Raw genomic sequence first — 56,078 nt, forward strand, 5'->3', positions numbered from 1 at the left:
ATTTTATCACGTTTAGACTAAAAAAAGGCAGGAAAGTAAGTTCCAACCTTCAAAATTTTTTCTAATCTGTCTATCGCTCCAAACACTGTCCCGACTTCATCCAAGCTGGTTTATTTTTTCAAAGCCCGAACAGCCGCTTCATAGGTCTGAGTCATCAGCATAGTAATGGTCATAGGACCCACTCCACCAGGAACAGGCGTAATATGGCTAGCAAGTGGTGCCACGGTATCGTAGTCGACATCTCCGCATAGTTTGCCATTTTCATCGCGGTTCATCCCCACATCAATGACGACTGCTCCCTCTTTGACAAAGTCAGCTGTAACAAATTTGGCACGGCCGATAGCCACCACTAGGATATCCGCTTTTCTTGCAATTTTTGCTAAATGATGGGTCCGTGAATGGGTCAAGGTCACCGTCGCATTCTTAGCTAATAGAAGCTGGGCCATGGGTTTTCCAACGATATTGGAGCGACCAATAACGACTGCACTTTTCCCCTCAACATCGATATCGTATTCCCGGAACATTTCCATGATCCCCGCAGGAGTTGAGGGAACCATGACCGGATTACCCGCCCAAAGATGGCCCATATTAAGGGGGTGGAAGCCGTCGACATCCTTATTGGGATCAATGGCTAGTAAGACAGCCTCATCGTCGATATGTGCTGGTAGAGGCAACTGGACCAAAATTCCATGCCAGAGCGGTTCCTGATTGTAGCGGTCAATAAGTGCCAAGAGTTCCTCTTGTGTAGTAGCCTCTGGTAAGCGGACCACCTCGCTACGAAAACCCGCAGCAAGAGCCGAGCGTTCTTTATTTCGTACGTAGACCTGACTAGCTGGGTTTTCTCCCACTAAAATCACCACTAAACCAGGTACCTCCCCTGTTTCCTCTTTTAAACGTGCTGTATTTTCAGCTAATTCTCCCTGTAATTTTACTGCCAAGGCCTTCCCATCAATCACATGTGTCATCTCAATCTCTTTTCTATTCAATATCTTCTCTATTATATCAGATTTGTGGACCTGCTCCTAACACTTCTTGATTAGATAAGATTATAGGAAGAAACTATAACAGTTTTCTTCCAACAAAAAAGAGACTAGATGCTCTAGACTCTTGATTGATACTTCTTAGTACAACAATTCGTAGATTTCCATTGCAATTAAGTCAATGCTATCGAATGTATAGGTCTCACGCGCTTCTACATCACGAAGAGTAAATACTGATCCATTTTCTTCATCATGGTTGTAGGCTACTTCAGCGACTACAACTCCTTCACGTTCAAAATTACGTTTTAAGTTTCCACCGTCTTTTGTCATTGCTTCCAAACGGCTGATAATTCGTACCAAATGTGATTCCATTTTGATTCTCCTATTTACTTTCTACTCTCCTATTCTATCATAAAAGAAGGAGGAAATTCCAATAAAAATCAACTTTTCCGCTTTTTTCCTCTTTATTCCATGCCTAAAACCGGACTTCATACTAAATTCTTGCAAACTTTTAGAATACTGATATAATGAAACTATAAAAGTTTGACTATTTCTGACCAATAGTTTCTACACTTTTTACCCTAGAGAAAGAGGTAAGAGAATGCTTTGTCAAAACTGTAAAATAAACGATTCAACCATTCATCTTTATACGAATGTGAATGGTCACCAACAACAAGTAGACCTTTGCCAGAACTGCTATCAAATTATGAAAACCGATCCTAACAATAGTCTCCTGGCAGGATTAAACCAACAAAATCGCGGAGGGCGGGATCCTTTTGAAGATTTCTTCAATCAACTGGGCAACTTCCAAGCTCCCCAAGAACCTCAAACGCCACCGACCCAATCAGGAGGAGGATATGGAGGTGGAAATGGCTACGGACAAAATGGGAACGGTCGAGCTACTGGACCAAATAGACCTCAAGCCAAACAACAACCAAAAGGACTCCTAGAAGAGTTTGGAATTAATGTTACTGAAATCGCTCGCCGTGGGGACATTGATCCAGTCATTGGCCGTGACGGCGAAATTCTCCGAGTTATTGAAATTTTAAACCGCCGAACCAAAAACAACCCTGTTCTGATTGGAGAACCTGGTGTCGGAAAAACAGCTGTCGTAGAGGGCCTGGCCCAGAAGATTGTCGATGGCGATGTCCCTTATAAATTACAAGACAAGGAAGTTATTCGGTTAGACGTTGTTAGCCTGGTTCAAGGGACTGGGATTCGTGGACAATTTGAAGAACGGATGCAACAACTAATGGAAGAAATCCGTCGCCGTGAAGATGTCATTTTGTTTATCGATGAAATCCATGAAATTGTAGGAGCAGGATCTGCAGGTGATGGCAACATGGATGCAGGAAATATCCTCAAACCGGCTCTCGCTCGTGGTGAATTGCAATTAGTTGGTGCCACAACACTCAATGAGTATCGTATTATCGAAAAAGATGCTGCTCTTGAACGCCGGATGCAACCAGTCAAGGTGGATGAACCAACGGTTGAAGAAACCATTACCATCCTTAAAGGCATTCAAAAGAAATACGAAGACTACCACCACGTCCACTACACAGATGGTGCTATTGAGGCTGCAGCTCTCCTCTCCAATCGCTATATCCAAGACCGCTTCTTGCCCGACAAAGCCATTGACCTCTTGGACGAAGCAGGCTCTAAGATGAATTTGACCCTCAATTTTGTCGATCCCAAAGTCATTGACCAGCGCTTAATTGAAGCCGAAAATCTCAAGGCCCAAGCGACGCGGGATGAAGATTTTGAAAAAGCAGCCTACTTCCGTGACCAAATCGCTAAGTACAAAGAAATGCAAGGGCAACAGGTCACCGACCAAGATACGCCCGTCATTAGCGAAAAGACTATCGAACACATTGTTGAGCAAAAGACCAATATTCCAGTTGGAGATTTGAAAGAAAAAGAACAGTCTCAATTGATTAATTTGGCTGCTGATTTAAAAGCTCATGTCATCGGCCAAGATGAGGCTGTTGAAAAAATTGCTAAGGCTATCCGTCGTAATCGGGTAGGACTTGGAACGCCAAACCGTCCAATCGGTAGCTTCCTCTTTGTTGGACCAACTGGTGTCGGGAAGACCGAGTTGTCCAAGCAATTGGCCATCGAACTCTTCGGTTCTGCTGACAGTATGATTCGCTTTGACATGAGTGAATACATGGAAAAACATGCCGTCGCCAAACTGGTCGGTGCCCCTCCAGGTTATGTCGGTTATGAAGAAGCTGGTCAGCTGACTGAAAAAGTACGTCGCAACCCTTACTCTCTCATTCTCTTAGATGAGGTAGAAAAGGCCCATCCTGATGTCATGCATATGTTCCTCCAAGTCTTAGATGATGGTCGCTTGACAGATGGACAAGGCAGAACGGTGAGTTTCAAGGATACCATTATCATCATGACTTCCAATGCGGGAACTGGAAAAGCGGAGGCTAACGTCGGTTTTGGGGCAGCTCGTGAAGGTCGTACCAATTCGATCCTAGGTGAACTGGGGAACTTCTTTAGTCCAGAATTCATGAACCGCTTTGACGGCATCATTGAATTCAAAGCCTTGTCTAAGGAAAACCTCCTTCAAATCGTCACTCTCATGCTCGATGATGTCAATCAACGCCTGGCCCACAATGATATCCACCTCGATGTTACCGATAAGGTCAAGGAAAAATTGGTTGATTTGGGCTACGATCCGAAAATGGGAGCTCGTCCTCTTCGACGCACCATTCAAGACTATATCGAAGATGCCATTACAGATTACTACCTAGAAAATCCTAGTGAAAAAGATCTGAAGGCTGTCATGACCAGCAATGGAAAGATTTGCATTAAAGGAAAGAACAAACCAGCTAATGCGACAGAAAAAGTAACTGAATAATTGCATTTAAAAGAGGCTAGGACAGAAGTCCTAGCCTCTCAATTGTCTTTGGATTGTCGAGCAAGACGCAGTGGTTGAGTGGGCTCTACTACGCTGATTTCATCAGCTTTTACAGCCCTACTCAACTGTGCGGAGGTGGGACGACGAAATCGAATTCTAACGAATTACCGATTTCTGTCCCACTCTCTTATTTTTATCTCCTACTGCTTTTTATGTCCAACTATGTTATAATGATAAAAAAATAAGAAGCGAGTTTTAATATGACTGTTGCAACTTTTGGGACAAAAGAAGAAAATGTTGACTATGTCAATCGTTATGGAGTCTATGCGGTGATTCCAAATCCAACCAAGGATAAAATCATCCTAGTCCAAGCACCAAATGGAGCTTGGTTCCTACCAGGTGGTGAAATCGAGGAAGGAGAAGATCATTTCTTGGCACTCGAGCGCGAACTGATCGAAGAATTGGGTTTCACTGCGACCATCGGCGAGTATTATGGCCAAGCAGACGAGTACTTCTATTCTAGTCACCGCGACACCCACTACTATAATCCTGCCTATATCTATGAAGTAACTGACTTTGTAGAAGCTCAAAAACCGCTAGAGGATTTCAATAACATTGCCTGGTTCCACATCGATGAAGCCATTGACAGATTAAAAAGAGGAAGTCATAAGTGGGGCATCAAAATGTGGAAATCTGCCCAAAAATTGTAAGCGACTTCTTTCACAAAATAAAAAAAAGTGCTATAATAAATGGAGAAAGAGCTTAGGAGGATCTCACATGAAGCTTATGAATACAACAAATAGTCATGCTACTCTGGTCAAAAGTCAATTAGAAAGTACCGATGCTACCCTTGTTGAGGTCTATTCAGCTGGTAACACCGACGTTATCTTTACCAAAGCTCCTACACATTACGAATTGCTGATTAGTAACAAACACCGTGCCATTCGTGAAACAGAAGTTGAAAAAATTCGTGAGTTCTTTTTAAAACGCAAGATTGATCTTCAAATCATTGACCAATCTGCTATTAAGACCCTCTACTCTGATAAACTAATCGAAATTTCTTTCCCAATTATTTAGTAAGGCTATTCCGCCTTACTTTTTTATTGCCCTGACGATGGACACGATACATCATTCTAGCCACCAAAAAAGAAGTTCCAAATCGGAGCTTCTTTCAGATTGAAGATGAAGTAATTTTAGAAACTTTCCTTAGGTGAGTACGGACGTCAGCGAACTTCTACGAAGTTCCATGACTAATTAAGATACGAAGGGCGTTTGCGGATAAAGTCAAAATAGGAAGTTTGACGCAGAATCTTTAGATTCTAGGAGAACTTATCTTTTTGACACCATCCGCAGCCCGTGCCCGTGTTCAATTAGTTTTGAACCCCCTCGCTCTTTAATTTCCGGGCTCAGGCTAAAACAGTTTCCCAAACTGTTTTACTCTCAAAACTCCCGAATGCCTGAAACACAGTTGTTTCAGGCACTTTTCTCACGGCGGAATGTTTTTCATCTTCTTAAATGACTAAAATATGAAAGTCATTTTTTGAAAATCATCCAGCTGTTTTATAAAAAAATAGTTTGTCTGCATTCAAAAAGAAGTTCCATTATGGAACTTCTTTTGATATCTATTATTTTGCTTCAAAACCTTCTGCAACTGCGTCTGCAAAGTTCTCTTCAACGATGCTTGCACAGTGATCACAGATGACTGCGTGGTAGCTGCGTTCTGCTGTTGTTGGGTCGATACGACGGCAACGGTCACATACTTCACCTGCAGCGCGTTCAACTGTGAACGCTACATCCTCGAAGCTAACGGCAGCTTCTGGAGCTGATCCTTCTGCGATGGTCAAGTCTGACACGATCAAGAGTTGAGCTACATTGCTGTTTACTGCTGCGAGTAGAGTTTTGACCACTTCATTTGGATAAACAGTCAAGTGAGCTTCAAGGGATTTACCGATGACTTTGGCATTACGGGCTTCTTCCAAGGCTTTTTGAGCTTGTCCACGGAAGTCCATGAAGGCTGACCATGTATCCAAGATTTCTTCTTGATTAGCGAATGTTTGAGCTTCTGGTAATTCTGACAATTGAACAAAATCTTCGGCTTCAAACTCAAGATATGACCAGATTTCTTCCGCAGTGTGAGGAAGGATTGGTGTCAAGAGTTTGGTGATTTTCACAAGGATGTCATAGAAGACAGTTTGCATTTGACGGCGTTCGAGTGATTTAGCACCTTCAATGTAAACAACGTCTTTAGCAAAATCAAGGTAGAAGGCAGACAAATCAACATTGATAAAGTTCACCAAGGCCTTGTAAATTGTCAAGAATTCAAAGTCTGCATAAGCATCACGAATGGTCTTGACAAGTTGGTTAAAGCGGATGGTCATGTACTTATCAACTGAACGAAGTTCTTCGTAAGCTACTGCATCCTCAGCTGGGTTAAAGTCAGAAGTGTTAGCAATCAAGAAACGAAGAGTGTTACGGATCTTGCGGTAAGTTTCAGAAACTTGGCTCAAGATATCCATAGAGATACGCACGTCGTTGCTTGAGTCTACACTGGTTACCCAGAGACGCAAGATTTCCGCACCAAATTGTTTTTCAACATCGCTTGGAGCAATGGTGTTGCCAAGAGATTTAGACATCTTCTCACCTTTACCATCCAAAGCAAAACCTTGTGACAAGATTTGTTTGTATGGTGCGACACCATGGTTGGCTACAGATGTGATGAGTGATGAGTTGAACCAACCACGGTATTGGTCTGAACCTTCTAGATAAAGGTCAGCTGGGTATTTGAGTTCTGGACGGTTCACTACGACACCATTCCATGATGAACCTGAGTCGAACCATACATCCATGATGTCTGTTTCTTTCTTGAACTCACCATTTGGTGAACCTGGATGGGTAAATCCTTCTGGCAAGAGGTCCTTGGCATCCCGTTCCCACCAGATGATGGAACCATGTTCTTCAAAGAGTTGAGCCACATGCTCGATGGTTTCAGCTGTCATGATTGGTGTGCCATCTTCAGCGTAGAAGATTGGGAGTGGGACACCCCAAGCACGTTGACGAGAGATAACCCAGTCACCACGGTCACGGATCATGTTGTACAGACGGACTTTACCCCACTCTGAGTGGAACTTGACTTTTTCAATTTCATCCAAGATTTCTTGACGGAATTTAGATACAGAAGCAAACCATTGAGGCACAGCACGCCAGATAATTGGTTTTTTCGTACGCCAGTCAAATGGGTAGGAGTGAGAGATTTCTTCTTGAGCAAGGAGCAGGCTACCTAGTTTTTCAATAACTGTTGGCACAACCTTGTCATAGAATTGACCTTCGAACTCTGCACCAGCATTGGCCATCATGATCCCGCGTTCGTTGACAGTTACAGCAACTTCGAGACCATTGGCAACACCGACATTGTAGTCATCCTCACCAAAACCAGGGGCTGTATGGACGATACCAGTACCGGAGTCTGTTGTAACGTGATCACCAAGGATAACGAGTTCATCTACTGCTGTATCCCATGGGTGCTCTGTCACGATGTGGTTCAATTCTTGACCACGGTAAGTTGCCAACACTTGAACATCCGCCCAACCGAATTTCTCAGACAAGCTGTTCAGCAATTCTGAAGCGACCACAAATTTACGAGATTCGCCAGCTGGTTGCACCAAGACATAATCAATATCTGCACCAACAGTCAACCCGCGAGAAGCCGTGATGGTAAATGGAGTTGTTGTCCAAACAACAATGTAAGTATCTGTGTCTAGGATTCCTTTGCCATCTTTGACCTTGTTAGCATAGTAAAGGGAAGTTGAAACCAAGTCATGGTATTCAATTTCCGCTTCAGCAAGAGCTGACTCTGATGACCAAGACCAGTAAACTGGCTTAGCTCCTCGGTAGATGTAGCCTTTGTTAGCCATCTCACCAAATACACGGATTTGCGCCGCTTCATAGTCAGGCGTCAAGGTCACATAAGGATTTTCCCAGTCACCTGAAACACCCAAACGTTTGAAGTCTTCGCGCTGTTTATCTACTTGAGAAAGGGCGTAGTCGCGGCAAAGTTTCAAGTACTCAACCAAGTCCATTTCTTTGCGTTTGACACCTTGTTTAGCCAAGACTTGCTCGATTGGCAAACCGTGTGTATCCCAACCTGGGATGTACGGTGCATAAAAACCTGACATAGACTTAGAACGAACAATGATATCTTTTGAGATCTTGTTCATGGCATGTCCTACGTGGATATTTCCGTTGGCATAGGGAGGGCCATCATGCAAGGTGAAATGTGGTTTTCCTTGGTTCAATTCTTGACGACGTTGGTAAAGCTTTGCTTCTTCCCATTCTTTTTGCCAAACTGGCTCTTTTGTAGGCAGGCCAGCCCGCATCGGGAACTCTGTCTTCCCTAAATTCAGTGTTTCTTTGAGTTTCATGGTGTCTCCTCTAAAAAATAATCATACAAAATAAAAGACCACGACCTCGCCAAAAAGGACGACAAGTCGTGGTACCACCTTCATTCAAGAAAGAGAATCCTCTCTTTCTCCTCTTTTGTCGCTAACGCTGACCAGCGTTAGTGGTTACTCGTTTCACCACTAAGATTTGTAAAAGGATCAATCCTATCAAAGGAAGTACAGGTCTTCCACCATCACCTGCTCGCTAAAACTATTTGATAAGATCACTGTTTTTACAGATTATAAAATTGAAACAGATTCCCGTTGTTCTTCCACTTCTGGTGCATCAATATCAGCAACTAGAGGAGTTTCTACAACAATTTCATCAATAGAATCTTGATCTACCTGATTTTTTTCTGCTTCTTCCAAAGCTTCTTGAACTTTTTCATTCAATCCTTCAAAAGCTTGAGTCGCAGACAATTCACGGTTTACAGCTTCAATATGTTTTTGCAATTCTTCAATTTCTGCGCGTGAGAATTGACGAGTTAAATCAATTGCTTCATCATCGTAGTTATGATGAACTGTTTCTTCCAAAGCTTTTTCGACTACTTCACGGAAAGCTTCATCACTTGTTTGAATATACATAGCAGTTGGGCGAAGAATTTCATCCCATTCTGGTGTATCAATGATGCTCAATTGGCTTTCGATAGTTGATTTCAAGCGTTGGTGGAAGACACGCGTCTTATTCTTCAATTCTTCCGTTTCTACGGCAACTTTCTTGGCATTGTCTGTAGCATGACGAAGAATTTCATTTGCTTTTGCTTTTGCTTCTTCAACTAAATGGTGAGCATCTTGCTCCGCTTGACGAACGATGGTTTCTGAGCGTTCATTTGCCGCATGTTTCACACGTTCTGCTGTATCTTGAGCGATCAATACTGATTGACTCAAAGAGTCCTTCATTTCGTCAAAGTAGTTCAAGCGCTCTTCCAACGCACTAATTTTTGTTTCCAATTCATGATTTTCACGAACTAATTTTTCATAGTCTCGGTAGACCATGTCTTGAAACTCTTCAACTTCTTTAGCATCGTAGCCTCTAAATTTTACATAAAAGCGTTTATCTTTGATTTCTAAAGCTGTAAGTGCCATAGTTCCTCCTTATTTTCTACTGGAAAATACTTCAACCGTTAATTTGTATTTTCCACTTTTTGATAGGCCATTTTCTGATAGTATTTTAAATCGGCCATACTTTCGAACACTAATTAAATCTGCTACTTGGATCATCCGGCTAGGATTATCAATAGTGGCATAGTTTACCTTCACCTGGCCAGACTGAACTAATTGAACAGCTACAGACCGAGCAAGTTTAAAGGTAGAAGCTACTAGTTTATCAAGTCGAACACTAGTAACCAATAGATCTTTGAGTTTGGATGGTTCATCTACGGTGATCCGTTCTCGACAGTCAATCTCACGAATCTTCACAGATGCCTTTGCGATCTTCTTAAGATTCTCTTTGAAATAGGAGGAGAAACGTTCATCCACATAGATATGAATCTTCCCTTGTCCAACTAAAATATCACCAAAAGACTTTCTTTCTATGCCTAATTGATGGAGAAGCGAACCCAAAACTTGAGAGTGACTTAACCGATAAAACTTATCCGGATAAAGAACTTCTAACAGGCTTATTTCAAAATCAGATGCCTCTAACTGATAGTAGCTAGGAGCCAGAATCACTCGTGCATATTCTGTAGGATAGATTTCTGCACTTGAAAACACCTGCAAACCGTGGTGGGCACCAATTTGTCGTAAAATATTAACCTGATGTGGATTTAAAAAGGAAGTCAGTTCAAAACTATACTGTTGCTCCACTCGAGCTACTAATTCTAGAACTCGATCTATAAAGACGTGGTCTTCTGGACTATAGTGTTGATAAAATCCCTTGGTCATATAAATTGCACCAAAAATTGAAGGACAAACCGTTCCACTACGGATAGAGCAAGTAAGGCAAACATGACTGTAAAGTCTAACCCACCAAATTGCAAAGGAATCTTTCTAAATAGGCTCAAAAATGGTTCGACGATCCGTTGAACCATTTTAGCTAAAGCCGATTCTGATGCATTTGGAAACCAACTAAGCAAAGCATAGATGATTAGTACTAGCTCAAAAACCTGAAAGAAATTTCTAACTAATTGTAGGACAAACATATTAACGATTTCGTTTCATATCAAAGTCGTACTCAGCAACTTCGACATCATTTGGAAGGCGAATATCTTCAATATTCACAACGACATTGATTGGTGTTAATAAGTACATAGTACTTGCAACACGACGTAGATTCCCGGCTAATACATAGCGAGCACCATCCAAATAATCCAAACATCTTCTTGCTTGAACTTCTGTCATGTATTGGAAGTCAATAAGAATACTTTCGTTTGCCAACAACAAGTCGACAATTTCAGTTGCTTCTTCGTATTTACGAGGATAGCGAACATCAATTGTAATCTTTTCATCTGCAGCAGAACGATTTCTTGCCAACTCTTGTTGACGTTGATGAAGTCGAGTAATATTTTCAGAAGATGATTTTTGAGATGAAGCTGATTCAACCACTGCTGTAGAAGCTACTTGTGGACGACTTGCTGCAACAGGAGTAGGTTTCTGCTCCTTGGCAGCTACCACAGCTTTTTGACGTGGTTTTGATGATGGTTGTACTGGTTTAGGGGATGCTACAGGTTGGCTAGCTCCGACTGCTTGAGCAGGCGCTTCTTGCACATCGTACTCATCTCCATCTTCAGTAAAATAATCAATCAATCGATCAAATCTATCTTTAAATGACATAATTCTTTCCTATTTGAAAAATGAGGTCCCAATTCGCACAAAAGTCGCACCGTTAGCAATCGCCACATCATAATCACGACTCATTCCCATGCTTAACTCTGTAAAGGGCATATTTTTCAACTGTTTCTTTTGTAATTCTTTTTGAAGTTGGTGAGTTGCTGCAAATATAGCTTGCAACTCGTCCTGACTTGCCTCAAAAGGAGCCATCGTCATTAAGCCAACAATTTGTAGGTTATCCAAGCCTTCTAGTTCAGGAAGAATCGCATCGAGCTCTTCAGGAGCAAATCCATGCTTGCTTTCCTCTCCAGAAATATTGACTTGTATAAAACATTTAATTGGGTGACTCGCCCTTTTTTGAATTTCTTGGGCAAGCTTCATAGAATCTAAAGCATGGAAGTAATCTACATAATTGATAACTTCTTTTACTTTACGACGTTGGAGACTACCGATCAAATGCCAGGTCAGTCCCTCAACTTTTAGAGCTTGGTATTTTTCTAGAAATTTATCAACACGGTTTTCACCGATATGACAGACTCCTGTATCAACCAAAGCCTTAGCTTGGTCGATACCAACATACTTAGTAACAGCAATCACATTGACCTGATCCGTGCGGTTTGCTGTTTCCATTGCTTGTGCAACCTGCGAGAATATTCGCTCTTTATTTTCAATCAGATTCATTCTTAACGATTACGGAAAAATGGTGGTGTTTCCAACTCATCATCTTCTGAAGAAGAATCCACATAGCGTTCAACTTGACGACCAGCGCTAGTATCAGACTGACGTACAATGTTTTCACGACGAATGTCCCAATCTCCAAACGCAGATCCACGAGGTGTTTCTTGTTTAGCACGTGATTGAGGAGAAGGCATTTCGATTTCTTCCTTCAAATCGAATTCGCGATCGAATTGTGGAGTTTGTGGACGTTGTTCACGTGGTCCAGTTTGGTAATAACGTGCTGAACTTGGTGCATGAGATGCAATTCCACTAACTCTTTCAACTTTGTCCTGACGAACACCAGTTGCGACAACCGTTACGCGGATTTCATCTTTCATTGATTCATCAATAGATGTACCGAGCCAAATGTTTACGCCATGACCAGCTGCTTGGTTAACAATTTCAGAAGCTTCTTCTGCTTCAATCAAGGTCATATCCAAACCACCAGTAACGTTGACGATCACATCTTCAGCACCGTCAATGGTTGTTTCAAGGAGTGGTGAGTAGATAGCTTTACGAGCTGCTTCAATGACACGCTCTTCACCATTACCTACACCAATACCCATCAAGGCATTTCCTTTATTTTCCATAACAGTCTTCACGTCAGCGAAGTCAAGGTTGATCAATCCTGGGCTTGTGATCAAGTCAGTGATACCTTGAACCCCTTGGCGAAGGACATTATCTGCTTCGCTCAATGCTTCAAGAAGTGGTGTTTTCTTATCTACAATTTCTAACAAGTTGTTGTTGGAAATGATCAACAAGGTATCCACATGCTCGCGAAGTTCATTGATCCCTTCGATGGCAAAGTTTCCGCGTTTTGTTCCTTCAAATCCGAAAGGACGAGTTACAACGGCTACTGTCAAAGCACCAACAGCTTTAGCAATACGAGCGATGACTGGTGCAGCACCTGTACCAGATCCTCCACCCATCCCTGCAGTGATGAAGACCATGTCTGCACCTTGCAAAGCTTCTGTCAATACTTCTTCACTTTCTTCTGCGGCTTTACGACCAACCTCAGGTTGACCACCAGCACCCAATCCACGAGTCAACTTAGGACCCAATTGGATAACTGTTTCTGCTTTTGCACTTGAAAGTGCTTGTACGTCTGTGTTTGCTGCGATGAATTCTACACCAGCAACTCCTTCGTCAATCATGCGGTTGATGGCATTACCGCCACCGCCACCGACACCGATTACTTTAATAACTGCACCTTGTGCCGCTGCTGTGTCAAATGAAAATGTCATAAATACTTACACTCCTTAATCAAACATATTACCGATTAAATTCTTCATTCGGTCTGTAAAGGTAGTTTTTTCTTCTTGTTTTTGCTCTTCAACTGGATGTTGTTGCTCGACGTTTACTACAGGCTCAATTTCTTCCGGTACATATGCTGGAACAACTGGTTGCTGTACTGGTCGTTCAAACTGAACTGGTTGCTGACGTAGACGTTGATCTCCATGTACAGCAGCTTGAGCAAGAATATCTACATCTGTGAGATTTCCAGCATATTCAGACAAGCTAATCACGTGGGCAAAAGCTGGATTGCGGATACCAATTTGATTTGGAACATACAATTTCACATTTACACCAAAGACTTCTTGCGCCAATTCTTCAATACCAGGGAGAATAGCGCCACCACCGATGATGACAATTCCTCCAGGCAAATCAAGCAAATGTCTTCTTTCAAGATCTTGTTTGATTTGGTCGAAGATGTGTTTGATTCGAGCTGAAATAATCTCTGCCAAATATTTTTCAGATACTTGAACAGGTTCTACTTCACCAATCACCTCAACGTGGAAGACTTCGTCGCCAACTGATGGAACATAAGCTTCTCCATAGTTGAACTTCAAGCCTTCTGCTAATTTTTGAGAAGTCTTCAATACTTTAGAAATATCTTTAGTAACGTAATCGCCACCTTCTTGATAGATATTTGTAAATTGAAGTTCTTGATTTCGAACAGAAGCTACTGTCGTTTGTCCTCCACCTAAATCAATGACGGTCGCACCAAACTCACGTTCTCCTTCGTTCAATACAGATTTAATCATTGCAAGTGGTGAAATAATGATGTTCTCAACTTGCAAACCAGCACGTTCAACTGTTTTCCGTAAATTATGGAGGACAGTTCTAGGGCCAGTATACAAGAGACCACGCATTTCCAAACGGATTCCCATCATTCCACGTGGATCGCGGATTCCTTGGAAACCGTCAACTGTGAATTCTTCTGGAATAAAGGTAATGACTTCACGGTCTGGAGTCATACTCTTTGTCAAAGCAGATCTGACAACATTTTCTACATCTGCATCCGTAATTTCTTTTGAATCACTGGTTACAGGAATCATTCCTTGAGTTGCTTCAATTTGAAGAAGATTCGCTGGCAACCCAACGTTCACAAGATTGATTGAAATTCCTGCTTTTTCTTCTGCTTGGCTTACTGCACTTTTAATCGCATTAGAAGCAGCCTCGATATCAACAATAATTCCATCTTTGACGCCAGCACTTTTTGCATTGCTGACTCCAATTACATTCATTTCTCCATTGACATGTTCTGCCACCAATACTTTTATTGAACTAGTACCGATATCTAAACCTGTAAAAAAGCCGTTTCTAGCCATTACACCAGTCCTCTCTCTTTTGTTTTCCTATACGTCAATTAATAGCTCCGTTTTAGTTAGAACTATCCAAATTTCATTATAACACAAAAATGCCCATAGTGGGCATATTTTCTTTATTTATTTCAGATAATTTATGAGGGTTTACTCAGCGGGAACTTCTTCGTGTTGCTCGGTTACAACTGCACTCTCATCAGAATCTGTCGAGTTAGCATCAGCTTCTTCTGTTTTGTTCCCTTCCCCTTCTTCTTTTTCTTTCTTTTCCTGAGCTAAAGTGGCCATTGTTTCTGCATTGTAACTATATATCCCTGCTTCCATGTCAATGACACTGTCATCTTCAATCAGCTTGCGAATTTGATTGTAATATGGCAATTTACGCTTGATTTGAGATACCGGTACTAGGACCCTAGTGCCATCCTTCATGGTCAGCGTCACCAAATCCTTAGTCACCTTGCTCGGTGTCAAGTCCACTGACTCAATTTTATCGCGCACAGAAGATGGTATTTTCCCCAATTGTTTGACGAATTGTCGGACCAATTCTCGATCAGAAAAACGAACGGCTAGGTAAGTCTTAGGAAGCTGATCCGCAGCAACTGGTGTCTCTACCACTTCCCCATTCTCTAATATAGGATAGTGATCTTCCTCCGTCACATAGTAACCAAAGACCTGGTATTCCTCAACCTGAACCTTAAACGTCGTAGGGAAGGCATAAGTCATCGAAATATCTTTGACCCATGGACTTGCCGCCTTCATATTGGCAAGATAGCGATCCCGATTTAAAAAGGTTGTCAAGGTATAATCCCGATCTTGGATGCGGCTTTTTTCAAACAACAAGGTCTGATCCGCATTTTTATTCCCTGAGAATTCGATGATTTTTTGCTTAGCTAAGGGTGTTAAAAGGTAGGCAGAAAAGACTGCAATCAAGGTACTGATCACCAAAACAGGAATAGCTCGATAGATGTGACGTCTCGCAATCTGACCTTCCTTTTTGGCCTTCTTCGCTAGTTCCTCTTCTTCGAACATTTCTTCTGAAGGCTCTGTTAGGTAGATGATTTTTTCTTCTTCATCCTCTTCGTCTATTTCGTCAGGAAGAGTTTCTTGCACTTCCTCCTCAGCCAGATTAGCCTCCTTCTCTTTTTCTTCTTCTGCAGTCTCGGTATCTTGCTCTTCTGCATTTAAATCTTCAGAGGGAGTTTTTTGATTCAGAAGTTCCTGTCTTTCCTTCTCTTCTTGTGCCTTCTTTTCTTTTTCTTCTTGCTCTTCTAATTGTTTCTTTTTTTGATACTCCTGGTTTCGTCTCTGCCATTCAGAGAGCTTTGTGACTTCTTTAGGAGTATTTTGGTTCTTCTTATCCGTCATTTTTTCCTTTTATTAATTTCTTGATGAACTAGACTGTAAAATTCATCCAAGGAAAGCAATTCATTCGAAGCCTTCATCGCTTGATGGTAGCTTTCAGCCTCTTGGAACATTTTATCCATCATTTCTTGCAACCGATCCATGCTCAATTCTGGCTCGGCGATGGTTTCTGCATAGCCTTTTTCCACAAAATATTGAGCATTTTCAATCTGATCTCCTCGACTAGCTTCTTTCCCTAGGGGAACGATGATATGGAGCTTATTCATGGCCAAGAGTTCAAAAATCGTATTGGCACCACCACGAGTCACTACTAGGTCTGCCTTTTGGAGCAAAGGAAGATAGTGATCCGTTACGTAATCCACGCGATAAAGATGAGGTGCTTGTTCATTCAAAGAGGAGTCCCCTGTCAAATTAATGACATTGTAGCTTGCCAACAAGGCTTCTCGATTTTTTGTGACAAACTCATTGAACACTCGCGCGCCAGCAGAGCCACCCACAAAGAGGAGGGTTGGCAACTGTGGATCAAATTGAGCAAATACTGCTTCCAATTCTTGTGGGATTGGAAGTTGTTCCTGACGAACCTTGGTCACAGCTCCCACATGTTGGGCTTTCACTAGGCTTTTCGGCTGCTCAAAGGTTGTGAACATTTTTGTCGCAAACTTATAGGCAATTTTATTGGCCAAACCCATGGAACGGTCGGATTCATGGACCAATACAGGAACAAAACAGAGTCGTGCAGCCACTACCGGAGGAACTGAAACGAAGCCTCCTTTAGAAAACAAAACCTGCGGCCGTACACGAAGCATGATCCAAATTGATTGGAGAATTCCCCAGAAGACCTTGAAGATATCCAACATATTTTGCCAAGAGAAATAACGGCGCAACTTGCCCGTCGCAATCGAATGGAAATGGATGTCCAAACCAGACTTCAAAATCTCTTGGTGTTCAATCCCTTTCTTGTCTCCAATATAATGAACTTCCCAACCGTCCTCGATGAAGCGAGGGATGAGGAGAAGGTTCAAGGTCACATGCCCAACTGTACCTCCCCCTGTAAATACTATTTTTTTCATATTAATTTTTCAACTCTTCTACTGTTTTAAGAAGCTCATCGCCCCGCACTTCAAAATTCGCGTACATATCCCAGCTAGCATTGGCTGGACTAAGCAAGACGATATCACCTGGCTCAGCTATTTCAAAGGCTTTGCGCGTTGCATCTGCCACATCCGTCGCATCTAGGTAGGCAACACCCGCTTGATCCGCTGCTCGTTTCACCCGTTCAGCAGACTCTCCAAGGATGAGCATCTTTTTAAGACCAGTAATATCTGGCACCAATTCGTCAAACTCATTGCCTCGGTCCAAGCCACCAGCGATCAAGATGACATGAGCGTTATCAAAGCCAGACAAGGCTTTTTGGGTTGCTAAGATGTTGGTAGACTTGCTATCATTGTAGAATTTCACCCCTTCAATCTCAGCTACATACTGCAAGCGGTGCTTCACCCCGCCAAAGGCTGATAAGGTTTCTTGGATAGTTTGATTGTCAATGCCACGAAGTTTAGCCACTGCAATGGTAGCTAAAGCATTTTCTACATTGTGGCTACCTGGTACTCCAATTTGGTCTGCTCGCATAACAGCTTCACCTCGGAAGTAAAGGACACCATCCTCTAAATATGCTCCGTCCACCTTTTCTTGGGTTGAAAATGGCACCACAGTAGCCTCTGTTTGCTGAGCCAAGTCTTTGGCTAGATCTTGGTTAAAGTTTAGTACCACAAAATCCTTGGAAGTCATATTCTTTTGAATCGCCCATTTTGCAGCTACATAGCCTTCGAAAGATCCATGGTAATCCAAGTGGGTCGGCATCAAATTGGTAATGACTGCGATTTCTGGGTGAAAGGCTTCAATCCCCATCAATTGGAAAGAAGATAATTCCATTACCAATGTGTCTTTCGCTGTCGCTGTTTGAGCGACTTGACTAGCTGGAAAACCAATATTTCCAGACAAGAGACCGTTTTGTCCAGCAGCCGTTAATACTTCTCCAATCATGGTAGTGGTGGTTGTTTTTCCGTTAGAACCAGTGATTCCGATGATGGGTGCTTCTGAAATGAGGTAGGCCAATTCAACTTCGGTCAAAACAGGGATGCCTTTTTCAAGGGCCCGTTCAACCATAGGATTCATGTAAGGAATTCCAGGGTTCTTCACCATCACTGCAAAGTCTTCATCCAAGAGTTCCAAAGGATGTCCTCCTGTTACGACTTTGATTCCTTCTTCCAGCAAGCTTTGGGCTGCAGGATTTTCTTCAAAGGCTTTGCCATCATTCACCGTTACGATAGCTCCTAGGCGATCGAGTAGTCGTGCTGCAGATTCTCCAGACTTAGCCAATCCTAAAACAAGGACTTTTTTATTTTTAAATGTTTCAATGACGTTCATAGCATTTTTCTCTCCAATTTGTTCACCTTCTATTTTACCCTTTTTTAGACAAATTAAAAAGTCTAAAGACAGCAAAAATGACCTCTTCAGCATCTTTCATAAAAAAAGAGTCGCCATGATTTTATATCACAACAACTCTATTTTATGGAGACAAGCTCTCCTGTTTATTCTGATTTATCCAAGCGTTTAGAAGACTTGGTCGGCAATCGCGAAATATCAACGAGGGCCAGGTAGCCTACAAAAGCAAGGAAGGCGCCCACAAAAAATTCTGAAGGCAATTGGAAAATTTGGAAAATCGCTAAGCAAAGGAGGATGACCAAAGAGACCAACAATACGACTAGGGTAACTACATTCAGAGTTCCTCTGATGCTCTTTGGAGCTGCAAAAAGGTAAAAAAGGAGGATCAAAATACCTATAATTAAATAAACCATTTTGTCACTCCTTTCTTATTTCTTATTCAGCTGCAGCTGATTTTTTCTTTTTGTTTGCTTTTTCGCGTTCTGCCTTGTTGAGGATTTGCTTACGCAAACGGATTGATTCAGGTGTTACTTCCATGTACTCATCGTCGTTCAAGAACTCGAGTGATTCTTCAAGCGTCAAGATACGAGGAGTCTTGATAACCGCTGTTTGGTCCTTAGTAGCGGAACGAACGTTAGTCATTTGTTTAGCCTTGGTGATGTTAACAGTCAAGTCGTTCTCACGAGAGTTTTCACCAATGATCATGCCTTCGTAAACCTCAGTACCTGGGTTAACAAAGATAGTTCCACGTTCTTCGATAGACATGATAGAGTAGGTTGTTGCCTTACCAGTATCGATAGAAACAAGGGCACCACGGTGACGACCACCGATTTCCCCTGGAATCAATGGCAAGTATTGGTCAAAGGTATGGTTCATGATCCCGTAACCACGAGTCATTGACAAGAATTCAGTTGAGTATCCAATCAAACCACGCGCAGGAACAAGGAAGACCAAACGAGTTTGACCGTTACCTGTTGCAACCATATCCAACATTTCACCCTTACGTTCAGAAAGGCTTTGGATGACAGACCCTTGGTATTCTTCTGGTGTGTCGATTTGCACACGTTCAAACGGCTCACATTTCACACCATCGATTTCTTTAATGATAACCTCTGGACGAGATACTTGAAGCTCGTATCCTTCACGACGCATGGTTTCGATCAAGATAGACAAGTGCAATTCCCCACGTCCTGAAACGGTCCATTTATCTGGTGAGTCTGTTGGTTCTACACGAAGAGAAACGTCTGTTTGCAATTCTGCTTGAAGGCGCTCTTCAACCTTACGAGATGTCACCCATTTTCCTTCACGACCTGCAAAAGGTGAGTTGTTGACCAAGAAGGTCATTTGAAGGGTTGGCTCATCGATATGAAGAACTGGAAGAGCTTCAACTGCATCTGTTGGAGTAATGGTTTCCCCAACGAAGATATCTTCCATACCTGATACGGCAATCAAGTCACCTGCTTTAGCTTCTTGGATTTCACGACGTTCCAAACCAAAGAAACCAAAGAGTTTCGTAACACGGAAGTTCTTCGTTGTGCCGTCTAGTTTAGAAAGGGTTACTTGGTCCCCAACTTTTACTGTACCACGGAAGATACGTCCGATACCGATACGTCCTACGAAGTCATTGTAGTCAAGAAGAGACACTTGGAATTGAAGGGGCTCATCTGAGTTATCAACTGGAGCTGGAATGTGGTCGATAATAGTGTCAAAGATTGGCGCCATGGTCTTTTCTTGATCTGCTGGATCATCTGACAAGGAAGATGTTCCGTTGATCGCTGACGCATAAACAACTGGGAAGTCAAGTTGGTCATCATCCGCACCAAGCTCGATGAAGAGTTCCAAGACTTCGTCTACTACTTCTGCTGGACGAGCAGATGGCTTATCGATTTTGTTAACTACAACGATCGGCACAAGGTCTTGTTCCAAGGCTTTTTTCAATACGAAACGAGTCTGTGGCATGGTTCCTTCGTAGGCATCTACGACTAAAACAACACCGTCAACCATTTTCATGATCCGCTCAACTTCTCCACCGAAGTCCGCGTGTCCTGGTGTGTCCATGATGTTGATACGAGTTCCGTTGTAGGCAACGGCTGTATTTTTCGCAAGGATGGTGATTCCACGCTCTTTTTCAATATCGTTTGAGTCCATTGCACGCTCTGCCAACTCTGTACGCGCGTCAAGAGTTTCAGATTGTTTCAACAATTCGTCAACGAGGGTTGTTTTACCGTGGTCGACGTGGGCGATAATCGCGATATTACGGATATCTTCTCTTAATTTTGTCATGATTTCCTCTATTGTATTCAAAAATTTATTTTCTAACTGAACGATTATACCACAATTTTAAGCAAATGGCATAACTCAGACAAGTGTAAATGTTTTCATGCTTTCTTTCGAAAACCTTCTTTCTCATTCCCACTCCTAACCACTCTATTCATGAAAATCTTTCACCTCTTTATCCCTTTTCTTCATCCTTTTTCCGAATACTTGTGATTCTCTCCATTTCATGCTATCCTGTCTTTTATGAGATTAGATCAATTACTGGCCCACTACCAAATTCCCCGCAAAGAAATCAAACAGAGCCTAGCCAAAAAGCAGATCCTAGTCGACGGACTTGCTACAACAAAATTATCCCAAAATGTCGATACAGGTCTCCAAGAAGTTCGCTGGAAGGATCAGGTCCTTACCGACTGTTCCCATCACTATTTTCTTCTTCATAAACCTCAAGGGCTAGTGACGGCTACCAAGGATGCCCAACATCCTACAGTGTTGGATTTCCTCCGAGCAGAAGACCGGACCCCCAAGACCTATCCTATCGGTCGACTGGATCGGGATACGACCGGACTCCTCCTACTCACAGACAATGGACCTCTAGGTTTCCAACTACTTCATCCCCAATACCATATCGAAAAAGAATACGAGGTAACAGTCAACGGCCCTCTCGAACCCGCTCATATAGAAGAATTTCAAGAAGGAATCACCTTCTTAGATGGGACAACATGCAAGCCCGCCAAACTAAAAATCCTTAACTCCAGTCCCAAAGAAAGCCAGGCCCTGGTCACCCTGTCTGAAGGGAAATTCCATCAGGTGAAAAAGATGTTTCTCTCTGTCGGTGTCAAGGTAACTAGCCTCAAGCGAATCAAATTTGGAGATTTTTCATTAGACCCTAACCTAGCAGAAGGTCAATACCGCCCCTTGAACCAAGATGAATTACAGATTATTAAAAACTATTTAGAAAACAATTGATAAAACAAAAAAAGCTTTAGTTTGAACTGCACCCCAAAAGTTAGACAGAAAAAATCTAACTTTTGGGGTGTTTTTATTATGAAATTGACTTATAAGGATAAAGTTCAGATCTATGAACTTAGAAAACAAGGATATAGCTTAGAGCAGCTTTCAAATAAATTTGGGATAAACAATTCTAATCTTAGGTACATGATTAAATTGATTGATTGTTACGGAATAGAGTTCGTCAAAAAAGGAAAAAATCGTTACTACTCTCCTGAATTAAAACAAGAAATGATTGATAAAGTTCTACATGAAAACTGGTCTCAAGATAGAATTTCTCTCGAATATGCTCTCCCAAATCGTGGTATGCTTCCAAATTGGATGGCACAATACAAGAAAAACGGGTATACTATTGTTGAAAAAACGAGAGGGAGAGTACCTAAAATGGGACGTAAACGTAAGAAAACTTGGGAAGAAATGACAGAACTAGAGCGACTCCAAGAAGAGAATGAACGCTTACGTACCGAGGTGGCTTACTTAAAAAAGTTAAAAGAGCTAGAAGGCAGGGACGAAGCCTTACAACGAGAAAGGCAGAGACAATTAGAGAAATGGCTTCAGGAGGATTTCGACTAGATTTACTTCTTGAAGTGGCTCGTTTACCTCGCTCAACTTACTACTATCAGTTGAAGCAACTGGATAGGCTTGACAAAGATAAAGATCTTAAAGCTGAAATTCAATCTATTTTTACTGAGCACAAAGGAAATTATGGCTATCGCCGAATGACTCTTGAATTGAGAAATCGTGGTTATGTGGTCAATCACAAAAGAGTTCAACGCCTGATGAAGGTCCTTGGTTTAAGTGCTCGAATTCGTCGTAAACGGAAGTATTCTTCATACCAAGGAGAGATTGGTAAGAAAGCAGTCAACCTTATTCAACGGCATGATGGAATCTTTCTTTGGCATTTTGAAATCAGAAATATTTTATGGTTACGAGAATACATTTAAGTCGCTTAACCAATTAGAACAAGCTATTGTAGAATATATTGATTATTGCAACAACAAACGAATTAAGGTAAAACTAAAAGGACTCAGTCCTGTACAGTACAGTACAGAACTAAATCCTTTGGATAAATTAATTATCTAACTTTTTGGGGTCAGTACACTGATAACCTATCTTTTATTAATAGTTTAGATATTGTTCAATTTCGGATTTTTGGATTTCTTTTCCGTAGTGACAAATCGGGCAAGAAAGGAAATAAGTTTTACCGTAAGGAAAGAGCGGAATCCAGTAAAGAGTATACTTGCGTCCGTATTCCGTAATTTCCCAAGTACCAACATTGTTACAATGGCCACATTCGATAGCAGTTTGTGTATGTCCCAATAATTTTTGGTAACCTTTTGAACCCCAAAATAGAATCATTTTATAATCTCCTTAAAATTAATATCATTTCATGATGGCACATCAAGGATTTTTAGCAAAATTTTCCTTGATCTTAATTGGTTTTTACTTTTCCATCCCAAGAATCCAAACCATAGGACAAGATATAGATATCTTTATAGCCCTGTTTTTTCAAGAAGAGGGCTGCATTGGTCACACGGGACCCACGACTGTTCTCATAGAGCAAGACTGGTTTATCTTTTCGAAGAGCAGACAGACTCACTTTTAACTGGTTGGAAGGAATATTCCGAGCTCCCAAAATATGCTTAGCGTGGAACTCATTTGGATCACGCAAGTCCACTAATTGGCCTTTGCGGATCAATTCTTCAAACTCTGCATTGTCCACAATTTTTGCTGCCCGACGGATACGGAAGTAATTGTAGCCCATCCAGCCAAACATCCCTAAAACAATCAACCATACTAAAATATTTGTTAAACTCACTTTTCTTTTTCCTCTTCTAAATAGCGTAATTCCTGTGCGTGTTCTCTACGTAAGACGGCTTCTGCTTCTAGATAATCCAATTTTTCCATCAGCCCAGCGTCATAGATCCTTTTCAATTCAATCTTCATCAATTCGATGTCGTAAAGTCGTTTTCCGACATAAATGATGATTCCAAATTTTTTCAGAAATTGTTGAACGTCGTACAGGGTTTTCATGTGCTTATTCTATCAAATCTTTCAAGTATTTTCAAGATGGCCCCTATTTTATTTACAGGAAAAATCTCATCCAAACAAAAATGAGCCTCCCAAGCAAGGAAGGCTCGTTTGTTTATTTTCAGATTACAAACCTGGTGCTTGACCTAATTCAGCGGCAATCATCCAGATATGTTTTTCCAATTCAGCTTTTGCACCAACAAAGATATCGTTGGTCACGTCATCTCCTTCAGCATCTGTGATATCCAAGGCTTTTTGATAAAGACTTACCAAGTAGCGGAAGATAGAAAGAACACGTCCCAAATTTTCTTCCATAGAGCGTTCGAATGAACCTTTTTCTTCTTGGATGTTGCTGTGTTCCAAGAACTCAACCATGCTAGCGTATGGGGCACCACCCAAGGTAATCAAGCGTTCACTCACTTCATCAAGAGTCGCATCTAAGCTTTCCATGTACTCATCCATTTTTGGATGCCATACGAGGAAACCACGGCCACGCATATACCAGTGCACTTGGTGCAAGGCAATATGAGCGACATAAAGGTCTGCCACCACTTGATTCAAAACCGCTTTTGTATCGGTTAAACTCTTGCTTACTTCGCTGATTGTTGCAAATGTTGCTACATCTTTTGCTGCTTCTTTTTTAATTGTTGTCATAACTAAATTCTCCTTTTTTAGAATTATTCTAATTTAGTTATATTATAATCCTTCTAATTAAGAAATGCAAGAGAAAATGCTTAAATAAGAAAAGTTAGAAAATTGTTTCAGTTCTAATCGTTATTCGTCATCTTTTTTACGAATTATATAAGTATGATTAACTTTTATTTTTTTACAGTCGGTGCCTGCATCGCCTCCTTTTTAGGGCTTGTGATCGACCGCTTTCCAGAAAGCTCCATCATCTGTCCGAGAAGCCACTGCGATCATTGCCAACAGACCTTAAGACCTCTGGACCTGATTCCCATTCTCTCACAAGTCCTCTTTCGATTCCGTTGTCGCTACTGCCAGAGTCCTCTTTCTTATTGGTATGCCCTTTTTGAAGGCTGGAGTGGCCTCCTTTTTTTGCTATGCTATCAGGGCTTTCTTCCCATTCCTCATCTCCTGCCTCTGCTTGGCAGTTGTGTTTTGGCTATCTATGATTTGCGCTCCATGGAGTACCCTCTCCTTCTCTGGCTAATACTCCACACTCTTTGCCTACTTTGCACCGGTCCTACCCTCTTAATGGGAGTCTTTCTCTTCTTAGGAATTCTATCTTGTCTTTACTCCATTGGCATTGGAGCAGGGGACTTTCTCTTACTGGCTACTTTTTCTTTGACCCTCTCAGCTGTCCAAGTTCTCCTAGTCATGCAAGGGGCTTCCCTCATTGGCCTCCTAGTCTTTATCTTTAAAAAAGAAAAAGACCGGATTCCTTTCGTTCCCTGTCTTTTTCTGAGTTATCATGCTCTACTGTTTTTTACAATTTTTAGCAGATAAGATTTCTTATTTTGTAGCTTTCGCTTCTAGATAATCTGCAATAGCAGCTACGTCCTTGTCCCCACGTCCAGAAACATTGATGATGATGATCTTGTCTTTGTCCAATTGTGGAGCACGTTTGACCGCTTCTGCAATCGCGTGTGAACTTTCGATGGCTGGGAGGATTCCTTCTGTCTTACTGAGAAGAAGAAGCGCTTGAACTGCTTCATCATCTGTCGCAGCTACATATTCGACACGACCAGAGTCTTTAAAGAAGGCATGCTCTGGACCAACCCCTGGGTAGTCCAAACCAGCAGAGATTGAGTACACTGGCGCTACTTTTCCATCTTCGCCAAAGACAGCATAGGTTTTCATTCCATCGACAACTCCAACAGTCCCCTTGGTCATGGTCGCTGCGTGCTGATCTGTATCCAATCCATGGCCTGCCGCTTCAACTCCGACCAATTTGACCTCTTCTTCACCTACATACTGGGAGAAGGCACCAATGGCATTGGATCCACCACCGACACAGGCAATGACATAGTCTGGCAAACGACCTTCTTTTTCCAAGATTTGGCGTTTAGATTCTTCACTAATCACCTTTTGGAATTCATGCACAATGGTTGGGTAAGGGTGAGGGCCAACAGCAGAACCCAAAACGTAAAAGGCATCCAGGTCCGCCATCCATGCTCCAAACGCAGCATCAACAGCGTCTTTCAAGGTCTTCGTTCCTGTTTCAACCGCATGGACGGTTGCCCCCATCATTTCCATACGGAAGACATTGAGACGTTGACGCTCCACATCTTCTGCTCCCATGTAGACATCACAAGCCATACCGAACTTAGCTGCTGCGGCCGCTGTAGCCACACCGTGTTGACCGGCTCCTGTTTCGGCAATCACGCGCGTTTTGCCCATGCGTTTGGCCAAGAGGATTTGCCCCAAGACGTTATTTAACTTGTGCGAACCTAGGTGATTCAGATCTTCGCGCTTCAAATAAATTTTTGCCCCACCTAAATGTTCTGTCAAACTTTCCGCAAAGTAGAGCGGAGTTTCCCGTCCAGAATAATCTTTCAAGTAATGTTTGTATTCTGCGATAAATTCTGGGTCATTTTTGTATTGTTCAAAAGTTGCCTCTAATTGATCCAGCAAGTTTTGAATGGGTTCTGGTACGAAAGATCCACCAAATTGTCCGAAATAGCCTTTAGTTTCTGTCATGATTGTGTCCTCTTTTCTATATTTTCAATCCTGTTTATGATTTTTTCTCTCGCTGGCCCTTTGAGCTGCAGTCTCACTGGATTCCTTTGAGATACAAAAAACCTCACACAGAAAAATCTGTGTGAGGACGATTCGATACCGCGGTGCCACCTCAATTGTAGGAAGACATTCTTTCTCCTACATCTCTGACCTGTCTAACAACAGGGTGCACGATAAGGTGTGCTCACCGAATTTTTATTGTTTCAAATTCATCATCATAAACGCATCAGCCCATTTCAAGATTCACCACTGCTTGTTCGCAATCACCACAAGCTCCCTGGAAGTGAGAAAAACCTCTACTTTTCTGATGTCTTGAAGCTATTATAGCTCCCGCTTCTGACTTTGTCAACCCAAAATTTGAAATCGTCTTCAATCGTTCGGATTTTGTACCAAACTAAGATAGGTTGTCCTTACTTATAGAAGCTTGCACCCATTTAAAACACAGATAGGCCAGGTAGCCTCCCAGAGTATTGGTCCACAGATCATCTATCTCAAACACCCGATTGAAATCAAACAAGAGGTCTAACACAATCTGACTAAGCTCGATCCACACACTCATCCCTAGACTAAAGCAAAGGACGCGTTTCCTAGTACCTAGCCAAGGCCAGAGCCACAATAGTTGAAAAACCAAAGGGAACAAGAGAAAAATATTGGCTATATTCTGTACAAGCACCTTGATTAGCTGGAGCAGACTAGTCACTTGACCTAGGTTGATGAGAGAATTAAAGGGAATCAGTAATACGACTACACGACCAAAATGTTGAATCCCAGGTGTTTCCATCCCTGGTTCAGGTCGCTGGGGAAGAAAACACATGAGGCAGAGCAGGACAAAATAGAAGAAACTGCCACCTAGTAGCAGTTGTCTTCCTTTTTTTGTTAATTGCCCTTCTTCTATCAGCCAGTTGTTACGGTTGAGCTTCTTCAACAATGGCTTTCTCCCGGTCTCTCTTCATCGTATTGGAACGCAATTGTCCACAAGCGGCATCAATATCTGTTCCATGCTCTTGACGAACCACGCAGTTGACTCCGTTTTTCTTCAAGGTGTCATAGAAGGCCATCACGCGCTCTCTTGGACTCCGACTATATTGGTCATGCTCACTAACTGGGTTGTATGGAATCAAGTTGACATAAGATAGCTTCTTGATCTTTTTGAGGAGTTCTGCCAATTCCAAGGCTTGCTCGACACCATCATTGACTTCGTTAAGCATGATGTACTCGAAGGTCACCCGACGGTTAGTCGTTTCGATATAGTACTCAATGGCCGCAAATAATTTCTCAATCGGGAAGGCCCGGTTGATTTTCATGATGCTAGAACGCAAGTCATTGTTTGGAGCATGGAGTGATACTGCCAAATTGACCTGAACCCCTTCATTGGCAAAGTCACGAATCTTATGAGCCAAGCCAGACGTTGAAACGGTAATATGACGGGCACCGATAGCCAACCCCTTGTCATCATTAACCGTACGGACAAAGCTTAAGACATTCTTGTAGTTGTCAAACGGCTCACCAATTCCCATCACAACGATATGGCTGACACGTTCATCTTGTCCACGTTCGTCAAAGTATTTTTGAACCAACATAATTTGGGCAACGATTTCCCCGCTGTTCAAGTCGCGTTGCTTCTTGATCAAACCAGATGCACAGAAGGTACAGCCGATGTTGCACCCTACCTGAGTGGTGACACAAACTGACAAGCCATAGTGTTGACGCATCAAAACTGTCTCGATCAACATGCCATCTGGCAATTCAAAGAGGTATTTGACAGTCCCATCTGCTGACTCTTGAACGATCCGTTGTTTCAAAGGATTAATCACGAACTGGTCGTTCAAGGTTTCAATCAAGTCCTTCGATAGGTTGGTCATTTCTTCAAATGACTGGACGCGTTTCCGATAGAGCCATTCCCAGATTTGGGTCGCTCGAAATTTCTTTTCACCATTTTCTTCTGCCCACTCGATCAGTTCTTGTCGAGTCAAGCCATAAATTGAAGGTTTCATCTTATCTCTTTTCTCTCTTTACTTTTGACGGATGACAAAGTGGCGTTCTTGCTCACCCTGTGCATCTTTTTTTCTAGACCGCTGACGGTTCTTTTTCTTTGGTTGAGAAGTCTTTTGTTTTTGCTCTTGTTCACGTTCCCGTGACTGATTTTTAGAGCGATTCCGGCGATTTTGACGACCGCCACGCTTAGCAGAACGATTCCCCTCTTCCTGTTGTTTAGGAGAAGATTTCTTGTCAAAGGATGCTCGACGGGGTTCTGCATTTTCTAGAACAAAATAAGCACAGCTATAGCTACAGTATTCTAATAAATAATCTTCCAGACGGCTGATTTTCTCTGCATCTGTGACAGGGCGATCATCTTTATAGAAGCCACGTAGACGCAACTGTTCATTGCTCCAATCACCGACAATGTAATCAAATTTGGTCAAAACCTCTGAAAAACGCTGGCCAAAGACCGTCGCATCAAAGGCATCATTTTGATTCTCAACCAGCTCAAATGTCAATTGTTCTGCTAGCACTTGACTGCCAACCAGACGAAATTCCGGTCCAGGATATTTATTGTAATTAAATAATTCAGGGGATATTTCTTTGCGCATAGCCTTCCTTTATTCATACCTTTAGTTGTAACACTTTATTCTATCATAAATCCCTATCTTTAGATAGAATTTCAACGGAAAAGAGAAAATCTGTAAAAAGTCTGACGATTTAATTTACCTTTTCTTGCTGTCACATTATAAAAAGCAGGCTTTTTTCAAAGCCTGCTCAGATGGAAGAAAAGTCTTCTATCTAACTAAGACAAAGATGGCAATCTTTGTCTCTATACATGTTCATCAGATGATGAAAGGGGCAAATAAAGAGTGATTTTGGTATAGCTATTGGCCTTAGAATCAATCTCCATATGATAGGCTTCGCCAAATTGAAGATGCAATCGTTGGTCCACATTTTTCAAGCCAACACCTCCTAAACGAAGAAGGGTTTGATCTGTTGACTCTGATCGGTCAAACCCTCGTCCATTGTCAAAAATCGAGACGCAGGCGTAGTCTCCACTGACTTCAGTCGTCACTCGAATGAGACCTGGCCGATCGATCTCTTTAATGCCATGGTAAATCGCATTTTCCACTAAGGGTTGAAGCACTAATTTGGGGAGCTGATAGTCGCCCAACCGTTCATCTTCTAGAATTTCATAATTGAGCTTTTCACCATAACGTTGCTTCTGAATGAAAAGATACTGGCGGACATGGTCAATTTCATCTCTCAGTAGGATTTGTTCCTGGCCTTGGTTGAGAGCCAGTCGAAAATATTGAGCCAGAGATTTGGTGATATCGACTACGCGCCGACTATCGTTAAACTCCGCCATCCAGACAATCGTATCCAAGGTATTGTAGAGGAAATGCGGATTAATCTGAGCCGAAAGTGCCCGCAACTCGTAACGCCGTGCGTTCTGCTCCTCTTCCTTAACCTGTTGCATGAGGTTATCGATTTGGTCCAACATGGCATTAAAAGCTTGAGCGAGATCCACCAATTCTGGAGATCCTTTTGCTACAGCTCTCACGTGAGCATCTCCTGCTCCAATCCTCAAAATGATAGTCTGAAGGTCTCGTAAGGGTTTGATCCACAAACGCAGAACAAAGCCAATCCCTATTAAACACATAATCAAAGCTAGCAATCCTAGGCCAATGAAAGAGTACAGGAGCTGCGACTGAAGCATCTGAAGCCCTTCAAGCGAAGCCACTCCAATCAAGGTCCAATCACTATTTGGAATCGGAACCTGATAGATAAAATTCTGCCCGCCTTTTGCATAACCATCTTTCACAGCAATATAGGGCTGCATGGCCTGCATTTCTTGGCTGGAGGAATAGACCGCCTTTTTAGGATGGTAGACAAACTCATGCTTTTGATTAATGATAAAACTAAAGCCTTGCTTCCCTAGTTGAAGGTGATCCAAGTAAGCCTGAAGGCTATCGTAGCCAATATCCAAGCGTACTACTCCGAGATTTTGTCCGGTCTGATCGACCACTTCTTGGGTAATAGAAACCACCCATTTTTCTTTTTCCGAGGTCAAGGATTCCTTTCGAGCTGGCGTCAAGACCGGCATGGCTCTTTCCTTAATCGCCTCTTGATACCAACTTTCATTCATCATATCTGAAGAAGTCTGCATGCTGATTTTGGTATCTGTCGCTACCAGACGTCCGTCCTTAGTCACCAGGACTGCTGAGACTAGGTCCGGATCCGTTTCAATCATCGTTCGCATCAGGTGCTGAACCGTTTCTTGATCCGCACTTCTATCTTGGGCAAATTGGCGAACAGCCTGTTCCTTACTAAGCACTGTTGTGGTCTGCTTTAATTTTTTTAGATAAGACGTGATAAACTGACTACTTTGGTCGATACTATTTCTTGTCGTCCGCTCCGTTAGCTGGCGGATCGCCCCTGAACTCGTTTGATAGTAAAGGCTACCGATGAGACCAAAAAGTAGGAGAATGAAGAGAAAAAAGTAGAGGATCAGCTGGATCAGCAAGGGATATCGTTTCATTCATGCTCTCCTTTTTTGTACTGCCTTGGCGTCACCCCAACAACCTGCTTAAAGCGTTGAGAAAAATAGTTCATATCTTCAAAACCAACCTGATCGGCGATCTCATAAATCTTTAAATCTGTCGTGAGAAGCAAGAGGCGAGCCTTCTTCATTCGCTCCTGGATAAGGTATTCTTGGAAGGGGAGTCCCAATTTTTTCTTGATCAATACACTTAGATAAGAGGGACTGAAACCAAGTTGATAGGCCAAATCCTTCAGGGTTAGCTGGGAATCTGCTAAACGAGCATGAATGGCTTCTTCTAAGTCTGTCGAATAACCATGACTGACCAAATCTTCGACTTGCGCCTTTTTTCGCTCTTGATCGAGTTTTCCTTTCACCTTTGCTAACATCTCTTCAATATCATCTTTTGAAAAAGGCTTCAGCAAATAATCATCTGCACCCAACTTGATGGCTTTCCTCGCAAATTCAAAGTCATCATAACCTGTCAAAAAAATGATATGACAAGACGGAGATTGCTCTTTAACGAGATGGGCCAGATCCAAGCCATTCATTTGTGGCATATTGATATCGGTTAGAAGGATATCAGCTGGTTGATCTTGAAACTTCTCCCAGGCCTCACGGCCATTTTCTGCCTGGTTGATGACGGCCATTCCAAACTGTTCATAGTCTACTAAGGAAGTCAGACCCTGCCGGATAAGCTCTTCATCTTCCACAATCATGATCGAATACATGTCTTTCACCTACTTGTTTTTGCTATGCTTATTATAGCAAATTGTAGTTCCAAATGTCTCAGACATAGTCCAATAAATAACCGTAGCCCTTTTCCACCATCTCTGCTTTAGGGATGAATTTGATTGACAAGCTATTGATGCAGTAACGAAGGCCACCTTTTTCCTTAGGTCCATCAGTAAATACGTGGCCTAGATGGGAATTTCCTACTCGACTCCGAACCTCTGTCCGAGTCATATTGAAACTCTTATCTTCCTTGTAGGTTGCCACATCCGGACTGATCGGTCGGCTAAAGCTTGGCCAACCACAACCAGAATCAAATTTATCTTTTGAGGAGAAGAGAGGCTCTCCTGTTACGACATCCACATAGATGCCCGCTTCAAACTTATCCCAATAGCGATTAGAAAAAGCACGCTCTGTATCATTCTCTTGCGTCACTGCATATTCTTCGGGCGATAACTTCTTCTTGATCTCTTCATCGCTCGGTTTTGGATAGCGACTAGCGTCAATAACTGGATAAGAAGCTTGATTCACATCAATGTGACAATAGCCATTCGGATGTTTCTGTAGATAGTCCTGATGGTAGTCTTCCGCCTTGATGAAATTGGTCAGTGGCTCTTTTTCCACTGCTAACGGTTTGTCGTATTTTTTTGCTACCTCTTCAAAGACTTGGTTAATAGTTGGAAGATCCTCTTGAGAGACATAATAGACACCTGTTCGGTATTGAGTTCCTTGATCATTTCCTTGACGATTCTTCGACGTTGGGTCGATAATCCGGAAATAATGCAGGAGCAATTCTTTCAGAGATACCTGCTTGACATTGTAAGTGATATGAACTGTTTCAGCATGGCCTGTTTGAGGGACTAATTCATACTTGGTGGTATCCCCTTTTCCATTGGCATAACCTGATTCGGCATCAATGACACCCGGAACACGGGAAAAATACTCTTCCACACCCCAGAAGCAACCACCAGCTAGATAGATTTCTCGTTGGTCTTCTGGATTGACTTTTTCTTCCTGCTTTTTGTTTGCTACTGGTGTCTGACTCATGGACGCTTTTTTGATCTGCTCAGTCGTCGCATCTGATGTATCCAAGGCCATGGATCCTTTGACAAGGAAAAAGATTCCAAAACAAAATAGCCCCACTAAAAGAATGGAAATGAGTTTCCATTTTGTTTCCATTTTATGTCCTCCTTACTTCATTTCTTTTAGAGTCTGGACGATGTCTTCCTTGCTCATATAACCGATATGGGTCTTAGCGAGAGTTCCATCGCTTGCAATAAAGAGTGCCGATGGATAAGAACGAATCCCATACTCTTTTAGCAGTTCCCCTTTACTATCTAGCAAGACTGGGAAATCCTTGTAATCCAAAGACTGGTACCAGTTTTTGAAATCTGCTTCTGATTTTTCACCATTAAAAGTTGGAGCTACAACGGATAAGACCACATAATCCTTACCCGCCTCTTCTTTTGCCAACTCATTGGTATCCTCTAATGTCGATAGGCAAATAGAGCACCAGGAAGCCCAAAATTTGAGGTAAACTTTCTTCCCTTTGTAATCAGATAAGCGGTAGGTCTTACCGTCTACTCCTTGCAGGTTAAACTCTTGAACCTTCTTTCCAGCTTGCTCTGAAGATCCCGTTGTGGATGTCTGCTTAGTCTCACTTTTGTTGGATGATTCCATTCCTTGGTTAGAGCAAGCCCCCAAAAGTCCAGTACACAAGAATCCTGCAGCTACTAAAGCTAATTTCTTCATCATTATTACCTCTTTAAACAAGGAGAAAGTCATCCTCAGATGACCTCTCCCTTCTTTCATTAGTTGTCTGACTTCATATCAGATGATTCACTCTTTTCATCTTTCATTTCTGAATCGCTAGATTTCATCTCATCTTTTTTCATATCGTCCTTCATTTCAGAACTGCTGTCAGACATCATAGATGAATCTTTCATGTCTTCTTTTTTCATTTTATCATCGGACATGGATGAATCCTTCATGTCATCCTTCTTCATATCGTCCTTCTTCATATCGTCCTTCTTCATCATACTACTATCGTCCGTTTTTTTCATGTCTGAATCTGATTTCTGTCCAGAACAAGCTGCTAAAGTGACGATGCTAAGTGTAGCAATAGAAAGTGCAAAAATTTTTTTCATGATTTTTCTCCTTTAATCATTCAAGATTAGTGAAACAGGGATGCGAGGCTATTAAGATTTCCTAGCATCAGCAAGATGCCCATCAAGATGATGAGGGCACCACCAATTTTTTTCAAGGTTCCCATATGGGGCTTGAGTTTAGCAAAATGTTGTAGAACCCAGCTAGAAGCCAAGGCCAAAAGCAAGAAAGGCAGAGCCAAGCCTAATGTATATACCAGCATCAGGAGAGCACCTTGCAATGCACCATCTCCTCCAGAAGCTGCAATGGCTAAAACAGAGCTCAAAACTGGTCCGACACAAGGGGTCCAACCAAAACTGAAGGTGACCCCTATCAGAAAAGCATTGAAGAATTCATTGCGTTTTTCGTCCTTCTTCAGTTGGATACTCTTTTGTTTTTGGAGTTGCTGAAGATTGATGAGGCCCATCTGATGGATTCCCAATAAGATGACAATCCCTCCTAGTAGGTAACGGAACCAGGGAGCATAAAGCACCTGGCCAAGGGCCCCTGCACCGTATCCTAGAATCAGGAAAACAGTTGATAGACCTGCGATAAAACAAAGAGTCTTCACCAGGCCATACCAAGAAATGTCTCTTCCAAAAATACGCACCGTTTTTTCATGCTCAGAATCCAATAGAATCCCTACATAGACTGGCATCAGTGGCAAAATACACGGGGAGAAAAAGGATAGAACTCCCGCTAAGAATACTGAAATGGAAAACAAACTGGTTTGAATCATTTCACTACCTCCCTTTCTTTCTGACACCAGTATAAAGAAAAAATCCCTCTAAAAATAGAGAGATTGATAAGCAAAAACTTGAATTTAATTAGAAGGTGAATATTCCCCTCTGCTAACACGATGTCATACGTTCAAGTACGAAATTTGTCAAACAGGCTACTTTAGTTCTTTTTCAAATAGTCAATGGCATCCTGCAAGGTTTTGACAGGGACAATTTTCATCTTGGTCTTAATTTTCTTAGCTGTTTCTACCGCTTCGTCGTAGTTGCTCTTGGCATTCGGATTGTTCTTTTTGACTTCTTCTGTCACTGGATTATCAGGGGCAAAGAAGATTTCAGCACCAGCGCGATCTGCCGCTACGACTTTTTTATCCACTCCACCGATATCTCCGACAGTCCCATCATGGTTAATAGTCCCTGTCCCCGCGATATGGCGTCCCTGACGAAGGTCTGGATCCGCTACTTGAGTATAGATGGACAAACTAAACATCATCCCGGCACTTGGACCACCGATGCCAGCTGTCGCAAACTCGATTGGCACGTCACTCTTCACTTCTGTCCTGTCAATCAAGCTAATCCCAATCCCATTCTTGCCATTGACCAACTTAATAATCTTTCCTTCAGCTGTCTTGGTCTGACCATCTTCTGTGTAGGTCACTGAGACCTTGTCCCCGATTTTTTGGGAACCAACATACTCGATGAGCTCTTTTGAGCTCTTGAAGGTTTTGTCATTCACAGCCGTAACCGTGTCCGCAATATTTAGAACGCCTTTAAAGGTAGAGTCTTCTGCCACTTGCATGACATAGACACCTAGGAATTCCATCTCTGTATCTTTTCCAGCCGTTTTCAGTCCTTGGTATTTGGCAGTATTTTGAGAGGTTTCCATATAAAATTGATTGATCCGGAAAAATTCCTCACTGGAACTGCCACCTGTCATTTCTTTTTCAGAGTAGATATCTGTAAAAGGAGTCACCCAGGCATAGACTATATCCGAGAAGGTCGCTTGCTTGACGGCAACAGTGACAAAATCATACGAACCGGATGCTTCATCATTTTTCTGGTTGACACGCATGACTTGGCGAATATCTTCTGAACTCCCTGGCATTTCCAGATAGTAAGGCAGGGGAACAAAGAAAGCTAGCAAGGCCAAAATTAGAAGCAGGGTCCCAATCATCGGCCAACGATAAGTTCTCCACACACTATCTTTTTTGCGCACAGGTTCAAATGGGCTTTCTGGTAGCTGAGCCCTTGGTTTCTCAAATTCTTTCATTCGTTTTATTTCATCTCCTTTATAACACTCTCTGGGACATAGGCACTGACATCCTGCTGGAAGGTCAGCAACTCGCGAATTCTCGTCGAGCTCAAGGCCTGGTACTGGGGCTGGGCACAGAGATAGATGGTCTCAAGCTCTGGAGCCAGCTGGTGATTGAAGTAGTCCATATTGCTTTCATAGAGGAAGTCCTGGCTATTGCGCAACCCTCGGACCAAACTCGTCACCCCATACCGTCTAGCCACCTCTACTGCCAACTCTGCCTCTGAGGTGATGACTCTTACATTGGGCAAATGAGCCACTGCTTCTGTCACTATGGCTTCCCTTTGCTCAATGGTAAAATAACCCTTCTTCTCATGATTAAAGAAGATACCGACATACAAGCGATCAAACAAGCGACTAGCCCGCTCTATCAAATCCAAGTGTCCCAAGGTCATTGGGTCAAATGAACCTGTAAATAATCCGATTTTATCTGACATAAACCGTCACCTTACTAATTCCGTAGATTTTTTCTTTCCAGATTCCTAGACAAGCAACTTCCTCAGGCAAGTCCACTGCCTTGTCTGTCTCACAGACGACCATGACCTCTTCTCCAAGTAAACCACGTTCAGCCAGGGCCTCAATATCGGCTACGATCTGCTCCTTGGCATAGGGAGGATCCAGGAAAATGAGATCAAAGGCCCCCTGCAATTGGCCGAGAGCCTGGTGAGCCTCCATCTTCAGCAATTGAAACTTGTAGCTTTCCTTGGTCATTTGGATATTGCTAGCAATAATCCCTTGGGCTCTGCGATCTTTCTCGACCAAGACAGCCTGCTCCATCCCCCGAGACACCGCCTCGATGGACAGACCGCCTGAGCCAGCATATAAATCCAAGACCCGACCCCCATCAAAATAAGGACCGATCATATTAAACATAGCCCCTCTCACCTTATCTGAAGTGGGCCTTGTTGTCTTTCCTTCGAGCGTCTTAAGAGGACGCCCTCCATAGGTACCTGATACAATCTTCATAGAGATTATTATATCAAAATTTGGATAAAAGATACAAAAACACCCACCTCTCCCATCTGAGATCCGCTTAAGTTAAATCCCTTTCACTCCTAAAGAAAAATCCTCTCACTTTTCTCTTGAAGTCCGAATTATTTTTTGCTATACTATACGTAACTTTTAAAACGTTACATAGGAGAATGCAGATGTTTGATGCAAAAAAATTAAAAGACCGGCGACTTGAGCTGGGCCTGACCCAAGCCCAGGTCTACGAATCCTTAGAGATTAGTCGCAAGACCTACTCTAGTTGGGAGAATGGCTTAGCAGAGCCACACGATAAAAATCTCAGGAGGTTGGCCAAGCGCCTCTCCGTTAAAGAGGACTACTTTGTCGACAAGAGCTCAGCGCTTTTCACCTACCCTTTACTAACGCCACCCCATCAGAAGAAGGTCGATCTCTTGGCTAGCCAACTCTTAGCAGAGCAAGAAAAAGTGGTTTCACTGATCCCTTACCGTGTCCTCTCTATCGACTTGGCAGCTGGGCATGGTCATACCTTTTATGACAATGAGACTGACTACGAGACCGTTTATTTTGACCAAGAGATCCAACACGACTTTGCCTCTTGGGTGTCTGGAGATTCTATGGAACCAAGCTATCCAAACGGTTCCGTTGCCTTGATGAAACAGACCGGATTTGACTATGATGGAGCGGTCTACGCCCTCATGTGGAACGGGAAGACCTATATCAAAAAAGTCTATCGAGAAGACGAGGGCCTCCGCCTAGAATCCATCAACCCAGCCTATGATGACCTCTTTGCCCCCTACGAAGATGAACCAAAAATCGTCGGTATCGTGGTCGGCCACTTCCTCCCTCTGGAGGTTTAGACATGCTTTTTGATTATTCACGTGAGCCTCGGTCTGATATTGCTTTTGTGGATATGAAAAGTTTCTATGCCAGCTGTGAATGCGTCCGTCTCGGCCTCAATCCCTTGACTACTTCTCTTTGTGTCATGAGTCGGAGCGACAATTCTGCTGGCCTCATCTTAGCCAGTTCCCCCGTTTTCAAGCAGATCTTTGGGAAGAAAAATGTCGGGCGGAGCTATGATCTGCCCTTCGATCTCAAGACGAGGAAATTCAATTACTACCTGGCCCGTAAGCAAGGTCTGCCGACGGATCCATCCTTTGTACACTATATCGAAAGTTGGGCCAAGCGCACCTTTATCGTGCCCCCTCGCATGAATGCCTATATCCAGGTCAACATGGAGATCCAGCAAGTCTTTCAAGAATTTGCTGCTCCAGATGACATCTACCCCTATTCCATTGATGAGGGATTTATCGATTTGACCAGCTCTCTCAACTACTTTATTCCCGATCCTCAGCTGGACCGACGCTCCAAGCTGGATCTTCTTTCTGCTCGGATCCAAAAGCGCATTTGGCAAAAAACTGGGATCTACGCTACTGTCGGGATGAGCAATGCCAATCCCCTACTGGCCAAACTAGCTCTGGACAACGAAGCCAAGCACCAGAAAACCATGCGGGCTAACTGGTCTTACGAAGATGTCCCCAGTCGAGTCTGGCAGATAAAAAAACTGACCGATTTCTGGGGGATCGGCCATCGAACAGAAAAACGCCTTAACAAACTAGGCATTCACTCCATCTATGAACTGGCTCAGGCCAATCCAGACCAGCTCAAAAAAGAATTTGGAGTCATGGGCGTCCAGCTCTGGTTTCACGCCCATGGGATCGATGAAAGCAATGTCCATCGTCCCTATCGGCCAAAGTCTCACGGTCTGGGAAATTCGCAAATCCTTCCCCGTGATTACCACCGTCAAAGCGATATTGAACTGGTCTGTCTAGAGATGGCTGAGCAAGTCGCTATCCGCTTACGTCGGGAAAAGAAAAAGACACAACTGGTCTCCATCCACGCCAGCTACTCCAAGCAAGAACAGCTCCCCTCCATCCACTGCCAACGAAAGATTGAGCCGACCAACTCTACCGCTCAATTAGCCAAGGAAGTCATCCAGCTCTTTCGCTCCCACTACCAGGGAGGAGCCATCCGGCAGATAGGAGTCTTTTATGGGAATCTCGTAGAGGAGAGCTTCCAGCTGATCTCCCTATTTGATGACCCTGAGCAAACCCAAAAAGAAGAAGCTCTCCAAGGGACCATTGACCACATCCGTGACCGATTTGGCTTTGCTTCTCTACAGAAGGGATCTGCCCTATTAGAAAATTCGCGCGCTCTGGCTCGAAGCAAGCTGACCGGAGGCCACTCTGCAGGAGGTTTAGATGGCTTAGCATGATTGATCGTTCTTATCTCCCCTATCAGTCGGCACGCGACTTCCAAGACCGGGGCATGGCCAAGTGGGCCGGATTCTTCCTCTCTGAGCATTCGACAGCCTTACAAACAAACCAGCTCTCTCTCGAAGAGCTTCGCCTCCTCTCAAACCAAGAAATCCGTCACCTCCTTGAGCAGGCTTATCAGCAAGAGACCTCCCTCTCCCTCTCTACCCTCCAGGACAATCAAATCGCCGTCTACTACGGTCAGGTCTATACCTTAAGCCCTTCCGAAGTCCTCATTAAAAACGGCCAGCACTACCACTCTCTCCTTCTTTCGACTATTTTTTCTATTGAACCAGGAGATTCTAGCTATGAAACCAGCCCTGAATAAACACGAACTCCAATTTGATTATTTTTCAGACAATTACCAGCAGTTCGAGCAAGATTTTTACCGATTGGCAACGACTGCTACCCCCTTGGTCTTTTTAGAAGATGACCTGCTGAGATCCATGTCGACAGGCCAGCGCAACTATTTCAGACTCCACCATACTCAGAGTCGCGACCACCGTGACCACTACTTTCACTTTCGCGTCTCCACCCATCCCCAATCCCCACTGACACGGATTTATACCTACCTAGGCCACAGTCCTACCACAGAATACAAAGCAACCTCCTAGAAAACTAGGAGGTTCTTTTATCATGTGTATGAAGAAGCTTTCGCAACCCAACCAATCGCATCTGCAGGAGGATTGTCCACATCGATCCAGATGAAATCCATACCAATTTCACCGTTTTTGAATTTGGATTAATTCTTTAATTGCTTCTTTCAACCAATTTCTGATACAATGAAAGAGGAGGAAAATCATGTCAAAAAAAATTATTCACGTTGTTGCAGCTGCTATTGAAAAAGATGGAAAAATCTTTTGTGCTCAGAGACCTGAAGGAAAAAGCTTAGGAGGCTTTTGGGAATTTCCAGGTGGAAAATTAGAGGCAGGAGAATCTCCTGAACAAGCGCTCATTCGTGAAATACAGGAAGAATTAAATTCTGAAATTGAAATTATCTCCTTTGTGAACGAGGCCTCCTATGATTATGATTTCGGGACTGTCGTTATGAAAACCTATCACGCCAAGTTACTCTCAGGAAACCTAGAGTTGTTAGAACACCAAAATTCTACTTGGCTAGCACCACATGAATTAAAATCGCTTAACTGGGCACCTGTCGATCGTCCAGCTGTAGAATTATTAACAAATAAATAAGAACATGGCTTAACACCATGTTCTTATTTATTTGTGATGTAACGATAAAGCGTATCTGAGATGGATTTCTCTAACTTAAATTGCATTGTTACAATACTTTCATCGCCTTTTTCTAACGGACGAATCATTTCTTTTACCGAGGAAGGAATCAAATTCAAATTTCCTAGATAGTAGAACTCGCCTCCTTCAGCATCATCTTTGATGACAAATAATTTTATATCTAGACCAGTTGTGGGAGAGGAAACAATCGCTTTTACATCCGGAGACATCAATGTACGTTTATTCTTTGAAAACCATTTTAATGTCGTTTCGTTTAAAAGTTCATCTTCATACTTAATAGTATCATTGATTTCATCATTTTTATGATATGTAATAAAAATTGGACAAGAATTCGTTTCCTTATCAATTTTGTATCCACCAATATTCAATGGTGGTTCATCCTTGGCCCAATTAAGTAATTTTGCAACATCTCGACGAGAGTATTTTTGACCAATCGTAAATGTATCTGGATAATCCAAAGATTTAATAAGTCCTGCCTGAATAATATCTTCAATAGCTATCCTATATTCAACCTTCTTTAATAACTGAACAAATTCTTCTTGTAGAAAATATATAGAACCCCGGCAAATAAGCAGTGGGCTAGTCCCAAATTTCTTTACCTCTTGTGCCTTAAGAAAAGTAAGAGTTAAAATTGATTCGACTGAAGCAATCGTTGCTTTATCAAAAGGCAGATTCGTTTCTTGAAGAAGGTTAATAAAATCTTGTTTTGCCACTTTTCCATATTTAATCAAACGATCTAATAGGAGGAGCTCGTGCTTCCGTTTACCAGATAATAACTCAAAGGTCAAAAAATTCAACCATTTTGCTTCATTTTCTGATAAGACTATCTTATTTTTAGAAAATTTGTTTAAGACATCTACATAATTTTTAAAGCTAGTATTTTCAAAGAATACTAATGGATCGATACTATTGTAGTTCAAGTAATCAACTAAAAGAGGACTTCGACCTAACTTATTTTCCAGATCCGTGTATGCTTCTTGTAAAATTTTCAAATTGGATAAGGAAGTATTAGTGATGGACTTAAAGATTTGTTCCTTAGCTACTTCTTCAAAATTGATGGTCGTCAATCCTTTTAGAATATTTGGTTCTCGAAGCTCTCGACGATAATTATCTTTATTCATCGTTTTATCACCAAACAAAGCAATAGGAATTAGATAGTTATTCTTATAGTTTCCAATAAAATCGATAATGGTCACATATTCTTTGCTTTCATGCTTCCGTAGCCCTCGACCTAACTGTTGTACGAAAACAATGCTTGATTGAGTATTACGCAACATCACAACTTGATTGACCGATGGAATATCAATTCCTTCGTTAAAGATATCTACTGTTAAAATGTAGTCTAGCTCTCCCTTTTCTAGTTGGGCAACGACTTCATTCCGGGTCTCCATATTATCTTCACCTGTTAAGGCTCGACATCGTTTTCCCTTTTGGTTCAGTTTAGATGCTAAGTCATGGGCTTCTTGCTTAGAAGAACAGAACATCAAGCCCTTCACTTTCTCTCCACTAACTCCATAAAAATCAATCTTTTTAATAATATGCTTCACGCGCTCTTCGGATGTTAAGTTTGCGATCGTAGTATTCTCATTGATTAACTGTCCTTCGACTTCGATATCCTTTACCCCAAAATAAATAAATGGGCAAAGCATATCATTATCCAGAGCATCTTGTAGACGGATTTCATAGGCGATATTATAATCAAATAGTTCATAAATATTTTGCCCATCAGTTCGTTCGGGAGTAGCTGTCATCCCTAAAAAGAATTCTGGTTGAAAATGCGCCATCACTTTTTTATAAGAATCAGCACCAGCCTTATGAACTTCATCAATCAGAATATAGTCAAAATAATCTTCTGAAAATAGATTTAAGTGCTGATCACGTGATAGGGTTTGAATAGTGGCAAAGACATATTTTTTGCCAGTCAAATCAGCCCCAGAGTGATAAATGAGACCTTCTGCATCTGAAAACTGCAAGACCTTTTGAAAATCCTTTAACGACTTCTGTAAAATCTGCTCTCGGTGGACAATGAAAAGCATTCTTTCTGGTTTAAACTGTTGAACATCAAAAGCTGATAGAAAGGTTTTTCCTGTCCCAGTGGCACTGATGACCAAAGCCTTCTTTTTTCCAGAATCACGAATCGCTTGCAAACCTTTTAAGGCATCCTTTTGCATTTCGTTGGGACTAATCGTTTCACTCTGATATTGAGCCGTCTTCTCTTCGCGAATCTGGTCCACTCGAATGACATTCTGACGTTTTCGCGCATAAGAAGCAATCTTTTCATCTGTCAAAAGGTCAGACTTCTCCCAAATTTTATCAAATTCAGCTTTAGTGGCTCGAATAAGTTCGCCATTATGGGTAGATGTCAGTTTAATATTCCACTCATAATTGATCTTAAGAGCATTATGGGTCAGATTCGAACTACCCGAAATCAAGTCCTGCCTTCCCTCATGCTCAAAAAGATAAAACTTGGCATGCATCTGCAAACTCTCTGGAGTCAAACGAACTTCTACATTCTCTAACTTGAGTAGTTCTTGCATAGCTACTGGATCATTAAAATCAAGATAAGGAGAAATCAGAATTTTACCTTTGATTCCTTTATCCATCAGATCAGACAATTGCGACTTAATTAAGGCAATCCCAGACTGTGTAATAAAGGCCACTGATATGTAAAAAGCCTTGCACTTGCTCAACTCCTCTTGCAAATCCGTCAAAACATATCGCTTCATTTCATGATCGTTGATCAGAATCTGCGGAGAATACCCTCCCTCTTGATACTGGACATTATCCACAAAACCATATTTTAATGATTTAATAAGAGTGTCTTGAAATAAAGTAACGCCTTCTGGCATAGATCGTCTCTTTTCTAAAATTATTTAAATACCATAATTCATAATAATATCTACTTTGCTAAACCTATTTAATTAATCTAGCCCAAATTATATTCATTCTTTATATTATCAATACCATTAAGCAACTTCGGTTTCCTTAGCTTCACTTCTTCAAAATCACTAGATTCTAATTTTTCATCATGTAAATAATGATATAACTCGTCTTTATAAGAAGATGTCAAGCTATATTTTGGAAATTGTATCGTAATTGAATTACTAGAAAATTCGTCAAGTATTTTGTTATTTCTAATTAATTTCACATTATACTTTATAACACAAGGAGCATCTACAAGAATATTAAATCTCAAAGTATTCTCCCCTTTTTCTAAATGATGATTTATTGAAAAATCAAAAGAATCAGTAGTATAAGGAGATAACAATTCAATAATTGGTGTTAAAGTTCTATCAGGCTTCCATCCTCCACCTAAATTTCTAAGAAAACATTTCTCTGATGAAAAATATGGTATCTCAATCACACTTTCAATTTCTTGATTCACTTTATTAATTAATTCAATTCTAATCAATTGTTTACAGTCAGGCACATTATTATGAAAGAACTTAATAATACTGTGATCTGTTAATCTTTTTGAAAATATTTTTTTGATATCACCACCACTTAAATTACCAGTTTCTATATCTGAACTAAAGATTATTTTATCCTTTCCGTTCTCCTTATTTAAATAATGGCCTTTTACTTGATAGTTTCTTAATGAACTATTCTTATTCCCATTGTTAAAAATAACAAAGTCTATATCTTGTGATAAATTATCAAAACCATTTTGTATCGTAATATCTTCGTATAAATAATCACTAACACTAATATTATCCACTACTAAATTGTGAATTAATAAATTGTCTTTTGAATTTTCAATAACTAATTCATTCTCAATATAATTTTTCAAAACTCCTTGATTCTGAAAAATAGGTGACTCGACCCCATTAGATAGTTTAGGAACATTTCTAAGATCAATCCTTTTAATTTTTACTTTCTTAAATTTTGAGAAAACTATTTTTTTAAATAACCAACAAACTATCCCGACTATTGTTAAAAATATCCAAAAAACAAAATCAGAAATAAAATTGATTAATATATCCTTTGTGCTATTTAAATCAAGCAACTCTTATCTCCTAAAATCTTTTTATCCTCATTATACCAAAAAAACACGGCTCATCACCGTGTTTCTATGTTTATTTCACGAGTTTCTTCATCTCATCAATACGCGCTATTGTCGCGTCGTATTTAGCTTGGTAGTCGGCTTGTTTGTCGCGTTCTTTTTGGACGACTTCTGGTTTGGCATTGGCTACGAAGCGTTCGTTAGAGAGTTTCTTGCCTACCATATCCAGTTCTTTTTGCCATTTAGCCAATTCCTTGTCGAGACGAGCCAGTTCTTCTTCGACATTGAGGAGGTCAGCCAGTGGCAAGTAGATTTCTGCTCCTGTGATGACGCTTGACATCGCGAGTTCAGGTGCAGGGATGGTTGATGCGATCTCCAAGTGTTCTGGATTTGTGAAGCGTTTGATGTAGTTGACATTGCTGTTAAAGAAGGCTTCCAAGTCGCTATCGCTAGTCTTAACAAGGATGGTGATAGGCTTGCTTGGTGCTACGTTTACTTCTGCACGCGCATTCCGAACGGCACGGATCAAGTCTTTGAGGCTTTCGACACCAGTGTGGGCAGCGAGGTCTTCAAAGGCTGGGTTGACAGTTGGGTATTCTGCTGTAACGATAGAACCTTCTGAGATTTGTCCAAAGATTTCCTCTGTCACGAATGGCATGATTGGGTGAAGGAGACGAAGGATTTTGTCCAAAGTGTAAAGGAGAACAGAACGTGTGATGACTTTCTCTTCTTCGTTATCGCTATAAAGGACTTCCTTGGTCAACTCAACGTACCAGTCCGCAAACTCATCCCAGATGAAGTTGTAGAGGATGTGACCAGCCACACCAAATTCAAACTTATCAAAGTTTTCAGTGACCTTGCCGATGGTTTCATTGAGGTTGTGGAGAATCCAGCGGTCTGTGACATTTCCAGCTTCCTTGTTGACCACTTTTTCGATATTGGCAGTTGCTTGCTCAAGGGTCAATCCTTCATTGTTCATGAGGATGTAGCGAGAGATGTTCCAGATCTTGTTAATGAAGTTCCAAGAAGCATCCATTTTCTCGTAAGAGAAACGCACGTCTTGCCCTGGTGCAGAACCGTTTGAAAGGAACCAACGAAGGCTATCTGTTCCGTACTTATCAATAACATCCATTGGATCAATCCCGTTACCGAGAGATTTCGACATCTTGCGTCCTTGCTCATCACGAATGAGACCATGAATCAACGCATTTTTGAATGGCGACTTGCCAGTAAATTCCAAACCTTGGAAAATCATCCGAGACACCCAGAACGGAATAATATCATAACCAGTCACCAAAGTTGATGTTGGATAATAACGTTTAAAGTCTTCTGAGTCGACATCCGGCCAGCCCATGGTAGAGAATGGCCAAAGAGCCGAACTGAACCACGTATCCAAGACGTCTTCGTCCTGAGTCCAACCGTCACCTTCTGGAGCTTCTTCGCCGACATATATTTCACCCTCAGCATTGTACCAAGCAGGGATTTGGTGACCCCACCAGAGCTGACGAGAGATGACCCAGTCGTGGACATTTTCCATCCATTGGAGGAAGGTATCGTTGAAACGAGGTGGGTAGAATTCTACCTTGTCGTCTGTGTCTTGATTGGCAATAGCGTTCTTAGCCAATTGGTCCATCTTGACGAACCATTGAGTCGACAAGCGTGGCTCCACCACAACGCCTGTACGCTCTGAATGACCAACGCTGTGGATACGTTTTTCGATTTTTACAAGGGCACCGATTTCTTCCAACTTAGCAACGACTGCTTTACGAGCTTCAAAGCGGTCCATACCTGCAAATTCGAAGGCCAAGTCGTTCATGGTTCCGTCGTCGTTCATGACATTAACTTGTGGCAAGTTATGGCGTTGACCAACCAAGAAGTCGTTTGGATCGTGGGCAGGTGTGATTTTCACGACACCCGTACCAAACTCAGGGTCGGCGTGTTCGTCCCCAACGATTGGGATGAGTTTATTAGCGATTGGAAGGATGACGTTTTTACCGATCAAGTCCTTGTAGCGTGGATCTTCTGGGTTGACCGCAACAGCTACGTCCCCAAACATAGTCTCAGGACGAGTTGTCGCAACTTCAAGGGCGCGTGAGCCGTCTTCTAGCATGTAGTTCATGTGGTAGAAGGCACCTTCGACGTCCTTGTGGATAACTTCGATATCAGAAAGGGCTGTGCGAGCTGCTGGGTCCCAGTTGATGATAAACTCACCACGGTAAATCCAGCCTTTCTTGTAAAGGTCCACAAAAACCTTGCGAACGGCTTTTGACAAACCTTCATCAAGAGTGAAACGCTCACGAGAGTAGTCTACAGAGAGTCCCATCTTGCCCCATTGTTCCTTAATGGTAGTGGCATATTCGTCTTTCCATTCCCAGACCTTGTCAAGGAATTTTTCACGACCCAAGTCGTAACGCGTAATGCCCTCACCACGCAAGCGCTCCTCAACCTTAGCTTGGGTCGCAATCCCCGCGTGGTCCATCCCTGGAAGCCAAAGCGTATCAAAGCCTTGCATACGTTTTTGACGGATGATGATATCTTGCAACGTTGTATCCCAAGCGTGACCAAGGTGGAGTTTACCAGTTACGTTTGGTGGTGGAATAACGATAGAATAAGGCTTAGCCTTTTTATCGCCTGAAGGCTTGAAAACATCTTCATCAAGCCATTTTTGGTAACGACCAGCCTCAACCTCGGCTGGATTGTATTTAGGTGAAAGTTCTTTAGACATTATTTTTTCTCCTTTTATGAATATTTCTTTTATATCTACGATTTATTAGAGTGCTGAGCCTACTATTTCTATACTTATAATATCCCTTAGCTGAATCTGAATAATTTAGTTTTAGAAGTTTAACTAACCCTACACTAAGTACCATTGCTAGAATAAAAGATAAGGATATAATTATAAATGAAGTTGTAATACTAGACATCCATACCGAAGCGAGTTCTTTATCACTAGGGTTGATTAAATTGATTATACTAGCCTTAGCTATATTTTCTGAAATAATTTCATTATTCTTTATCTTTTGTATAGTAAATAATGCAGAGAATAAATTTAAACAAAAAAGTGTGAGGAAACTAATCAACTGTAGCCAGTATACATGTTGTTTCATTTTCAGAGTTAGCCTCGGAAGTTGTGAGGTTTCGTCTTTTACAAATTGATAATGTAATTCCCCTATAATTGTAGATATTAATACTGGCAGTAGCCAACTTAAAATTACAAGAAATTCTCCCTCTATCTTATCATAAACAAAAATGAATAATATAGTTATAATACCAAGAGTCCATCTAAGTAATTCATCTTTTTTCCTAAAGCCACCTCTATCAATCTGTGTTTTTAAAATAGCCCAAAAATATATGAATATAGTTTCCAATATCATGTACACAGAAACTAAATTTATAATTGATTTATCTTTTGAAATTTGATAAATCACAAACATCATTGCAAATATTAATAATTGGAAAAACGATATAAGGAACATGGTAATGTAAGAAGAGAAATAAGTGTTATCTCCAGACTTAACTTTTTTAAATTGTTTGGTATATAAACACAACAATAGTGTCCTAAATATCGGCGATAAAATAAATAAGAAAAATAAAGACAAATAAAATTTTAAATCAGATAGATCTTTTAATGTTGTAAAACATTGAAAGATAAATATATAGACAAGGTCAAATATATTTAAAGATGCACATATAACTTTACTAGTACTAAAAAAGTCCCTAATTTTAAATAATTTCTCTTCAAAAATAATTGCATATACTAGAGGAAGTGCTGGTTGTAATAGTATTATAAACCTATAATAAAATACCAACACTATACTAATAATTAGAACTAGGCAATACAGGGATAATGCTATCTTGTTATTGTTAATTTTTGAGTATATTCTATATCCATAGTAACCCATCAAAGCGAGTATTATTAACTCTAAAATAATAAATGGCAAACTTTTCTCATTTATTATTGTTACTTCCTTAATTGGTAATAAAGTAAAAGGTAGAATTAAAAGTATTGATATCAAAGATGATATTACAATAGTAGCAGGTCCCCAAGCCAGTATATTACATAAAAATTTAAATATTTTCATAACACAAGAATTTAAATTACATTTTTTGCAAATCATTCCCACTCACTCCTCAGCAATCCATATATGAGACTGTCACAACGCTTGCCTTGAGCATCTTTGCGGTCTCGAATGCGAGCTTCGAGGGTAAAACCAAGTTTCTCAGCGACTCGTTGACTTTGGATATTGTAGCCAAAGCAAGACAATTCTACCTTATGAAGCCCCAGTTCTTTAAAAGCCAGATCAATGAAAGCACGCGCTGCTTCAGGAACATAGCCTCGCCCCCAATAGTCTGGGTGCAAGGTATAGCCAATCTCCAGCACATCTTCTTCGTGGCGATGATTGAAGTCGACAGAACCAATGACTTTATCCGTCCCTTTGACCACAATACCGTAACCTGCTGGAAGATTTTCCTTTTCATTGCGCTCAGGAAGGATATGCTCTAGGTAATAAATCTCATCTTCCAAGGTCTTGACGGGTGGAAAACCTGCTGGGTAGGAGACTTCTGGAAGACTAGCGTAAGCATATATGTCCTCTGCATCTGCCACGGTACGGACTCGTAAGACCAGACGCTCCGTTTCAATTCGTTCTGGCAACTCTGCTCTTGTCATCCTTCTCCCTCGCTTTCTACAAAAAAATCGCCCCTGTCATTAATCTGACAGGGACGAATGTGTTTATCCGCGGTACCACCCAATTTCGGGCTCTTGCCCGCAACTTTGTTTATTTCATTTTCATCCATTAGCTACCAGTTTTGACACATTTGTGGACTTCTCAGCACCGCCACTTTCTGTAAAATGTGGGACTCAAAACACCTCTAACAGCTTCATTTTATCAAGTTTTTCTGGAAATAGCAAGAAATCACAAAAGCGATTATTTAAACTTGACACCAAGTTCTTGCAATTTTTTGATAGTAGCTGGGCCGATTCCTTTAAGGGCCAATAACTCTTTCTCTGTCCAGTTTGCGAAGTCCGCAACAGAGCGAATACCTTCATCATAGAATGTTTGCGCACGATCTAGTGCTACACCTTCCAAGCTTGCAGCGAATTCTTCTACTGAAGAAGCTGCTTGTTTCACTTCTTTCGCTACTGCTTTTGCTGCTGTTTCAACTTTCTTAGGTGCTTCTTTAACAGCTGCTCCTACAGTTGCGACAGCTTTTTTCAAAAGATGTCTATTTTGATGTTTGTATTGTTTCGCACGGTTAACGTTCTTCTTTGCCATTTTTCCTCCTACGTATCCAGTGATCAATCCCTAAGGCAACAAGGTTTCATCACCAATATTACTTTCGATAATTCGTTGATGTCTGTTCAACTTTTTTATTGTAACACAATCCCTCGAAAAATCAAGTCATTGCACTATTTTCAGCCAAATCCAGCCAGTAAAAGTCCTTCACAAAGAGCTTTTAATAGGTTCTCTCTCCAAACAAGCCATCTGGAAGATCGTGGAAACCTTTCCCCTCGTGGTAGTTAGCAAACTTCCCTTGAAGGAATTGATAGGCATCCAAGCGACTCTCGTAGCGGATCATAGCTTCCTTGGCCCGCTCGTCCTGATCTTCTTCATAGACCTTCTTGCTTTCTGTCAGGGCCATCTCATTGATCATGACCTGGGTCTTGATCCAGGCCTCAAATTCTTTCATAAATTCTTTTTCGTAGCTCATTCTTACTCCAATCCTCTATAAAATTCACTATCGATCTCCCGATAAGGTTGGATATCCTGGACATATTCCAAGACACCTTGAAAGTATCCCGCTTCATCGCGCACTGCTGCATAGGTGACATGGACAAATTTCCCACGTGATTCGGATTTGAACCACATTTCGTACTTGTCTTTTTTCCCTTCTCGAAGCCCCTGCATGATAGCTTTGACCTTCTCCAAGTATTTTGGCGGGTGACACAGCTCAACATTGCGCCCTACCTGCGACGGTGTCCGTTTGAAGATCATCTCCTCAAAGGGAGCTGCATCATTGTAATACTGGAAGATATCATCCTTATTGACAAAAGTGATCTCCATCGGTAGATGGTTCAAGATCAAATTCGCCTGCTCCACCGATAAAAATCCATGGCCAAAAGCTTGTGGTTGCTGGCGGTCGAAGCTCTCTTCTTTTTTCTTAGGCGTGAAGGTAATGGTCAATTGTCCCTCAGGAGTCTCAATGACCTGACGGTGCTCGCCTCCATTTGAAGAAGGAAGTGGTTCAGTTGAATCTTCTGACTCTCTTGCTCCTTCTTCCTTGAAGTCCACGCGTTTCGGCACCCATTTCTCACTCGGAATGATAATGGCATAACCATAAGCATCACTTTCTTCCGCAATGGAAAGCCAATCATCCTGGCTAAAGGCCTCCAGCAAAATCATCAAGAGGATCGATTCTTCCTTGAAGATCATAGCCTCAAACTCTTGCGCAAAGGCTTCAAAGCGCTCTTTGACTTCAGAAATACCAGAATCCGGTAGTTTCTTGGCCGCATCCCTCGCTTTCGCAAAGAGTTCTCGAATCTGGTCATCTACTCCCCACATGACTTTAGGAGGGGAATCATGCCCATAGCGCTCCATAATCGGAAACATCAACTCTTCCTTGCGACGATAATGCCGATCAAACTGACCCACCAAGCCCAGCTGACGCAAGAGGCCTTTGTGAATCTCCTGGATCATCTCAGGATCCTCTGTCGTCTCATAATTATCCAGCAAGCGACGGACCCGCATCATAGCGGCCCGAAGGGCTAGATTCTCCTGTTTAAAGACCTGAACTGGGTGACCTGGATGGTCTGTATCTGCCACTTCGACCCCTTGTACAGCGTTCTTAAAGAGATTGGCGTGGACATCGCATAGCTCCATGACATCTTCAAAGGTGATACCTGTATCGGAGTTCATCAGTTCATGCTCCATGAGGGAAATCTCAATCGCAGACACCCCGCTAAAGGTCGCATCAAAGCGCTCTTGGACCGACTCAGGAGAAGCTCCATGATGAAGGTCTAATAAGATATCTCTTAAGACATGAATTCGTTCATCACTCATTAGTCTAGCCCCACTACTTCATAGCCATTAGCCTCTAGTGTTCGTACAATCTTCTCCATGGGAGTACCTTCTAATTTTGATCCTTGCTTCAAGGAAACCTTGCGCCCAACTGTATTGCGCATGATCGGATTGGCTAAGGGTTTAAAGCCCAATTCCACCAACAAGTCCAATACTTCCGGATGTTGATCAATGACTTGAGCAACAGGAATCGATACATCAATTTTATTATCCATCTTTCACTCTCACATTCTTCTCTCATCTAAGCTCCTGGGAATCTAACGCTCCTCCTGGGAGAGAGCCTCGGCCCTCTGATTGGCCTTTTCATACATGATTTGCCAAATATCCATTGTTGATTCTTATTCGATTAAGCTTTCTTGACCAATTTCACCACGGCCTCTGTCCGAGCTGTATGGGGAAACATATCCACTGACTGGATGTAGACGACATCATAGACCTTGGTCAAGTCCACGAGGTCCCGCGCCAGGGTGGAAACATTGCAAGAAACGTAGACCATCTTTTGAGGGGCATAGCGCAACAAGGTATCAATCAATTGAACCCCCAGTCCTGTCCGTGGTGGATCCACAATGACTGCATCTGCTCGATAGCCTTCCTTGTACCAACGAGGAATAATTTCCTCAGCCGTCCCAGCTTCATAGTGGGTGTTAGCAAATCCCATCTGCTTAGCATTGTACTTGGCATCCTCAATCGCTTCAGGGATAATGTCCATCCCCCGGACACTCTTGACCTTGTCCGCAAAGGCAAAACCAATGGTCCCAACCCCGCAGTAGGCATCAATCAAATGATCTTCCGGCGATACATCTAAGGCCTTGACAGCTTCACTATAGAGGACTTCGGTCTGCTCAGGATTTAACTGGTAAAAGGCCCGAGGAGACAAGGAAAATTCATAATCCAAGACCCCTTCTCGAATGGTCTCCTGTCCCCAAATAATCTGTGTCTTCTCTCCATAGATTTCACTGGATTTGGAGGTATTCAGATTGACTGCCACCGTCACAATTTCAGGGTGTTTTTCTACCAAATCCGCGACCAAGTCTGTTAAATTGATCTGCCGACTCGTCACCACGATCATTTGGACCTGTCCAGTCTTACGAGCCCGGCGCACCATGATGGTTCGGACCCCCAATTGCTTCCGATCATCTGAAATCGGAATCTGGTAGTAGGTCAATAACTCCGCTACATGGTTAGCGATTTCCTGAATGACCGGATCCTGGACCAGACAGTCCCTTAATTCCACCAAATAATGGGAATTTTGGGCGTACAAACCAGCCTTGACCTGCCCCTTAAATTTACGCGTCTGAAATTGAAGTTTGGCCCGATAATACTGTGGTTTTTCCATCCCAAGCGTCGGACGGATCAGATAATTTTCATACCCCTTAGGAGCATATTTTTTCAAGGCCTGCTGCAGCAAGTCCGTTTTGAACTCCAACTGCTTGCTGTACTTCAGATGCATGATCTGGCAGCCCCCACAGGTCTCATAGATATCACAGGTTGGCGTTACCCGATACTTGGAAGCCTTGTTGACAGACAAGAGCTTGGCTTCTGCAAAGTTCTTCCGAATCGCAGTAATTTGGCAAAAGACATCTTCGCCCTTTAAAGCCCCAGGCACAAAGACTAAGGTCTTCTTGTAAAAGCCAATCCCTTCTCCATTAATTCCCATTCGCTTGATTTTCAAAGGAATTCTTTGTTTAACTTTTAGATTCATATGTCTATTATACCATGTAGTTTCTCATTCGTTTAGAATATGATAGAATTGAAAAGAAAAACAAGGAATTACAGATATTTCTCAATTAGAATACGAATTATATAGAGAGAAAGATTGATCATAACCCCCAAAAAAATCGAAACGAAACAGGAAAACTATGAAAATCACCAAATTAGAAAAGAAAAAACGTCTCTACCTTCTAGAGCTGGATCAAGCCGAATCCCTCTACATTACAGAAGACACCATCGTCCGCTTCATGCTCTCACGAGACAAGGAAATTAGCCAGGAAGAACTCAAGGAAATCCAAACCTTTGCTCAGCTTTCCCATGCTAAGAATTTAGCCCTTTATCACCTTTCTTTTAAAGCCCGTACAGCTCGCGAAGTTCGCGACTACTTAGCTAAGCATGAAATCGACGAATCCACTATTGAAACCGTCATAAACACCTTAAAAGAAGACAAATGGATCGACGACTTGGCCTATACTCGGGCTATCTTTCAATCCAATCACCTCTCAGGTGACAAGGGACCCTATCTCCTCAAGCAGAAGCTCATTCAAAAAGGAGTCTCTTCCCACTATATTGATCAGATCACCTCAGAATTTGATTTTTCCGAGGTAGCTCAACGAACTGCCCAAAAATTAGCCAAACAATACGCTAAAAAACTTCCACTAAGAGCCTTAAAAGATAAAATCACACAAAATCTTATCAATAAAGGCTTTAGTTATGAAGTTGCTAAGCACGCCTATCACCAGTTGGATATCGAGCCAGATGAAGAACAAACACTCGACCTGATTATGAAGGAACTGGAAAAGCAACATCAAAAATATTCTAGAAAATATGAGGGCTACGAGCTCAAACAACGCCTCACTCAAGCACTTGCTCGCAAAGGCTACGACTACTCTGACATTTCTACAGCTCTTCGCGAATTCCTTTAAATAAAAATTCACATGAAAATCCCTTATTTTCATGAAAATATGATACAATATAGAGGATGTACTTAGATTGTAGAAAGTTGGTAAGTTATGAAACTACCTAAAGAAGGCGACTTTATTACAATTCAAAGTTATAAACATGATGGAAGTCTCCACCGAACGTGGCGGGACACCATGGTACTAAAAACTACGGAAAACGCACTGATCGGCGTCAATGATCATACTCTCGTTACAGAGAGCGATGGTAGAAGATGGATTACCAGAGAGCCAGCAATCGTTTACTTTCATAAGAAGTATTGGTTCAATATCATCGCTATGATACGAGAAAATGAAGTGTCCTACTATTGTAATCTAGCCAGTCCATTTTATATGGATCAAGAGGCACTAAAGTATATTGATTATGATCTTGATGTCAAAGTTTTTCCTGGTGGTGATAAGAAACTGCTGGACGTAGAAGAATACGAACAGCACAAACGTAAAATGAACTATTCAGATGACATTGACTTTATCCTAAAAGAAAATGTCAAAATCCTTGTAGATTGGATCAACAATCAATTAGGTCCTTTCTCTGAGGAATACATCAAAATTTGGTACAACCGTTATGTTGAACTGCGAAATAAATAAAGTTGAAAAGAGCGAAAGCTCTTTTTTTCGAACTTAATACTTGCAATATCCACTTAAAACAAGTACTATGTACTTAATAAAAAGAGGAAGGGAGATACTATGGCGTTTACGAATACTCGAGGTCGCTATGCTAGTTTTGGGGTTATGACCAGTTTACCAGATGATATTATTGATAGTTTCTGGTATGTCATTGACAACTACCTTAAACATGTCTATCCCTTAAACTCAGTTCTAAAATTTGAACTTATCAATCGAAAAGGAAAAACAACTTTACGGTTCAGTCAAAAAGACTTCCCCTTAGAAATTGCAGTTGATTTCCTAATTCCCTTCGACCCCTATTATCCAAGACAAGTCAGAATTGTCGATAATAAGGGACGAGAAACCATCATGCTGATTGACGAATACCAATTATTATAAAAGAAAAAGGCCACACGGCCTTTTTTCGTTACAAACAAATTAAAAAAGGTCATCTGACCTTTCTACTCTATCGGGAAGACAGGATTCGAACCTGCGACACCTTGGTCCCAAACCAAGTACTCTACCAAGCTGAGCTACTTCCCGAACTAAAGCTTACGCTTTATGCACCCTAGAGGAGTCGAACCTCTAACCGCCTGATTCGTAGTCAGGTACTCTATCCAGTTGAGCTAAGGGTGCTCGTTTCTATTCAATTGCTACATAGTCTTGCGACCATGCACCCTAGAGGAGTCGAACCTCTAACCGCCTGATTCGTAGTCAGGTACTCTATCCAGTTGAGCTAAGGGTGCTTCTTCTCCAACCTAAGTCTATGCCGAGGACCGGAATCGAACCGGTACGATCGTTACCAATCGCAGGATTTTAAGTCCTGTGCGTCTGCCAGTTCCGCCACCCCGGCCTCCTCAAGCGAACGACGGGATTCGAACCCGCGACCCCCACCTTGGCAAGGTGGTGTTCTACCACTGAACTACGTTCGCATCTGTTTCTTTATATAAAAAAATGCCGGCTACATGACTTGAACACGCGACCCTCTGATTACAAATCAGATGCTCTACCAACTGAGCTAAGCCGGCTCATTATTATTCTTTTATGCGGGTTAAGGGACTTGAACCCCCACGCCGTAAAGCGCCAGATCCTAAATCTGGTGCGTCTGCCAATTCCGCCAAACCCGCTATAATGACCCGTACTGGGCTCGAACCAGTGACCCATTGATTAAAAGTCAATTGCTCTACCAACTGAGCTAACGAGTCGTATCATTATCTGCTAGAAACTTCGTTTCTACGGTCCCGACGGGAATCGAACCCGCGATCTTCGCCGTGACAGGGCGACGTGATAACCGCTACACTACGGGACCTATGGGAGTTAACGGGATCGAACCGCTGACCCTCTGCTTGTAAGGCAGATGCTCTCCCAGCTGAGCTAAACTCCCAAAAAAGGAAGTCTTCTAACTTCCTATCTTGCTAAGCGACTACCATATCTCACAGGGGGCAACCCCCAACTACTTCCGGCGTTCTAGGGCTTAACTTCTGTGTTCGGCATGGGTACAGGTGTATCTCCTAGGCTATCGTCACTTAACTCTGAATGAT

General features: G+C 42.0%; 55 protein-coding genes, 10 tRNA genes, 1 rRNA gene, 1 pseudogene and 2 other annotated features. Of the genes and pseudogenes, 14 read left to right on the top strand and 53 right to left on the bottom strand.

The genetic code is table 11. The annotated features are described in order from the left end of the window. Positions 1 to 110: 110 nt before the first annotated feature. Both QM873_RS06225 and QM873_RS06230 read right to left on the bottom strand, forming a co-directional pair. The gene (locus tag QM873_RS06225; protein WP_414278999.1) at positions 111 to 965 is read right to left on the bottom strand and encodes a bifunctional methylenetetrahydrofolate dehydrogenase/methenyltetrahydrofolate cyclohydrolase; all 855 of its coding nucleotides are present in this window, start codon (positions 963 to 965) and stop codon (positions 111 to 113) included. A gap of 156 nt (positions 966 to 1,121) precedes the next feature. Beyond that, on the bottom strand, positions 1,122 to 1,352 hold the full coding sequence (locus QM873_RS06230) for a DUF1797 family protein (RefSeq protein ID WP_048687767.1): 231 nt from the start codon (positions 1,350 to 1,352) through the stop codon (positions 1,122 to 1,124). Positions 1,353 to 1,581: 229 nt separating this feature from the next. Between QM873_RS06230 and QM873_RS06235 the strand changes: the two genes are divergently transcribed. From QM873_RS06235 to QM873_RS06245, 3 genes are all read left to right on the top strand, one after another. After that, complete coding sequence (locus QM873_RS06235) at positions 1,582 to 3,849, top strand: ATP-dependent Clp protease ATP-binding subunit (protein ID WP_414279000.1); 2,268 nt, start codon at positions 1,582 to 1,584, stop codon at positions 3,847 to 3,849. 260 nt (positions 3,850 to 4,109) lie between these two features. After that, positions 4,110 to 4,559, top strand: a complete 450-nt coding sequence (locus QM873_RS06240) for an NUDIX hydrolase (protein ID WP_414279001.1) — start codon at positions 4,110 to 4,112, stop codon at positions 4,557 to 4,559. Between the two features lie 67 nt (positions 4,560 to 4,626). Continuing rightward, positions 4,627 to 4,926, top strand: a complete 300-nt coding sequence (locus QM873_RS06245) for a DUF1827 family protein (RefSeq protein ID WP_414279002.1) — start codon at positions 4,627 to 4,629, stop codon at positions 4,924 to 4,926. Positions 4,927 to 5,474: 548 nt separating this feature from the next. On the opposite strand, the gene ileS is transcribed toward QM873_RS06245, so the two are convergent. The 13 genes from ileS to typA all read right to left on the bottom strand — a co-directional run bounded on the left by ileS (position 5,475) and on the right by typA (position 20,461). Then, on the bottom strand, positions 5,475 to 8,267 hold the full coding sequence (gene ileS / locus QM873_RS06250; RefSeq protein WP_368387467.1) for an isoleucine--tRNA ligase: 2,793 nt from the start codon (positions 8,265 to 8,267) through the stop codon (positions 5,475 to 5,477). A 51-nt stretch (positions 8,268 to 8,318) separates the two neighbouring features. Beyond that, positions 8,319 to 8,535 (bottom strand) — a binding site (T-box leader). Further along, positions 8,526 to 9,371, bottom strand: coding sequence for a DivIVA domain-containing protein (locus tag QM873_RS06255; RefSeq protein ID WP_154852217.1), 846 nt, complete (start codon positions 9,369 to 9,371; stop codon positions 8,526 to 8,528). It overlaps the preceding feature by 10 nt. Positions 9,372 to 9,380: 9 nt before the next feature. Beyond that, on the bottom strand, positions 9,381 to 10,169 hold the full coding sequence (locus tag QM873_RS06260) for a YlmH family RNA-binding protein (protein WP_343094176.1): 789 nt from the start codon (positions 10,167 to 10,169) through the stop codon (positions 9,381 to 9,383). Then, positions 10,166 to 10,426, bottom strand: a complete 261-nt coding sequence (locus QM873_RS06265) for a YggT family protein (protein ID WP_006596781.1) — start codon at positions 10,424 to 10,426, stop codon at positions 10,166 to 10,168. Before QM873_RS06265 ends, QM873_RS06260 begins: the two co-directional genes overlap by 4 nt. Before the next feature lies 1 nt (position 10,427). Next, a complete protein-coding gene (sepF, locus tag QM873_RS06270; RefSeq protein WP_048715778.1) occupies positions 10,428 to 11,057 on the bottom strand; it encodes a cell division protein SepF in 630 nt (209 codons plus the stop codon). Between the two features lie 9 nt (positions 11,058 to 11,066). Continuing rightward, positions 11,067 to 11,735, bottom strand: coding sequence for a YggS family pyridoxal phosphate-dependent enzyme (locus QM873_RS06275; RefSeq protein ID WP_287517163.1), 669 nt, complete (start codon positions 11,733 to 11,735; stop codon positions 11,067 to 11,069). Positions 11,736 to 11,737: 2 nt separating this feature from the next. Further along, complete coding sequence (gene ftsZ / locus QM873_RS06280) at positions 11,738 to 13,015, bottom strand: cell division protein FtsZ (RefSeq protein WP_195324476.1); 1,278 nt, start codon at positions 13,013 to 13,015, stop codon at positions 11,738 to 11,740. 15 nt (positions 13,016 to 13,030) lie between these two features. Next, entirely contained in the window at positions 13,031 to 14,383 is a 1,353-nt protein-coding gene (gene ftsA, locus QM873_RS06285; RefSeq protein ID WP_048789764.1) for a cell division protein FtsA, read from the bottom strand. Positions 14,384 to 14,524: 141 nt separating this feature from the next. Further along, positions 14,525 to 15,739, bottom strand: coding sequence for a cell division protein FtsQ/DivIB (locus tag QM873_RS06290; protein ID WP_414279003.1), 1,215 nt, complete (start codon positions 15,737 to 15,739; stop codon positions 14,525 to 14,527). Continuing rightward, on the bottom strand, positions 15,736 to 16,806 hold the full coding sequence (locus QM873_RS06295; protein WP_343094179.1) for a UDP-N-acetylglucosamine--N-acetylmuramyl-(pentapeptide) pyrophosphoryl-undecaprenol N-acetylglucosamine transferase: 1,071 nt from the start codon (positions 16,804 to 16,806) through the stop codon (positions 15,736 to 15,738). Before QM873_RS06295 ends, QM873_RS06290 begins: the two co-directional genes overlap by 4 nt. A gap of 1 nt (position 16,807) precedes the next feature. Then, positions 16,808 to 18,160, bottom strand: a complete 1,353-nt coding sequence (gene murD, locus QM873_RS06300) for a UDP-N-acetylmuramoyl-L-alanine--D-glutamate ligase (RefSeq protein ID WP_414279004.1) — start codon at positions 18,158 to 18,160, stop codon at positions 16,808 to 16,810. 164 nt (positions 18,161 to 18,324) lie between these two features. After that, positions 18,325 to 18,591, bottom strand: a complete 267-nt coding sequence (locus tag QM873_RS06305) for a DUF3165 family protein (RefSeq protein ID WP_023026447.1) — start codon at positions 18,589 to 18,591, stop codon at positions 18,325 to 18,327. 22 nt (positions 18,592 to 18,613) lie between these two features. Further along, positions 18,614 to 20,461, bottom strand: a complete 1,848-nt coding sequence (gene typA / locus QM873_RS06310; protein ID WP_129822300.1) for a translational GTPase TypA — start codon at positions 20,459 to 20,461, stop codon at positions 18,614 to 18,616. A gap of 237 nt (positions 20,462 to 20,698) precedes the next feature. On the opposite strand from typA, the gene QM873_RS06315 reads away from it, so the two are divergent. Both QM873_RS06315 and QM873_RS06320 read left to right on the top strand, forming a co-directional pair. Beyond that, positions 20,699 to 21,421, top strand: a complete 723-nt coding sequence (locus tag QM873_RS06315) for a 16S rRNA pseudouridine(516) synthase (protein ID WP_414279005.1) — start codon at positions 20,699 to 20,701, stop codon at positions 21,419 to 21,421. A 78-nt stretch (positions 21,422 to 21,499) separates the two neighbouring features. Next, a pseudogene (locus QM873_RS06320) lies at positions 21,500 to 22,546 on the top strand (IS3 family transposase). A gap of 36 nt (positions 22,547 to 22,582) precedes the next feature. On the opposite strand, the gene QM873_RS06325 reads toward QM873_RS06320, so the two are convergent. The 4 genes from QM873_RS06325 to QM873_RS06340 form a co-directional block, all read right to left on the bottom strand. Continuing rightward, complete coding sequence (locus QM873_RS06325) at positions 22,583 to 22,822, bottom strand: zinc-ribbon domain-containing protein (protein WP_411400666.1); 240 nt, start codon at positions 22,820 to 22,822, stop codon at positions 22,583 to 22,585. A 73-nt stretch (positions 22,823 to 22,895) separates the two neighbouring features. Then, the gene (locus tag QM873_RS06330) at positions 22,896 to 23,240 is read right to left on the bottom strand and encodes a rhodanese-like domain-containing protein (RefSeq protein WP_048715847.1); all 345 of its coding nucleotides are present in this window, start codon (positions 23,238 to 23,240) and stop codon (positions 22,896 to 22,898) included. A gap of 38 nt (positions 23,241 to 23,278) precedes the next feature. Beyond that, complete coding sequence (locus QM873_RS06335) at positions 23,279 to 23,497, bottom strand: YqgQ family protein (RefSeq protein ID WP_006596794.1); 219 nt, start codon at positions 23,495 to 23,497, stop codon at positions 23,279 to 23,281. A 123-nt stretch (positions 23,498 to 23,620) separates the two neighbouring features. Next, a complete protein-coding gene (locus tag QM873_RS06340) occupies positions 23,621 to 24,148 on the bottom strand; it encodes a Dps family protein (RefSeq protein ID WP_006596795.1) in 528 nt (175 codons plus the stop codon). Positions 24,149 to 24,301: 153 nt separating this feature from the next. Between QM873_RS06340 and QM873_RS06345 the strand changes: the two genes are divergently transcribed. After that, positions 24,302 to 24,961, top strand: a complete 660-nt coding sequence (locus QM873_RS06345) for a prepilin peptidase (RefSeq protein WP_414279007.1) — start codon at positions 24,302 to 24,304, stop codon at positions 24,959 to 24,961. A 6-nt stretch (positions 24,962 to 24,967) separates the two neighbouring features. Here the strand turns inward: QM873_RS06345 and trpB are convergent, their stop codons facing one another. The 13 genes from trpB to rsmD all read right to left on the bottom strand — a co-directional run bounded on the left by trpB (position 24,968) and on the right by rsmD (position 36,611). Continuing rightward, positions 24,968 to 26,155 (bottom strand): tryptophan synthase subunit beta, encoded by a 1,188-nt coding sequence (trpB, locus tag QM873_RS06350; protein ID WP_414279008.1) that lies wholly within the window; start codon positions 26,153 to 26,155, stop codon positions 24,968 to 24,970. Positions 26,156 to 26,275: 120 nt separating this feature from the next. Continuing rightward, positions 26,276 to 26,511 (bottom strand) — a binding site (T-box leader). Between the two features lie 77 nt (positions 26,512 to 26,588). Then, a complete protein-coding gene (locus QM873_RS06355; protein ID WP_414279009.1) occupies positions 26,589 to 27,122 on the bottom strand; it encodes a VanZ family protein in 534 nt (177 codons plus the stop codon). Continuing rightward, positions 27,100 to 28,188, bottom strand: coding sequence for a dual-specificity RNA methyltransferase RlmN (rlmN, locus tag QM873_RS06360; protein WP_006596799.1), 1,089 nt, complete (start codon positions 28,186 to 28,188; stop codon positions 27,100 to 27,102). Before rlmN ends, QM873_RS06355 begins: the two co-directional genes overlap by 23 nt. A gap of 18 nt (positions 28,189 to 28,206) precedes the next feature. Next, positions 28,207 to 28,785: a YutD family protein gene (locus QM873_RS06365; protein WP_414279010.1), complete on the bottom strand. Its 579-nt coding sequence runs from the start codon at positions 28,783 to 28,785 to the stop codon at positions 28,207 to 28,209. A 221-nt stretch (positions 28,786 to 29,006) separates the two neighbouring features. Next, positions 29,007 to 30,719, bottom strand: a complete 1,713-nt coding sequence (locus tag QM873_RS06370; RefSeq protein ID WP_414279011.1) for a cache domain-containing sensor histidine kinase — start codon at positions 30,717 to 30,719, stop codon at positions 29,007 to 29,009. Continuing rightward, the gene (locus tag QM873_RS06375; RefSeq protein WP_287516840.1) at positions 30,716 to 31,450 is read right to left on the bottom strand and encodes a response regulator transcription factor; all 735 of its coding nucleotides are present in this window, start codon (positions 31,448 to 31,450) and stop codon (positions 30,716 to 30,718) included. The genes QM873_RS06370 and QM873_RS06375 overlap by 4 nt, the downstream gene beginning before the upstream one ends. 58 nt (positions 31,451 to 31,508) lie before the next feature. Continuing rightward, the gene (gene msrB / locus QM873_RS06380; protein WP_414279012.1) at positions 31,509 to 32,630 is read right to left on the bottom strand and encodes a peptide-methionine (R)-S-oxide reductase MsrB; all 1,122 of its coding nucleotides are present in this window, start codon (positions 32,628 to 32,630) and stop codon (positions 31,509 to 31,511) included. Positions 32,631 to 32,642: 12 nt separating this feature from the next. Then, positions 32,643 to 33,203 carry a redoxin family protein gene (locus tag QM873_RS06385; RefSeq protein ID WP_223363961.1) on the bottom strand — a complete coding sequence of 187 codons (561 nt, stop codon included), beginning with the start codon at positions 33,201 to 33,203 and terminating at the stop codon, positions 32,643 to 32,645. Positions 33,204 to 33,262: 59 nt separating this feature from the next. Then, on the bottom strand, positions 33,263 to 33,598 hold the full coding sequence (locus QM873_RS06390; RefSeq protein ID WP_414279013.1) for a hypothetical protein: 336 nt from the start codon (positions 33,596 to 33,598) through the stop codon (positions 33,263 to 33,265). A 26-nt stretch (positions 33,599 to 33,624) separates the two neighbouring features. Next, positions 33,625 to 34,335, bottom strand: a complete 711-nt coding sequence (gene ccdA2 / locus QM873_RS06395) for a thiol-disulfide oxidoreductase-associated membrane protein CcdA2 (protein ID WP_070589647.1) — start codon at positions 34,333 to 34,335, stop codon at positions 33,625 to 33,627. A gap of 161 nt (positions 34,336 to 34,496) precedes the next feature. Beyond that, positions 34,497 to 35,507, bottom strand: a complete 1,011-nt coding sequence (locus QM873_RS06400; RefSeq protein WP_221761782.1) for a SepM family pheromone-processing serine protease — start codon at positions 35,505 to 35,507, stop codon at positions 34,497 to 34,499. Positions 35,508 to 35,608: 101 nt separating this feature from the next. Beyond that, positions 35,609 to 36,082 carry a pantetheine-phosphate adenylyltransferase gene (gene coaD / locus QM873_RS06405; RefSeq protein WP_293883181.1) on the bottom strand — a complete coding sequence of 158 codons (474 nt, stop codon included), beginning with the start codon at positions 36,080 to 36,082 and terminating at the stop codon, positions 35,609 to 35,611. Continuing rightward, positions 36,072 to 36,611 carry a 16S rRNA (guanine(966)-N(2))-methyltransferase RsmD gene (rsmD, locus tag QM873_RS06410; RefSeq protein ID WP_414279014.1) on the bottom strand — a complete coding sequence of 180 codons (540 nt, stop codon included), beginning with the start codon at positions 36,609 to 36,611 and terminating at the stop codon, positions 36,072 to 36,074. The genes coaD and rsmD overlap by 11 nt, the downstream gene beginning before the upstream one ends. A gap of 182 nt (positions 36,612 to 36,793) precedes the next feature. On the opposite strand from rsmD, the gene QM873_RS06415 reads away from it, so the two are divergent. The 5 genes from QM873_RS06415 (at position 36,794) to QM873_RS06435 (ending at position 40,120) form a co-directional block, all read left to right on the top strand. Further along, positions 36,794 to 37,471 carry a helix-turn-helix domain-containing protein gene (locus QM873_RS06415; RefSeq protein WP_195611459.1) on the top strand — a complete coding sequence of 226 codons (678 nt, stop codon included), beginning with the start codon at positions 36,794 to 36,796 and terminating at the stop codon, positions 37,469 to 37,471. Positions 37,472 to 37,473: 2 nt separating this feature from the next. After that, positions 37,474 to 38,886 carry a Y-family DNA polymerase gene (locus QM873_RS06420; RefSeq protein ID WP_414279015.1) on the top strand — a complete coding sequence of 471 codons (1,413 nt, stop codon included), beginning with the start codon at positions 37,474 to 37,476 and terminating at the stop codon, positions 38,884 to 38,886. After that, positions 38,883 to 39,254 carry a hypothetical protein gene (locus tag QM873_RS06425; protein ID WP_293883226.1) on the top strand — a complete coding sequence of 124 codons (372 nt, stop codon included), beginning with the start codon at positions 38,883 to 38,885 and terminating at the stop codon, positions 39,252 to 39,254. Before QM873_RS06420 ends, QM873_RS06425 begins: the two co-directional genes overlap by 4 nt. Further along, positions 39,235 to 39,540 carry a DUF5960 family protein gene (locus tag QM873_RS06430; protein ID WP_414279016.1) on the top strand — a complete coding sequence of 102 codons (306 nt, stop codon included), beginning with the start codon at positions 39,235 to 39,237 and terminating at the stop codon, positions 39,538 to 39,540. Before QM873_RS06425 ends, QM873_RS06430 begins: the two co-directional genes overlap by 20 nt. A 187-nt stretch (positions 39,541 to 39,727) precedes the next feature. Continuing rightward, entirely contained in the window at positions 39,728 to 40,120 is a 393-nt protein-coding gene (locus QM873_RS06435; protein WP_411400694.1) for a (deoxy)nucleoside triphosphate pyrophosphohydrolase, read from the top strand. Positions 40,121 to 40,143: 23 nt separating this feature from the next. Here the strand turns inward: QM873_RS06435 and QM873_RS06440 are convergent, their stop codons facing one another. The 10 genes from QM873_RS06440 to rlmD all read right to left on the bottom strand — a co-directional run bounded on the left by QM873_RS06440 (position 40,144) and on the right by rlmD (position 52,964). Then, positions 40,144 to 43,029, bottom strand: coding sequence for a DUF3427 domain-containing protein (locus tag QM873_RS06440; RefSeq protein ID WP_414279017.1), 2,886 nt, complete (start codon positions 43,027 to 43,029; stop codon positions 40,144 to 40,146). Between the two features lie 77 nt (positions 43,030 to 43,106). Then, positions 43,107 to 44,186: a hypothetical protein gene (locus QM873_RS06445; RefSeq protein ID WP_223363955.1), complete on the bottom strand. Its 1,080-nt coding sequence runs from the start codon at positions 44,184 to 44,186 to the stop codon at positions 43,107 to 43,109. Positions 44,187 to 44,256: 70 nt separating this feature from the next. Continuing rightward, positions 44,257 to 46,908 carry a valine--tRNA ligase gene (locus tag QM873_RS06450; protein WP_414279018.1) on the bottom strand — a complete coding sequence of 884 codons (2,652 nt, stop codon included), beginning with the start codon at positions 46,906 to 46,908 and terminating at the stop codon, positions 44,257 to 44,259. Continuing rightward, positions 46,901 to 48,301 carry a hypothetical protein gene (locus tag QM873_RS06455; RefSeq protein ID WP_414279019.1) on the bottom strand — a complete coding sequence of 467 codons (1,401 nt, stop codon included), beginning with the start codon at positions 48,299 to 48,301 and terminating at the stop codon, positions 46,901 to 46,903. The genes QM873_RS06450 and QM873_RS06455 overlap by 8 nt, the downstream gene beginning before the upstream one ends. Continuing rightward, positions 48,298 to 48,852: a GNAT family N-acetyltransferase gene (locus QM873_RS06460; RefSeq protein WP_414279020.1), complete on the bottom strand. Its 555-nt coding sequence runs from the start codon at positions 48,850 to 48,852 to the stop codon at positions 48,298 to 48,300. The genes QM873_RS06455 and QM873_RS06460 overlap by 4 nt, the downstream gene beginning before the upstream one ends. Positions 48,853 to 49,111: 259 nt before the next feature. Further along, a complete protein-coding gene (locus QM873_RS06465) occupies positions 49,112 to 49,459 on the bottom strand; it encodes a helix-hairpin-helix domain-containing protein (RefSeq protein ID WP_414279021.1) in 348 nt (115 codons plus the stop codon). A gap of 181 nt (positions 49,460 to 49,640) precedes the next feature. Further along, positions 49,641 to 49,895 carry a DUF1912 family protein gene (locus QM873_RS06470; protein ID WP_006596820.1) on the bottom strand — a complete coding sequence of 85 codons (255 nt, stop codon included), beginning with the start codon at positions 49,893 to 49,895 and terminating at the stop codon, positions 49,641 to 49,643. Positions 49,896 to 49,897: 2 nt separating this feature from the next. Continuing rightward, positions 49,898 to 51,244 (bottom strand): DUF438 domain-containing protein, encoded by a 1,347-nt coding sequence (locus QM873_RS06475; RefSeq protein ID WP_414279022.1) that lies wholly within the window; start codon positions 51,242 to 51,244, stop codon positions 49,898 to 49,900. Then, positions 51,244 to 51,477, bottom strand: a complete 234-nt coding sequence (locus QM873_RS06480; RefSeq protein ID WP_006596822.1) for a DUF1858 domain-containing protein — start codon at positions 51,475 to 51,477, stop codon at positions 51,244 to 51,246. The genes QM873_RS06475 and QM873_RS06480 overlap by 1 nt, the downstream gene beginning before the upstream one ends. A gap of 131 nt (positions 51,478 to 51,608) precedes the next feature. Continuing rightward, complete coding sequence (rlmD, locus tag QM873_RS06485; protein ID WP_414279023.1) at positions 51,609 to 52,964, bottom strand: 23S rRNA (uracil(1939)-C(5))-methyltransferase RlmD; 1,356 nt, start codon at positions 52,962 to 52,964, stop codon at positions 51,609 to 51,611. Positions 52,965 to 53,121: 157 nt separating this feature from the next. Here rlmD and recX point away from each other — a divergent pair, with 157 nt between their 5' ends. The 3 genes from recX to QM873_RS06500 all read left to right on the top strand — a co-directional run bounded on the left by recX (position 53,122) and on the right by QM873_RS06500 (position 54,936). Next, entirely contained in the window at positions 53,122 to 53,898 is a 777-nt protein-coding gene (recX, locus tag QM873_RS06490) for a recombination regulator RecX (protein ID WP_414279024.1), read from the top strand. An 87-nt stretch (positions 53,899 to 53,985) separates the two neighbouring features. Next, the gene (ntdP, locus tag QM873_RS06495) at positions 53,986 to 54,519 is read left to right on the top strand and encodes a nucleoside tri-diphosphate phosphatase (protein WP_129822328.1); all 534 of its coding nucleotides are present in this window, start codon (positions 53,986 to 53,988) and stop codon (positions 54,517 to 54,519) included. Between the two features lie 99 nt (positions 54,520 to 54,618). Next, positions 54,619 to 54,936: a DUF960 domain-containing protein gene (locus QM873_RS06500; protein ID WP_048690403.1), complete on the top strand. Its 318-nt coding sequence runs from the start codon at positions 54,619 to 54,621 to the stop codon at positions 54,934 to 54,936. A gap of 70 nt (positions 54,937 to 55,006) precedes the next feature. Here QM873_RS06500 and QM873_RS06505 read toward each other — a convergent pair. From QM873_RS06505 to rrf, 11 genes are all read right to left on the bottom strand, one after another. Further along, a tRNA-Pro gene (locus QM873_RS06505) sits at positions 55,007 to 55,080 on the bottom strand. 19 nt (positions 55,081 to 55,099) lie between these two features. Beyond that, positions 55,100 to 55,173: transfer RNA gene (locus tag QM873_RS06510), tRNA-Arg, on the bottom strand. A gap of 36 nt (positions 55,174 to 55,209) precedes the next feature. Then, positions 55,210 to 55,283: transfer RNA gene (locus tag QM873_RS06515), tRNA-Arg, on the bottom strand. 21 nt (positions 55,284 to 55,304) lie between these two features. After that, positions 55,305 to 55,390: transfer RNA gene (locus tag QM873_RS06520), tRNA-Leu, on the bottom strand. 7 nt (positions 55,391 to 55,397) lie between these two features. Further along, a tRNA-Gly gene (locus QM873_RS06525) sits at positions 55,398 to 55,469 on the bottom strand. A 23-nt stretch (positions 55,470 to 55,492) separates the two neighbouring features. Beyond that, positions 55,493 to 55,565, bottom strand: a tRNA-Thr gene (locus QM873_RS06530). Positions 55,566 to 55,582: 17 nt separating this feature from the next. Then, a tRNA-Leu gene (locus QM873_RS06535) sits at positions 55,583 to 55,664 on the bottom strand. Positions 55,665 to 55,669: 5 nt separating this feature from the next. Next, positions 55,670 to 55,742: transfer RNA gene (locus tag QM873_RS06540), tRNA-Lys, on the bottom strand. 31 nt (positions 55,743 to 55,773) lie between these two features. Continuing rightward, a tRNA-Asp gene (locus tag QM873_RS06545) sits at positions 55,774 to 55,846 on the bottom strand. A gap of 2 nt (positions 55,847 to 55,848) precedes the next feature. Then, a tRNA-Val gene (locus QM873_RS06550) sits at positions 55,849 to 55,921 on the bottom strand. A 30-nt stretch (positions 55,922 to 55,951) separates the two neighbouring features. Beyond that, a 5S ribosomal RNA gene (gene rrf, locus QM873_RS06555) occupies positions 55,952 to 56,067 on the bottom strand. Positions 56,068 to 56,078: the final 11 nt, after the last annotated feature.

Origin of the sequence: Streptococcus australis, from assembly GCF_047463015.1 — a bacterium.
Taxonomy (GTDB): domain Bacteria; phylum Bacillota; class Bacilli; order Lactobacillales; family Streptococcaceae; genus Streptococcus; species Streptococcus australis_F.

Bases quoted from the DNA above. Each gene is read 5' to 3' on its own strand.
- QM873_RS06415 (WP_195611459.1), top strand. From the start codon at position 36,794: ATGTTTGATGCAAAAAAATTAAAAGACCGGCGACTTGAGCTGGGCCTG.
- recX (WP_414279024.1), top strand. From the start codon at position 53,122: ATGAAAATCACCAAATTAGAAAAGAAAAAACGTCTCTACCTTCTAGAG.
- QM873_RS06245 (WP_414279002.1), top strand. From the start codon at position 4,627: ATGAAGCTTATGAATACAACAAATAGTCATGCTACTCTGGTCAAAAGT.
- QM873_RS06340 (WP_006596795.1), bottom strand. From the start codon at position 24,148: ATGACAACAATTAAAAAAGAAGCAGCAAAAGATGTAGCAACATTTGCA.
- QM873_RS06430 (WP_414279016.1), top strand. From the start codon at position 39,235: ATGAAACCAGCCCTGAATAAACACGAACTCCAATTTGATTATTTTTCA.
- QM873_RS06230 (WP_048687767.1), bottom strand. From the start codon at position 1,352: ATGGAATCACATTTGGTACGAATTATCAGCCGTTTGGAAGCAATGACA.
- QM873_RS06330 (WP_048715847.1), bottom strand. From the start codon at position 23,240: ATGTTTGGCTGGATGGGCTACAATTACTTCCGTATCCGTCGGGCAGCA.
- typA (WP_129822300.1), bottom strand. From the start codon at position 20,461: ATGACAAAATTAAGAGAAGATATCCGTAATATCGCGATTATCGCCCAC.
- msrB (WP_414279012.1), bottom strand. From the start codon at position 32,630: ATGGAAACAAAATGGAAACTCATTTCCATTCTTTTAGTGGGGCTATTT.
- QM873_RS06455 (WP_414279019.1), bottom strand. From the start codon at position 48,301: ATGATTTGCAAAAAATGTAATTTAAATTCTTGTGTTATGAAAATATTT.
- QM873_RS06385 (WP_223363961.1), bottom strand. From the start codon at position 33,203: ATGAAGAAATTAGCTTTAGTAGCTGCAGGATTCTTGTGTACTGGACTT.
- QM873_RS06235 (WP_414279000.1), top strand. From the start codon at position 1,582: ATGCTTTGTCAAAACTGTAAAATAAACGATTCAACCATTCATCTTTAT.
- QM873_RS06240 (WP_414279001.1), top strand. From the start codon at position 4,110: ATGACTGTTGCAACTTTTGGGACAAAAGAAGAAAATGTTGACTATGTC.
- ftsA (WP_048789764.1), bottom strand. From the start codon at position 14,383: ATGGCTAGAAACGGCTTTTTTACAGGTTTAGATATCGGTACTAGTTCA.
- QM873_RS06465 (WP_414279021.1), bottom strand. From the start codon at position 49,459: ATGGCAAAGAAGAACGTTAACCGTGCGAAACAATACAAACATCAAAAT.
- QM873_RS06295 (WP_343094179.1), bottom strand. From the start codon at position 16,806: ATGAAAAAAATAGTATTTACAGGGGGAGGTACAGTTGGGCATGTGACC.
- ileS (WP_368387467.1), bottom strand. From the start codon at position 8,267: ATGAAACTCAAAGAAACACTGAATTTAGGGAAGACAGAGTTCCCGATG.
- sepF (WP_048715778.1), bottom strand. From the start codon at position 11,057: ATGTCATTTAAAGATAGATTTGATCGATTGATTGATTATTTTACTGAA.
- QM873_RS06375 (WP_287516840.1), bottom strand. From the start codon at position 31,450: ATGTATTCGATCATGATTGTGGAAGATGAAGAGCTTATCCGGCAGGGT.
- QM873_RS06435 (WP_411400694.1), top strand. From the start codon at position 39,728: ATGTCAAAAAAAATTATTCACGTTGTTGCAGCTGCTATTGAAAAAGAT.
- QM873_RS06425 (WP_293883226.1), top strand. From the start codon at position 38,883: ATGATTGATCGTTCTTATCTCCCCTATCAGTCGGCACGCGACTTCCAA.
- QM873_RS06345 (WP_414279007.1), top strand. From the start codon at position 24,302: ATGATTAACTTTTATTTTTTTACAGTCGGTGCCTGCATCGCCTCCTTT.
- rlmD (WP_414279023.1), bottom strand. From the start codon at position 52,964: ATGAATCTAAAAGTTAAACAAAGAATTCCTTTGAAAATCAAGCGAATG.
- QM873_RS06290 (WP_414279003.1), bottom strand. From the start codon at position 15,739: ATGACGGATAAGAAGAACCAAAATACTCCTAAAGAAGTCACAAAGCTC.
- trpB (WP_414279008.1), bottom strand. From the start codon at position 26,155: ATGACAGAAACTAAAGGCTATTTCGGACAATTTGGTGGATCTTTCGTA.
- QM873_RS06315 (WP_414279005.1), top strand. From the start codon at position 20,699: ATGAGATTAGATCAATTACTGGCCCACTACCAAATTCCCCGCAAAGAA.
- ccdA2 (WP_070589647.1), bottom strand. From the start codon at position 34,335: ATGATTCAAACCAGTTTGTTTTCCATTTCAGTATTCTTAGCGGGAGTT.
- QM873_RS06450 (WP_414279018.1), bottom strand. From the start codon at position 46,908: ATGTCTAAAGAACTTTCACCTAAATACAATCCAGCCGAGGTTGAGGCT.
- QM873_RS06335 (WP_006596794.1), bottom strand. From the start codon at position 23,497: ATGAAAACCCTGTACGACGTTCAACAATTTCTGAAAAAATTTGGAATC.
- rlmN (WP_006596799.1), bottom strand. From the start codon at position 28,188: ATGAAACCTTCAATTTATGGCTTGACTCGACAAGAACTGATCGAGTGG.
- QM873_RS06400 (WP_221761782.1), bottom strand. From the start codon at position 35,507: ATGATTGGGACCCTGCTTCTAATTTTGGCCTTGCTAGCTTTCTTTGTT.
- QM873_RS06480 (WP_006596822.1), bottom strand. From the start codon at position 51,477: ATGGATAATAAAATTGATGTATCGATTCCTGTTGCTCAAGTCATTGAT.
- QM873_RS06470 (WP_006596820.1), bottom strand. From the start codon at position 49,895: ATGAGCTACGAAAAAGAATTTATGAAAGAATTTGAGGCCTGGATCAAG.
- rsmD (WP_414279014.1), bottom strand. From the start codon at position 36,611: ATGAAGATTGTATCAGGTACCTATGGAGGGCGTCCTCTTAAGACGCTC.
- QM873_RS06440 (WP_414279017.1), bottom strand. From the start codon at position 43,029: ATGCCAGAAGGCGTTACTTTATTTCAAGACACTCTTATTAAATCATTA.
- QM873_RS06370 (WP_414279011.1), bottom strand. From the start codon at position 30,719: ATGAAACGATATCCCTTGCTGATCCAGCTGATCCTCTACTTTTTTCTC.
- ntdP (WP_129822328.1), top strand. From the start codon at position 53,986: ATGAAACTACCTAAAGAAGGCGACTTTATTACAATTCAAAGTTATAAA.
- QM873_RS06390 (WP_414279013.1), bottom strand. From the start codon at position 33,598: ATGAAAAAAATTTTTGCACTTTCTATTGCTACACTTAGCATCGTCACT.
- coaD (WP_293883181.1), bottom strand. From the start codon at position 36,082: ATGTCAGATAAAATCGGATTATTTACAGGTTCATTTGACCCAATGACC.
- QM873_RS06260 (WP_343094176.1), bottom strand. From the start codon at position 10,169: ATGACCAAGGGATTTTATCAACACTATAGTCCAGAAGACCACGTCTTT.
- QM873_RS06275 (WP_287517163.1), bottom strand. From the start codon at position 11,735: ATGAATCTGATTGAAAATAAAGAGCGAATATTCTCGCAGGTTGCACAA.
- QM873_RS06305 (WP_023026447.1), bottom strand. From the start codon at position 18,591: ATGGTTTATTTAATTATAGGTATTTTGATCCTCCTTTTTTACCTTTTT.
- QM873_RS06420 (WP_414279015.1), top strand. From the start codon at position 37,474: ATGCTTTTTGATTATTCACGTGAGCCTCGGTCTGATATTGCTTTTGTG.
- QM873_RS06460 (WP_414279020.1), bottom strand. From the start codon at position 48,852: ATGACAAGAGCAGAGTTGCCAGAACGAATTGAAACGGAGCGTCTGGTC.
- QM873_RS06365 (WP_414279010.1), bottom strand. From the start codon at position 28,785: ATGCGCAAAGAAATATCCCCTGAATTATTTAATTACAATAAATATCCT.
- murD (WP_414279004.1), bottom strand. From the start codon at position 18,160: ATGAACGTCATTGAAACATTTAAAAATAAAAAAGTCCTTGTTTTAGGA.
- QM873_RS06475 (WP_414279022.1), bottom strand. From the start codon at position 51,244: ATGAGTGATGAACGAATTCATGTCTTAAGAGATATCTTATTAGACCTT.
- QM873_RS06255 (WP_154852217.1), bottom strand. From the start codon at position 9,371: ATGGCACTTACAGCTTTAGAAATCAAAGATAAACGCTTTTATGTAAAA.
- QM873_RS06325 (WP_411400666.1), bottom strand. From the start codon at position 22,822: ATGATTCTATTTTGGGGTTCAAAAGGTTACCAAAAATTATTGGGACAT.
- QM873_RS06500 (WP_048690403.1), top strand. From the start codon at position 54,619: ATGGCGTTTACGAATACTCGAGGTCGCTATGCTAGTTTTGGGGTTATG.
- QM873_RS06225 (WP_414278999.1), bottom strand. From the start codon at position 965: ATGACACATGTGATTGATGGGAAGGCCTTGGCAGTAAAATTACAGGGA.
- QM873_RS06265 (WP_006596781.1), bottom strand. From the start codon at position 10,426: ATGTTTGTCCTACAATTAGTTAGAAATTTCTTTCAGGTTTTTGAGCTA.
- ftsZ (WP_195324476.1), bottom strand. From the start codon at position 13,015: ATGACATTTTCATTTGACACAGCAGCGGCACAAGGTGCAGTTATTAAA.